The 40,494-nt window shown below is 36.7% G+C and carries 31 protein-coding genes, 3 tRNA genes and 7 pseudogenes; 19 read left to right on the top strand and 22 right to left on the bottom strand.

What is annotated here, in order from left to right; translation table 11 throughout:
- Positions 1-1,049 precede the first annotated feature (1,049 nt).
- The 3 genes from ACFINM_RS07515 to ilvC all read left to right on the top strand — a co-directional run bounded on the left by ACFINM_RS07515 (position 1,050) and on the right by ilvC (position 5,076).
- On the top strand, positions 1,050-2,171 hold the full coding sequence (locus ACFINM_RS07515; protein WP_375629922.1) for an ATP-dependent RecD-like DNA helicase: 1,122 nt from the start codon (positions 1,050-1,052) through the stop codon (positions 2,169-2,171).
- Between the two features lie 83 nt (positions 2,172-2,254).
- The gene (locus ACFINM_RS07510) at positions 2,255-2,989 is read left to right on the top strand and encodes a pyridoxine 5'-phosphate synthase (protein ID WP_375640999.1); all 735 of its coding nucleotides are present in this window, start codon (positions 2,255-2,257) and stop codon (positions 2,987-2,989) included.
- A gap of 1,067 nt (positions 2,990-4,056) precedes the next feature.
- Positions 4,057-5,076 carry a ketol-acid reductoisomerase gene (gene ilvC, locus ACFINM_RS07505; protein ID WP_375612028.1) on the top strand — a complete coding sequence of 340 codons (1,020 nt, stop codon included), beginning with the start codon at positions 4,057-4,059 and terminating at the stop codon, positions 5,074-5,076.
- Between the two features lie 126 nt (positions 5,077-5,202).
- On the opposite strand, the gene ACFINM_RS07500 is transcribed toward ilvC, so the two are convergent.
- From ACFINM_RS07500 to ACFINM_RS07485, 4 genes are all read right to left on the bottom strand, one after another.
- Entirely contained in the window at positions 5,203-6,594 is a 1,392-nt protein-coding gene (locus tag ACFINM_RS07500) for an amino acid permease (protein ID WP_375640998.1), read from the bottom strand.
- A 1,014-nt stretch (positions 6,595-7,608) separates the two neighbouring features.
- Positions 7,609-9,009 carry an amino acid permease gene (locus ACFINM_RS07495; protein ID WP_375612030.1) on the bottom strand — a complete coding sequence of 467 codons (1,401 nt, stop codon included), beginning with the start codon at positions 9,007-9,009 and terminating at the stop codon, positions 7,609-7,611.
- Positions 9,010-9,790: 781 nt separating this feature from the next.
- Positions 9,791-10,423 carry a LysE family translocator gene (locus ACFINM_RS07490; protein WP_375640997.1) on the bottom strand — a complete coding sequence of 211 codons (633 nt, stop codon included), beginning with the start codon at positions 10,421-10,423 and terminating at the stop codon, positions 9,791-9,793.
- Positions 10,420-11,028: a fumarylacetoacetate hydrolase family protein gene (locus ACFINM_RS07485; RefSeq protein WP_375621691.1), complete on the bottom strand. Its 609-nt coding sequence runs from the start codon at positions 11,026-11,028 to the stop codon at positions 10,420-10,422. The genes ACFINM_RS07490 and ACFINM_RS07485 overlap by 4 nt, the downstream gene beginning before the upstream one ends.
- 620 nt (positions 11,029-11,648) lie before the next feature.
- Here ACFINM_RS07485 and ACFINM_RS07480 point away from each other — a divergent pair.
- The 3 genes and pseudogenes from ACFINM_RS07480 to ACFINM_RS07470 all read left to right on the top strand — a co-directional run.
- A pseudogene (locus ACFINM_RS07480) lies at positions 11,649-11,840 on the top strand (DEAD/DEAH box helicase family protein); the annotation flags it as partial.
- 90 nt (positions 11,841-11,930) lie between these two features.
- The gene (locus ACFINM_RS07475; protein WP_375640996.1) at positions 11,931-12,623 is read left to right on the top strand and encodes a hypothetical protein; all 693 of its coding nucleotides are present in this window, start codon (positions 11,931-11,933) and stop codon (positions 12,621-12,623) included.
- Complete coding sequence (locus tag ACFINM_RS07470; RefSeq protein ID WP_375640995.1) at positions 12,559-13,356, top strand: hypothetical protein; 798 nt, start codon at positions 12,559-12,561, stop codon at positions 13,354-13,356. The genes ACFINM_RS07475 and ACFINM_RS07470 overlap by 65 nt, the downstream gene beginning before the upstream one ends.
- Positions 13,357-13,600: 244 nt before the next feature.
- Here ACFINM_RS07470 and ACFINM_RS07465 read toward each other — a convergent pair.
- From ACFINM_RS07465 to ACFINM_RS07410, 12 genes and pseudogenes are all read right to left on the bottom strand, one after another.
- Positions 13,601-14,270, bottom strand: a pseudogene (locus ACFINM_RS07465) (phage antirepressor KilAC domain-containing protein).
- Positions 14,271-14,855: 585 nt separating this feature from the next.
- Positions 14,856-15,433: pseudogene (locus ACFINM_RS07460) on the bottom strand (hypothetical protein).
- A gap of 3 nt (positions 15,434-15,436) precedes the next feature.
- Positions 15,437-15,757: a hypothetical protein gene (locus tag ACFINM_RS07455; protein WP_375640994.1), complete on the bottom strand. Its 321-nt coding sequence runs from the start codon at positions 15,755-15,757 to the stop codon at positions 15,437-15,439.
- A 166-nt stretch (positions 15,758-15,923) separates the two neighbouring features.
- Positions 15,924-16,256, bottom strand: a pseudogene (locus tag ACFINM_RS07450) (type II toxin-antitoxin system PemK/MazF family toxin).
- Positions 16,256-16,474: an antitoxin gene (locus ACFINM_RS07445; RefSeq protein ID WP_375640993.1), complete on the bottom strand. Its 219-nt coding sequence runs from the start codon at positions 16,472-16,474 to the stop codon at positions 16,256-16,258. Before ACFINM_RS07445 ends, ACFINM_RS07450 begins: the two are co-directional and overlap by 1 nt.
- Positions 16,475-16,560: 86 nt before the next feature.
- Positions 16,561-16,948: pseudogene (locus ACFINM_RS07440) on the bottom strand (hypothetical protein).
- A 335-nt stretch (positions 16,949-17,283) separates the two neighbouring features.
- Positions 17,284-17,412 carry a hypothetical protein gene (locus tag ACFINM_RS07435; protein ID WP_375640992.1) on the bottom strand — a complete coding sequence of 43 codons (129 nt, stop codon included), beginning with the start codon at positions 17,410-17,412 and terminating at the stop codon, positions 17,284-17,286.
- Between the two features lie 157 nt (positions 17,413-17,569).
- Entirely contained in the window at positions 17,570-17,857 is a 288-nt protein-coding gene (locus ACFINM_RS07430) for a hypothetical protein (RefSeq protein WP_375640991.1), read from the bottom strand.
- 228 nt (positions 17,858-18,085) lie between these two features.
- On the bottom strand, positions 18,086-18,331 hold the full coding sequence (locus ACFINM_RS07425; protein ID WP_375640990.1) for a hypothetical protein: 246 nt from the start codon (positions 18,329-18,331) through the stop codon (positions 18,086-18,088).
- Positions 18,332-18,529: 198 nt separating this feature from the next.
- Positions 18,530-18,844, bottom strand: a pseudogene (locus ACFINM_RS07420) (hypothetical protein).
- A 26-nt stretch (positions 18,845-18,870) separates the two neighbouring features.
- Positions 18,871-19,149, bottom strand: coding sequence for a hypothetical protein (locus ACFINM_RS07415; protein ID WP_375640989.1), 279 nt, complete (start codon positions 19,147-19,149; stop codon positions 18,871-18,873).
- A gap of 222 nt (positions 19,150-19,371) precedes the next feature.
- Positions 19,372-19,457: transfer RNA gene (locus tag ACFINM_RS07410), tRNA-Leu, on the bottom strand.
- A gap of 146 nt (positions 19,458-19,603) precedes the next feature.
- Here ACFINM_RS07410 and ilvA point away from each other — a divergent pair.
- From ilvA to ACFINM_RS07395, 3 genes are all read left to right on the top strand, one after another.
- Positions 19,604-20,881 carry a threonine ammonia-lyase IlvA gene (gene ilvA, locus ACFINM_RS07405; RefSeq protein WP_375612449.1) on the top strand — a complete coding sequence of 426 codons (1,278 nt, stop codon included), beginning with the start codon at positions 19,604-19,606 and terminating at the stop codon, positions 20,879-20,881.
- Between the two features lie 35 nt (positions 20,882-20,916).
- The gene (locus tag ACFINM_RS07400; protein ID WP_375621294.1) at positions 20,917-21,447 is read left to right on the top strand and encodes a hypothetical protein; all 531 of its coding nucleotides are present in this window, start codon (positions 20,917-20,919) and stop codon (positions 21,445-21,447) included.
- Between the two features lie 290 nt (positions 21,448-21,737).
- Positions 21,738-23,114, top strand: coding sequence for a DEAD/DEAH box helicase (locus ACFINM_RS07395; protein WP_375621289.1), 1,377 nt, complete (start codon positions 21,738-21,740; stop codon positions 23,112-23,114).
- Positions 23,115-24,472: 1,358 nt separating this feature from the next.
- Here the strand turns inward: ACFINM_RS07395 and ACFINM_RS07390 are convergent.
- Positions 24,473-24,547 (bottom strand) — tRNA-Asn (locus ACFINM_RS07390).
- Positions 24,548-24,747: 200 nt separating this feature from the next.
- Here ACFINM_RS07390 and ACFINM_RS07385 point away from each other — a divergent pair.
- The 6 genes and pseudogenes from ACFINM_RS07385 (at position 24,748) to ACFINM_RS07360 (ending at position 32,569) form a co-directional block, all read left to right on the top strand.
- Positions 24,748-24,821: transfer RNA gene (locus tag ACFINM_RS07385), tRNA-Cys, on the top strand.
- Positions 24,822-25,041: 220 nt separating this feature from the next.
- Positions 25,042-25,716, top strand: a complete 675-nt coding sequence (locus tag ACFINM_RS07380; protein ID WP_375621446.1) for a protein-L-isoaspartate O-methyltransferase — start codon at positions 25,042-25,044, stop codon at positions 25,714-25,716.
- A gap of 66 nt (positions 25,717-25,782) precedes the next feature.
- Positions 25,783-27,075: a TolC family outer membrane protein gene (locus tag ACFINM_RS07375; protein WP_375621445.1), complete on the top strand. Its 1,293-nt coding sequence runs from the start codon at positions 25,783-25,785 to the stop codon at positions 27,073-27,075.
- A gap of 248 nt (positions 27,076-27,323) precedes the next feature.
- Complete coding sequence (locus ACFINM_RS07370) at positions 27,324-27,878, top strand: DUF2497 domain-containing protein (protein ID WP_375612445.1); 555 nt, start codon at positions 27,324-27,326, stop codon at positions 27,876-27,878.
- A 137-nt stretch (positions 27,879-28,015) separates the two neighbouring features.
- Positions 28,016-30,739 carry a valine--tRNA ligase gene (locus tag ACFINM_RS07365; RefSeq protein WP_375621444.1) on the top strand — a complete coding sequence of 908 codons (2,724 nt, stop codon included), beginning with the start codon at positions 28,016-28,018 and terminating at the stop codon, positions 30,737-30,739.
- 1,039 nt (positions 30,740-31,778) lie between these two features.
- A pseudogene (locus ACFINM_RS07360) lies at positions 31,779-32,569 on the top strand (tetratricopeptide repeat protein).
- 102 nt (positions 32,570-32,671) lie between these two features.
- Here the strand turns inward: ACFINM_RS07360 and ACFINM_RS07355 are convergent.
- From ACFINM_RS07355 to xth, 5 genes are all read right to left on the bottom strand, one after another.
- On the bottom strand, positions 32,672-33,418 hold the full coding sequence (locus ACFINM_RS07355; RefSeq protein WP_273791447.1) for an amino acid ABC transporter ATP-binding protein: 747 nt from the start codon (positions 33,416-33,418) through the stop codon (positions 32,672-32,674).
- A gap of 11 nt (positions 33,419-33,429) precedes the next feature.
- Positions 33,430-34,146 carry an amino acid ABC transporter permease gene (locus ACFINM_RS07350; RefSeq protein WP_375621443.1) on the bottom strand — a complete coding sequence of 239 codons (717 nt, stop codon included), beginning with the start codon at positions 34,144-34,146 and terminating at the stop codon, positions 33,430-33,432.
- A gap of 2 nt (positions 34,147-34,148) precedes the next feature.
- Positions 34,149-34,901 carry an amino acid ABC transporter permease gene (locus ACFINM_RS07345; protein ID WP_375612442.1) on the bottom strand — a complete coding sequence of 251 codons (753 nt, stop codon included), beginning with the start codon at positions 34,899-34,901 and terminating at the stop codon, positions 34,149-34,151.
- A 141-nt stretch (positions 34,902-35,042) separates the two neighbouring features.
- Positions 35,043-35,948: a transporter substrate-binding domain-containing protein gene (locus ACFINM_RS07340; protein WP_375621442.1), complete on the bottom strand. Its 906-nt coding sequence runs from the start codon at positions 35,946-35,948 to the stop codon at positions 35,043-35,045.
- Between the two features lie 124 nt (positions 35,949-36,072).
- A complete protein-coding gene (gene xth, locus ACFINM_RS07335) occupies positions 36,073-36,855 on the bottom strand; it encodes an exodeoxyribonuclease III (protein ID WP_375621441.1) in 783 nt (260 codons plus the stop codon).
- A 488-nt stretch (positions 36,856-37,343) separates the two neighbouring features.
- Between xth and rpsL the strand changes: the two genes are divergently transcribed.
- The 4 genes from rpsL to ACFINM_RS07315 all read left to right on the top strand — a co-directional run.
- Positions 37,344-37,715 (top strand): 30S ribosomal protein S12, encoded by a 372-nt coding sequence (gene rpsL, locus ACFINM_RS07330; RefSeq protein ID WP_005773262.1) that lies wholly within the window; start codon positions 37,344-37,346, stop codon positions 37,713-37,715.
- Between the two features lie 18 nt (positions 37,716-37,733).
- On the top strand, positions 37,734-38,204 hold the full coding sequence (rpsG, locus tag ACFINM_RS07325) for a 30S ribosomal protein S7 (RefSeq protein ID WP_015856589.1): 471 nt from the start codon (positions 37,734-37,736) through the stop codon (positions 38,202-38,204).
- A gap of 24 nt (positions 38,205-38,228) precedes the next feature.
- The gene (gene fusA / locus ACFINM_RS07320; RefSeq protein WP_375607436.1) at positions 38,229-40,313 is read left to right on the top strand and encodes an elongation factor G; all 2,085 of its coding nucleotides are present in this window, start codon (positions 38,229-38,231) and stop codon (positions 40,311-40,313) included.
- 62 nt (positions 40,314-40,375) lie between these two features.
- The coding region (locus tag ACFINM_RS07315; protein ID WP_375640331.1) for a GTP-binding protein at positions 40,376-40,494 on the top strand (119 nt) is incomplete at its 3' end.

Raw genomic sequence — 40,494 nt, 5'->3', positions numbered from 1 at the left:
GACCTTCTTGAGAAAGTTTGCAAAAAAAGAGGCGTCCTATAGAGATAGGTTGAAAAATCCTATTCCCTAACTTTTATCCACGTATCCCGTACTTTAAAAAAGATATATAAAATCAATTATCTATATAGATAAAAAGAGGTCTTGTTATTTCTAGCAATAAGAATAGCATTAATCAGTTAGTTTTTATAAACTTTAAAACATTGCGACAAAAAGAAAAAGTTTGACTCAGTAGATGGAGAATTGCGCTTTTCTCATATTCTAGAGGACGAACCTGAAGTGCTACGCTGGACTAAAGCCATGTCCCAGTTTTCTATAATAGACCACCAAGAAGGCCATACTTACGAACCATATTTTATTGTTGAAACAGAAAAAGCTACATATTTGTGCGAGATAAAGCGTGCTTCATATAAGTGTGATGTCTCTCTTTATTCGTTGAGATATCACTTATTTGTAGCATGAAGAGTAAATTTATTAAAATCATGATGAGAGGGAGATAGGAACTTTATAGGTGTATCATCATAGGATTAAGTCGTTTTGTTGAGAGCTATTTTTATTTCTGCTAAAAGGTTTTTGATATATTTAATTATTATTTCGTAATAGTGGATGTACTTTATTTTATGTGCAAGAAAGCTGATTGATTGTGTAAAATAGCGTTCAAAAATTACATTATTTTTATCCTGTTAAGGACATTTTTTCTAGTGAGGGTTTTGCAATTGCAATGCTCTTTTTCTCATTCTAAATTTTGGTTAGAAAAAGCGTATATAGGTGTTATTTTAAATTTAAGATATGCATCTTCCATTGTTGGTGTTACTGTTGTAAAAAATGATATTTTATTTGATACGCATAAGGTGTTACCAAGAAGATCGATGTATAGATAAAATTTAGATTGTTACAATATCTTGAAAAAACAATGGGTAAATAATTGATAATTGTGCTACGAAAGTTGTTAGATGGGCGTGTGTCAGCAATTCTTAATAAAAAGGTTTTTCTTGATAGTCGTTTTTTTTCAAAATACTGCTCTTTTTATGCAAATCTTATGTTGGTAAGCTATGCAGTTTTCGCCGGAACAGGATAATGCATTGAAGGCTGTTGCCGCGTGGTTGAAGGAAGGGCGTTTTCCTCTTTTTCGCCTTTTTGGCTATGCGGGGACGGGTAAGACGACGCTTGCACGCTATTTTGCAGAGACAGTTGATGGTTCTGTTCAATTTGCTGCTTTTACAGGGAAGGCCGCGCAGGTTTTGCGTTCTAAAGGTGCAAGCAATGCTTGTACGATTCATTCGCTAATTTATTGTCCGCGTGGAGAAGAGGAAGTTTCCGATGAAATAACAGGAAAAAAGTCTATTGCTCCAACATTTACGTTAAATCGAAGAAGTGCTGCTGCACAAGCTAAACTCATTATTGTTGATGAGTGCTCGATGGTAGATGAAAAATTGGCCCGTGATTTAATGAGTTTTCGAACGCCAATTCTTGTTCTTGGTGATCCGGGTCAATTGCCTCCTATATCAGGTGGAGGCTTTTTTTCTAATGGAGAACCAGATTTTCTTCTTTCAGAAATTCATCGGCAAGCGCGAGATAATCCGATTATACGTCTTGCTATGGATGTACGTGAAGGACGCGATATTGCTTATGGTGACTATGGAGAAGCGCGCGTTGTGACACGTAAAGAGGTCAATCAACAATTGGTTTTGGATGCTGATCAGGTCTTGGTAGGGGTTAATCGTACACGCCACCTTTATAATCAGCGTTTGCGTGTGTTAAAGGGATTTACAGCAGATTATCCACAAGCGGGAGATAAGCTGGTGTGTTTGCGAAATGATCCGATTAAAGGTTTGTTGAATGGCTCTTTATGGAAGGTGATGACTTCACAGAAGGAGACCGTTAAACCAAGTATTAATCTTCTTGTGAAACCAGAAGAAAGTGAGCGTGGGGTAGCAAAGATTAAACTTTTAAAAGCAGCGTTTGAAAACCCTGATCAAGAAATTTCATGGCAATTAAAAAAGCGATATGATGATTTTGATTATGGGTATGCATTAACGGTTCATAAGGCGCAAGGTTCTCAATGGAATAATGTCGTTTTGTTTGATGAAAGTTTTGCATTTCGTGATATGTATGCGCGCTGGCTTTATACGGGAATTACCCGCGCAGCAGAGCGTTTAACGATTGTTCGATAGAGAAAATATGTGTATCATCTCAGTTTCAGATGGAAAATGCCTTTTTTCTATCTTGTTACACACTATAAAAAATGGAAATGGGCATGGCGGTAAAACTTTCGGTTAATCTTAATGCTGTTGCTGTTTTGCGTAATCGACGTAATCTTCCGTGGCCAAGTATAACGAATATTGGGCATATAGCGCTTGCTGCTGGAGCAACAGGTTTGACGGTTCATCCGCGCCCTGATGAAAGGCATATTCGTTTTTCGGATTTGCCAGATATATACTGTTTAATAAAGAACACTTTTCCTACTGCTGAGTTTAATATTGAAGGTTATCCAAGTGATCAATTTTTGGATATCGCTGAAAATTATGCGGACCAGATTACCCTTGTTCCTGATGATCCAGATCAGTCAACGTCTGATCATGGGTGGAATTTTGCTCATGATGCAGAATTTTTAGCACCTATTATTCAGAATTTAAAAAAAAGAAAGATTCGTGTATCCCTTTTTGCTAATCCTGCTGTCGATGGTCTTGATATTGCTAAAGCAATGGGCGCTGATCGTGTGGAATTTTACACGGGACCTTATGGTGGTGCATTTCAGGATAAAACAAAACAAGATCAAGAGCTCAATAAACTTGTTTTAGCAGCAAGAAGAGCTAAAGAGTTGCAGTTAGGTATGAATGCTGGGCATGATCTGACACTTATGAACCTTCCTGCTCTGGTCAAAAGTATTCCTTGGCTTGATGAGGTTTCTATTGGCCATGGGCTTATTGCTGATGCATTAGAGTATGGAATGCATGATACTGTTCAGCGTTTTATCCGGTTATTATCGTAATCTTTGTTTCTCTATAAAATTGGGAAAAAATTTTTATAAAGCTTTATCAATTTATCTAAAAAACAATTTTATATATGTTGAGATAAATAGCACTATTAGCATACATTATAAAATATTCTATTTTCCTCTGTTTATTAGTAGCTTTCTATTTTTTGTGTTTTTTAGGGTATGAAATGCTTTTTTATTTGTACTATCCATTATGAGGAAGTTTTAAAATCTTCTTATTATAATTTCTTTGAATGGAGAAGAAGTAGGGTTTTGAAAGTATTTCCCTTATAAAGGAGTGCGTAGGATTTTAATGGATTAATACACAAATTTTCTTGATATTTGAGCTCATTTTTGGGTTATCTGTAAATAGTATAACGTAAAATCTCCTTATGAATAAGCTTAATGCAATAGGAGCTGTTAAATAGAATGATGATATCGACTTGTAGCTTTATGAAGTAAAGAGAGTGATGTGCAATAAATCTTACACTATTATAGGGAATTCTTGAAAAGGGCTTGAGCATATTAAAATTTTTTTATAAGGCGCCATAAATGGATAACATAATAGCCGTATGGGGGCTTCTTCGTGTGAGAGGCGTGGATATTAAAAGAACGTAAAAAGTAAAAACATCCTCTCTATTATTCTAAAGATATTGTTGTATATGCTTTTGAAGGTTGTATTAAAACAATACTTGTTATTTTGTAATTTTTCTTGCTATCCGTATTGATTTGGTTCATGTTAAAGATTGTATGTTGTATCTTAATTTTTAGAATATAGCGTTTTGTTGCACGATAAAAGAGTAGAATATTAGCTAAATTTTCTTTAGAAATCTTATTTTGTGTAATTATTGTTTTTGTAGAATAGCAGTTGAAGTTTATTTGGGGATCCGTATATGTTTTAGGAATGTTTGGGGACTACAGTTTTTTCTATGCAATATGTAAACTTTAAAATTATTCAATTGCTGTGTTCTTATAAGCGGTGTTTTTTGTCTTTATAAGTGTGTGATGCACTGTAGATAATGTTTCTTATTGAATAAAAATAATCTGAAATCCAGTTTAAATAGAGAAAGAAGGAATTTTTTATGCGTGTTTATTATGATCGTGATGCGGATGTTAATCTCATTAAAGGGAAAAAAGTAGCCATTGTTGGTTATGGTTCTCAAGGGCGTGCGCACGCTTTAAACTTGAAAGATTCTGGTGTTAAAAATGTGCAAATAGCTTTGCGTTCAGGGTCGGAAACAGTAAAAAAAGCCATGGCTGATGGTTTTGAAGTGGTGAGTGTTGCTGAAGCAGCAAAATGGGCAGATCTCATTATGATGGCAACACCAGATGAATTGCAAGCTGATATTTATAAGGAACATATTCATGATCATTTACACGATGGGGCAGCGATTGCTTTTGCGCATGGTTTGAGCATTCATTTTGGCTTGATTGAACCTAAAAAAAACGTTGATATTGTGATGATTGCTCCTAAAGGTCCAGGGCATACAGTTCGTCATGAATACCAACGGGGTTGTGGTGTTCCTTGCTTAATAGCGGTGGCGCAAGATGCTTCAGGGCATGCACATAATGTAGCATTATCTTATGCATGTGGACTTGGTGGTGGACGTGCAGGGGTGATTGAAACAACATTTAAAGAAGAGTGCGAAACTGATCTTTTTGGTGAACAAGCGGTTCTTTGTGGTGGTCTTGTTGAATTGATTCGAGCAGGTTATGAAACATTAACACAAGCAGGTTATGCACCGGAAATGGCTTATTTTGAGTGTTTGCATGAGGTTAAACTGATTGTTGATCTCATGTATGAAGGGGGCATTGCAAATATGAATTATTCGATTTCTAATACAGCTGAATGGGGTGAATATATGTCTGGTCCACGTGTGATTACGGATGAAACCAGAGCAGAAATGAAACGTATATTGAAAGATATTCAAACGGGTAAATTTACATCGAATTGGATTCAAGAATATAAAGCTGGTGCTGCTCATTTTAAAAGTATGCGGCGTTTAAATGATAATCATCCTATTGAAGAAGTGGGTAAAAAACTTCGTTCTATGATGCCTTGGATAAAATCGAATGCTTTGGTTGATAAAGAGCGTAATTGAAGATTCTACAGAGATATTTTGTCAATAGCTTTTATAATTTTATAGATAAATATAAAAAGGGTAACTTTAGTTACCCTTTTTATATGTTTTTTGTTTATATGTTTTTTGTAATATAAGCTTTATTTTTTAATTTTTTGCATAATTCTTTTTCCCAAAAAGAAAGTATACAATTCCTAAAAATATGAACCATGCTGGAGTGTATTTTAAAGCTATGGCAGTGTCAGCTTCTAATGACAATAAATAGATAATGAATGCAAAGAAAACAAGAAGCGCCCAACACATAACAACACCTCCTGGCATTTTATAAGGAGAGACAGTATGCTGGAGAGGACGATTGCGGCGATAGACGATATAGCTGATCAAAATGATAGACCATACAAATATAAACAAAGTTGCGGCAATTGTCGTAACAATTGTAAAAGCAGCTATGAGTGTTTGAGATAACGATACAACGGCATAACCAAATAAGATGCATATACATGAAAAGAATAATGCGTTGGCTGGAACGTGGTTACGAGAAAGTTTTCCTAAAAATTTAGGAGCACCTTTTTGTGTTGCTAGCCCATATATCATACGGCTGGTAGAAAAAATTCCACTATTTGCTGAAGAGGCGGCAGCTGTGAGGACAACAAAGTTCATCAAACCTGCAGCAGTTGGGATACCAATAAGTGCATACATTGTTACAAATGGGCTTTTTTCTGGACTGATTTGATCCCACGGCGTCACAGACATAATCACAAGAAGAGAGAATATATAAAAGAATACAATGCGGATTGGTATTGAATTAACAGCCTGTGGTAAAGCTTTTTGAGGCTCTTTTACTTCAGCAGCAGCTGTTCCAGCGAGTTCAATGCCAACAAAAGCAAAAATAACAATTTGAAATCCAGCAAAAAAGCCTGTAATTCCTCGCGGAAAAATATTCCCACCGTTCCATATATGGCTAAGAGAAGCAACCGTACCGTTTGGAGAGACAAAATCGGTAAAGATCATATAAAATCCTACAACGATTAGGACTAGAATTGCTACGATTTTGATAAAACCAAACCAAAACTCAAGTTCGCCAAATAGTTTTACGGCGACGAGGTTAAGAATTAAAAAGGACATAAGACCAATTATAACAGGAATCCACGGATTGAGTTCAGGCCACCAAAAATGTGTATAAGTGACAATAGCAATAATTTCAGCAGTTCCAGTGACAATCCAACACAACCAATATGTCCAGCCGATAAAGAATCCGGCACATGGCCCTAGAAGATCGGTTGAGAAGTCAATAAAAGATCGGTATTGTGTATTAGAAAGCAATAACTCTCCCATAGCACGCATGACAAAGTATAGAGCACAACCAATAATTGCATAAACGAGTAGAATTGAGGGGCCTGCTACACTGATTGTTTTTCCTGATCCCATGAAGAGACCTGTTCCAATCGCTCCACCAAGGGCTATAAGTTGTATGTGTCGGTTATGTAGTCCACGTTGCAATTTCTTCTTAGGTTTTTTTTCTAAATTTTGTTTGTTCATTTTTGGGGAGTTCTCCTTAGTTATTTTTAAATAAAAATTACCCTAAAAAAAGGTAATTCCTTCTATCGGAACACGCTATGGTTAAGGAGTAAAGGAATTTTTTTCTATGACTATATGTGAATAAAGCAAAAACATTATTAATTAATGGAATAATTATTTTATATATAAGAAACAAAAGATAAATTGTATTATATTTTTTTGATTTTTTTATGTTTTATACATAAGTATTATTATAATAATATATAATATAATTTATATTATATATTATTATATGTATATAAATAATAATTTATATTTATGTATATTTGTTTATAGTAATTTTTATATAAATATCTTTATATTTAAATTTATTTATTTATAGATATTGTTATCTATATAAAAATATAAATAAAATTGTAAACTTATTAAATATAAAACTTTGTATATAAATAAAATAATTTTAAATATTTAAACTATTATTTGAAACATTAAAAAATATATTTTAAATTTACATTTAAGTATTAATATTTAAAATTTATTACAAATAGAAAAATATTTTCATAGAATCTTTTTTTATTGCAGATAGCTATTAAGATATATTCTGTTTAGAGCTATATTTTTAATTTTGATAAAAAATTGAATATAAATTTTTTTGGGGGGAAAGTTTTAGATAAATCTCATGTTTTATTAGTAAACAATGTCAGTGAAGTTTATAGAGAATTTTTTATAGAATAGCTCGTTTCTTATCCTATTGTGCAGTAAAATACTGTTGTGTAGAGTAGTGATATAAAGCATATAACATTTTACGCATTAAGTATTTTTAGAATGGGTGGTGAGTGTTCAGGGCAGGGCTAGCCCATAGAGCCTTATGTAGGTGAACCATATAAATGATCAGCAGCATTCCCCCTTAATAAGCCGGATTGTTTACAAACCGGTGCCGGTAGGAATCGTCGTTTTTTGATGTTTGGGGAGGAGGTTAAGTAGAAAAAGGGTAACTAAAATTACCCTTTTTTGAGATGTTTTTATGTATAGACTTTATTTGTTACCTTGAGTTATTTTTTTCTTTACAAACATAAAATACATTATACCTAAGAAAACAAACCAGAATATACTATATTTTAAGGCTAGTAGAGTATCAGCTTCTAATGTCAACAAATAGAGCATGAAAACAAAGAAAACTAAAATTATCCCACACATGATAACACCTCCTGGCATTTTATAAATGGATTCAGCGTGTAGATGAGGGCGATTGCGACGATACACAATATAGCTAATCAAAATTACAGACCATACGAATAAAAATGCAATAGCTGAAATGCTTGTCACAATTGTAAAAGCACTTATGAGGCTTGGAGAGAGTGAGGCAATTGTATACCCTATTAAAATACATAAACAGGAAAAGAATAGAGCATTGGCTGGAACATGGTATCTGGAAAGTTTACCTAAAATTGGAGGGGCACCTTTTTGTGTTGCAAGTCCATATATCATACGGCTGGTAGAAAAAATACCACTATTTGCTGAAGAGGCAGCTGAGGTGATAACGACAAAGTTTACCAAGCCAGCAGCTATCGGAATGCCTGCAAGCCAAAACATCGAGACAAAGGGGCTTTTATCTGGAACAATTTGATCCCAAGGTGTGACAGACATAATTACAGCGAGAGAAAAAATGTAAAAGAGTACAATACGGACCGGTATTGCATTAATTGCTTTGGGGAGCACTTTTTTAGGTTCTTTTACTTCAGCAGCGGTTGTTCCAGCAATTTCTATACCAACAAAAGAAAAAATAGCAATTTGAAATCCAGCAAAAAAACCTGTCATTCCTCGCGGAAAGATATTGCCATCGTTCCATACGTGATTGAGAGAAGCAACCGTACCATTGGGAGAGGTAAAGCCCGTAACGATCATATAAAATCCCACAACAATTAATGCTAAAATTGCGACGACTTTGATAAGGCCAAACCAGAATTCAAGTTCACCGAATAGTTTCACGGCAAAGAGGTTAAAGATTAAAAAGACACTAATGCAGGTAAAAACGGTAAACCATGGATTGAGTGTTGGCCACCAAAAGTTCATATAAGTGATGATGGCAATAATGTCAGCAGCTCCAGTTACAACCCAGCTCAACCAATAGCTCCAGCCAACAAAGAAAGCGATTCCCGGTCCTAGCATATCGGTTGAAAAATCAATAAGAGATCGGTATTGTGAATTAGAAAGCAACAATTCTCCCATAGCACGCATGACAAAGTATAGAGCAAAACCGATAATAGCATAAACGAGTATGATGGAAGGACCTGCCACACTAATTGTTTTTCCTGCCCCCATGAAGAGACCTGTTCCAATAGCACCACCAATGGCTATAAGTTGTACATGTCGGTTGTGTAGTCCACGCTGTAACTTATTCTGAGAATTATCTTTTAAATTTTGTTTGTAGCTCATTTTTTGGGGGTTCCCTTTAATTATTTTGAGATTAAATTACACTAAAAAAGCATTATTTTGTATCGAAGCATGATATAAATGAGGTGTAAAGGAAAAAAACGTTTTTTATGATTTTGTGTGGATAAAGAAAAGAATATGTTTTAGGAATATGCTTTTGAAAAAAGAGAATGTTGTCCTCTTAAATAACGTAACAGATATTTGAATGGGGAGCTTTTTATTGTTATGAATAACAAATTAATTGTTCATTAAAAGACGTGGGGCTTTTAAAATTATTTCAGAAAGTTGTCAGGAGTTTTTATAATTTTTTGAAACTTATTATTTGTAATCAGTGCATTATTTATTATTATTCATAATGGTGAGAGTTTACTTTTTGCTCAAATAGCACTCGAGAGTTCTCATCTTAGTTTAAGAAACAATTTTTAATGGAAAATTAAAATGATTTTTAAATCATTTTTTTGTTTGTATGGTGCTATCATAAATCAAAAAGTTACTTTTGTTTCATAAACGAAAAGAGGAATATCATAGCTTATTTTTTTAAAGTGATGAATAAGGATTTTGTTTAGATATTGGTAACATTTTATAAAATATTGCGAGAAACTCACATTGTTTACACAAACGTCCTTGAGAGTATGATAAAGAAATGCAACGTAATTCAGTTATATAAAGAAAAAAAGAACTGGGGATTGTATAAGCTCTGTTAGAGATCTCACTATTCATAGTGAGAGACAGAATCAGGAAAAGATTGCTCTATTAACTTTACAATTTGTTATCAAAGATAAAACTATCCAAAGAAAATGAAAAAAGAAAACAGAGATAAAACTGTTCCTGTCGCAATGTTAATCGAGCCTTTTACCCGCTGCTTGTTTAAGGCGGTACTGGCAAATGATATAAAAATGGTCATTAAAGTAAACCATGCAAAGATGTTGAAAGAATGTATTGTGACAAGTTCAAAACCTTTTTTAATGCTACCTCCAGAAGCTAAGAATTTTGGAAAAGCTGCTATGTAAAATATAGATACTTTGGGGTTTAGTATTTGTGTCAGAAAACCGTCCATATAGCTGGTTAAAAGCTTTGTTTCACTCGTAGCATGCTTTTCATTCGTTGAACTTCTTTCTTTTGAATTTAAGCTGTGTATTCCAGATTTAATTGATTTAAAGCCCATGTATAATAAATAGCTGCCACCCATGAGTTTTACTAAAAAAAACAGCGTTTTGTTGTTGAGAATGAGCGCTGATACACCTAGTATGGAAAATGCCCCATGCACATATGTTGCTGTACACAATCCTAAAACGTTTACAAATGCGTTCTTTCTTCCCAATCTCGTTGCATTATCGATGATAAGGGACATATTCGGCCCCGGTGAGATGACTAAAAAAAATGAAACAATGAAAAAGGTCAGTATTTGATGATTCATTTTACTTTTAGCTCTGAAATTAATTGATTTTCGAGATACAATTCTATTCTGTCAAACTGAGAAAGTTTTCCGACACCCTGTGGAGTGCCTGTGTATATGAGATCACCACGTCTTAGCTGAATGTAGTGACTTAAAAATGAGATTATCTTCTCAAAGCTAAAGATCATATTTTTCGTATTGCCAACTTGTCTTGTTTCGCCATTCAACTTCATTGCAAAGGTTATTGGGTTGTTTATTTTTTCTTTGTTTATGAAGTCAGAGACGTATGCAGCGCCTTTAAATCCTTTCGATAAAAGCCAAGGAAGCTTTTTTTCTTTCAGTTTTGTTTGCAAATCCCGCGCGGTGAGATCAAGACCTATTGCTACGGCATCATAGCATTCTTCTGCTTCTTCCTCCATGATCATGAAAGCGTCCTTTGAGATTTTGAGTACAATTTCGGTTTCAAAATGTATTTCTTTGGAAAAATTAGGGAGATAAATTTCATTGCCTAAAACGAGTGAACTTTTTGGCTTGCTAAAGATAACGGGTTCATCTTCAACAACATTACCTAGTTCATGAACATGTTCAACATAATTGTATCCAACACAGTAGATGTCATTTATCATGGGAGCCCTCCAAATTTTTCATTTTCTCTTTGTATAGGCAAGAGAAAACTTTGCAAACAACATTTTTTCTTATATCGCGTTTTGCGTTTTCTGGAAAAGAAGCATTATGTGGGTTAATGACTAACCACGATGACAGCCCTTCGCATTATCCTCTTTTGAAGAGTGCTCAATCTTATAGTCTTTGAGATTATTTTCATTTTGATTGCTAATCTCCTGAAATTACTTTATTACTTAAAGAGTGATTTTGCTCGTCTACGCAGCGATTAGTAGGGTCTGAAAGCCCTAAAGTTCGATCATAAATGAGCCTACTCTGTGGGTGTCTCAGAATTATGGATATTTTTCTATGTCTAGGTGCTATGAGCACTAAAAGTAAAAATCTGGTTCGTATTCAATCCTTTCAGGCTCTCGGAATACTAATGCGAGGGTGCTCGCAACCGGCGGGGGACTTGAAAGTGAAAAGCAAAAAGCCACATTTTAACGACATTTCTATAGGCAAAAAATCGCTTTCAAAAAAAATGCTGGGAATGTCGTAAAAGCAATTAGGGCACCAATTAGGGATAACTTTTCAACAAATCCAAAAGTATGAGAAAGTCTGTGATGGTTAAAAAGAAGCAGACCGTGGCAAACTTATTATGGCATTTGGAACGGAGAAGATTTTTACCAGCTTTAAGATAGCACAACAAATAGCCGGAACTGGAGAGCGTGTTTTGTTTCTCGTGCCTTTTCTGGCTTTGATGTCACAAACGATAAGAGAATGGACACGCTATATAGAAGTACTGTTTCATTCCTTTGTGGTGTATTCTGATACATAAGTTGGCAAGAGTCGTAAAACAAAGATGCTGTTGTCGAACTCGATGTCTCAGATCTTGGCTCTATCAGCTACCAAATGATGTTCAAAAGCTTTGAAAAAAACAAATAAAGTCTTAGCGAATGCAATGACCGTGGTGTTTGCTACTTACCAATTAATCCAAGTGATTGCGGATGCGCAAGAGAAATACGGTTTATCAGAATTTGATCTGATCATTTATGAAGCAGCGCAGGTTAAGGCAGATAAGGTAGAACCTTTGGTTGTAGAAGCCAAGGAAGTAGCTGAGACTGCGAAGATAACAGCGGAAGAAGCGATGAATGTTGCGGAGCAAGCAAAAGAAGAGGCTGATACGACAAAGCGAGGGCTTGGAGAGGTCAAGAGTTCATTAGACACGGTGACAGCAACGACAAATTCTGCGAATACAGCCGCCTCTGAGGCAAAAGTGTTAGCGGAAGAAGCGAAGAGTGCATTGATAGAAGTTCAAGAGAAGGCACAGAGGAACAGTGACAGTCTTTCTGAACTTCAAAGTAAGGTAGGTTCTCTTTCCACTAATTTTTTAGAGAATGTGCGTTTTCATCAACCTGACAGAATTCTGGAAGCCGATCCGAAAAACAGAAAAGGTCTTGTGATCAATGACGGGGCATGTTTTCGCTTTTATCATGGTGAAGAGAATGGGGGTAGGTACCTCTTTTACCGCGTTCTAGGGCGTGGAAGGATGACTTTTGACGAAGATCTTGAAGCAGGAAAGGATTATTATATATCTCATCTTAAAAGATCAGACGAATGAGCTATCCTTTGAGCTTTCGCAAAATCTGACGGCTCCTGATGGCTATACAGAGGATAATTCTGAAAAGATCGGTGGATTTCATACGCTATGTGCGGATGTTGGTGAGATTGAAGGTCATCTCTTATCGGGTTATCAAGCGGGGGATATTTTGCCCAATTCTGTTTGGTGTTTAAATCACCGCCCACGTAGTAGTCCAGAAGGGATGGTTTACAATCCGTGGCATAATATTTGGGTTGATATTTATCTTCAATCAGGGACAGGTGTAAATGCAAAGTCGGCATATGGTGTTCCGATTACGAGCAATCGTAGCTATGCGAATCATGCCTTTGATTTTTGGTCTGTTAGTAAGAGATTTTTGACGAGTGATGAGTTTTCGCCATGCATGTATGGAAGTAATCAAGCAACCAGTATTGTCGGCAATCAAGCGCCTTCTCCTAAGACGTCTGGAGGATACGTTGATACAAACAATAGACGGATGATTTCGCATATCGGTTGTGAGGATGGTTGCGGTTATGTTTGGCAATATTTGTCTGGTTGTTATCCAGTGACTAAATGGCATACAGGGGAACAAGGAAGCAGTTTACGTGTAGACATAAATGTTATATTGGGAGGAGGCGATTGGACTGGTGGCTCTAACAATGATCATCTTGTACGGAATTTTGCGCATTCTCGTTATGTAGAAGATGAAAAAATAGGCGCCCGTGGATGTAGCGAGCCACTTTATTATAATTAACGCGAGATTGATTAGAACATCATTTTATCCAGCCCCCACTGATGTGGGGCTTTTTTATGGAGCGTCAGATGAGAAAGATATCGAAAGAAGGATTGGCACTTCATCTTGAAGTTTTAAAATCAAAGCTTTTTCTACTAAACTCATGATGTCAACCAGAGCAGTACAATCTTATCACTCATATTTTCATGTCTAGAAAATTGAGATAATGCCATCCATAAATCGCATAAGAAGTTAGAATCTACCTTCATTGCACGCCTCCGTGGACTTGTTCTCTCAAACATGCTGCCCATCCTTTAAGTGTGATTTTTGTTGAAGGCAGCACCTTTTCTGTTCCATCCGGTTTTTGAATGGTGATGGCAGAACAGTCCATGAATCCTTTGTTGATTTTATCCTGATTAAGGTAACAATGGACCACTTGGAGCACGTCGATACACCCAATCATTTTTACGCAAGTAATCTATTAAATCCTTTGGTCTTATCTCCAACATCTTCGCGGCTTCAATCAAACCAAACAAACCATCAGAGCGTTTTAAGCCTTCTAAAGCTTTTGCTTTTGGTGCTAATTCTGAAATAACATGGTCTTTCTGCTCAATTTGATTTTGTAGATGATTTAAGGCGCCAAGTAATACTTCGGGTTTGGAGTAATCAATTTATGGAATAGCTACTTGTCTTTCCAACGGTTAATTATCTTTGCTCGTAAGGCAGTGCTGTAACTAGAAACAAGAATTAAGCATTCACGCTTTGGCGGGTTATAACAAGGGCGGCTTTCACCTTATGTTATCAAGGTAGTGCCCACCAAAATCAACCTTCTCAAATTTGAGGGCGTTAAGTTCTTCAAGCGTTTTCTTGATGTCACGCATAATATTGTCATGCCTTTTGCCACATAATTCAATAATTTTAATAATGGTATTCATAAAGAATTCTTAGATGTTAGACGTTCCTTAATGACATTCTAAAAGAGTGCTGGTCGCTAAGAAACACGGCATCTAGTCCGTCGTTATGCCTTTCCCCGAAGGGGGGTATATGGCATAGCCACACCTGACAAAGCTATTATATGCATGTAGCATAGAATGAGTTAAAGCTTTTAAATTGCGGAAGATTAGTTATTTCGGCAACTAATCCGCTAGTTGTTTTAAGGTGTTTTTGAGGCACCTGATTTGAAAATACCTATTACTAGAATTGTCCAGTAATAAAAATTACTTTTTGCTAAGAAAACGTTTCACATACTGTACAGTGTACATATTGAAATTGTTATTTATCAATGAGTTAAGTGTACAATGTACAGTCAAATTGAAAATTCTGTCGCTAGCGATAGTTCGCACTAGCCTGTCCCGCAACGAAGCCAACCCGCTGGGAAGTACCTTTTACATTGATTTTATTGACTTTTTTATGGAAAAACAAAGCATAAGTGATAATCTGTTTTTAAAATTGCAATCAAAGTGTGTAATGCATAAACTCATAAGGATATGGAATATATAGATAAAGTTTAAGAACATAATCTAGCCTTTCTTATTAGCAGCATATTCTTGACGTTTAAGTTGTCTCTGTATGTTTTCAGTTAATCTTTCATTGGCATATTGTGCAATAGCACTTGCAATCTCTGGCTTGGACATCACTTTAGCAATTGAAGGTCCTTCTTGTTTTGTAATGGGGAATTGATCTCCATCCGCTCTTTGAAACACATTCCCTCCCATTTTCAATTCAACACGCTTTGGAAAACTGCCTCCCTTGATAAAACCATGGGGTAAGATTTCTTTCTTTCCAAACAGTGTGTAAGTTACGCCGCGTTTTGTTTCGTTTACTTAAAAAAATTTAAGAGGTATCGGTGTTACAGAACCAATGATATCTGTCTCGAGAAACCTTGCTGTCGCCTTTTCTTTAATATAAACGCCTTTTTTGACACGCTTTGATTGGACAGATGTAACATCGGCAATTTGTTTTTCTGCAAAGCGTTCGACTGTTTTACTGCGGTGTTTAGAGCATTACGCACAGCCCAATTAAGGCGTGGTGCTTGAAGACTGGTGAAGGCATCCTTCACCTGTTGAAGATACCATTTTGGGTAGATGATTAACTTCAACATCTAAGCCTTTTTGGGGGTAGGTGTTAATGACTTGGAAACTTTAGAAGCTTTTGGTTTTTCGGGTGGAATTTCTTCGGCTGCTGATTCAGTTGATGTTTGTACGGCTTCTTGTTCTATTTGCTTAATTTGTTCAACTGTCTTTTCAGGTTTTTCTGTTGTTTTGACTCCAATAAAAGGTTTTACAGCATTGGCGCGCTTGAGACGTGCGTAGACTTGATTGGAAACTTCAACAAATGGATTATTGGGTGTTGATGGTTCAAAGCGAATAGTGCTTTTATTGTCGCCAACAACACACATTGGCTTAGTGATGACAGCTTTCATCATTGCTCCTTTTGAGTCATAATTAATGACATAATTAGTCAATTATTGATTTTTATTCTGTGAAAAATTGATTAGCTGATTGTCAGCAGAAAAAATCATGATCTTATGCTTTTTTACTTTTTACCTAAAGTTGGTGTTTTTAAACATTAAAAAGTGTAGAAAAAATTCAAGTAAGAAATGTTGATAACCTTGCTAAGACTTCGCCCATAATTATATATGGAATAGTTTCCATTCTTTTTCCATTACGCGCTACTATATCTAAAGTATGGCGGTTGGTCGCAGCGTATCACACCTGTTGTATGCAGCCCTGTTCCCACCAATGAAATAGCAAAATCTGCTATTCTAGCAAAATTTTCTCCACTCGTAATGGGCAAAACAATGGGTGTTTTTGTTAAACGATTAAACCCCTCCGGTGACACAATCAGTACAGGACGCGTTCCTTTTTCTCATAGACAGAGGTTGGGTCAAGCGATACAAACCAAATTTTACCCCGCTTCATTACAAGAGCTCTCTGCCAACAAGCTTAGCATCAAACCACTCTACATCTTTATCCGCAAAATCGTCTGAAGGATTACATTGGGCTAACAATTCTTCAAGAGTGTAATTTTGCGATATTTGTGGTTTCTCAACCAATTGTCCATTATCAATAGCCAAACCCACTTGCATATTTTCAGTAAGATGAAGAACATCAAACAATGCAGGCGGTATAGAGAGCATAACGGATCCTCCAACTTTACGTAATTTTGTTGTGCATAAAATGCCCTCTCTAATATTATACAAAAATATAACATAAAGCCCATGATTTAATAGCTTTTTATGCTTTTGTGTAAATGTTTAAGAAGCGCATTTAGAGCAATACGCAATATACTCTGAATAAAGTCAATATTTTTTATCTCTCTGTTGATCTCGTCTATAAGAGGTTCGTAATTGAGAATGCTTTTCGGAATATCACCACCGTAAACCCATGCTTTTACTTGCGCTTTGGTACTAAAATCCGCATTCTTAGGTGTTTTGTAATACTGATCACCATCAAACTTTTCACACTCTCTTGTACCGTCTTCATATTCGTAGAGGTTGTAAAAATACTCCTCTGTCCCATCCCCCATGGGACATACCCACTGCCGTTGCAACAAACCTCTTTCGCATGGGTTGTTTACGGTTTTTTAAGAATAGATGTTTTAAAATGAACATGCTTTAATCCTAATTTTACAAATTTGTCTATTTGCCTCAAATTTGACCGTACAGAGCGTTTTATATGATAGGTTTTTTATCATAAAATCTTTAAATCACTCTGTACGGTGCCATTTTGTCGATTTAAATGCACATCCAATCAAAAAACGATTAGAAATTTTCACTAGTTTGCTAACCTGCAATGTTTTTCACTTGCTTTTCAACCAACGTGAGTGGTCTTGAATTCTCTCTCATTGCCTTTTCTTTCAGCCTTTTTTCACGGGTGTTCAAAACAGCCTAGTGTACAAGATTGGTTTTTGTCAAAAGACTATTTTCCAAATCACGACATAATTTTACTAACTCACGAGTGCTTGGAAAAACGTATCCGATAAACCTTCTACCTCATCGCATAAAATCCGTTTAACCGTTTTTATGAGTGACCACGCAGAAACACTTTCCAAAACCATTCCATAGGTAAGCACCATATCTTCATGATCTGTCTGTTGCGAAATTTTTAAACCACACCGAAAGCATCCGAATTGCCTTGGCTATGTCCTCTTTACTCACTTTTATTGAAAACAATTCGTGAAGTTGATCATAAGCATCTAAGGCAATCGCTTCCTGCTGTTGTGTCAATGCTTGCTACTTTTCAAAACTAAAGGAAACTCCAGAGCTATCATCTCGTGAATGTGTTTCAAAGTGACCTCGAGGCCTGATATCAAGGATGCTGTCTGAGATGCGTTCACCAACGTTTTTTTGCCTTTGAGAGTGATTTCCATAGTTTTTTCCGTTCTCTAAATCCTCGATAACTTTTTGCACCCAGTTGCGCCACGTTGCTTTCCAATCCGTTTTGCGTGCATCTTTGCCTGTTCTAGCTTTCCAATAATCTCGAAATTTTGCCATTTCGGCTTTGACACGCTCTGGAGGCAATCCCTCTTCGATTGCGAAATCATAAACAGGTTCGAAATCATCAGGGGTACGACAGCCACTGTCATTTCTAACCCGTTTAGCTTTTTTCGTAATGTTCTCTTGCTCGTGAATGGAAGGTTGGTTTTCTACACCCGTTTCGATTTGCTCTGATGTGGTCTCAACAGCAGCAACCTATGTTGGTTCGTCAACCTGTTCGTTTGTTTCTAAATTTTCAGAAGCAGTTTTTTGCTAAAATGATAGTTTTAGTTTATATATATTCTTATTCTGGTTCTTTATAGCTTGATTTTGCTTAGCGTTTGCTTCAGCAAAATCATTAAAATGTTTTTTATAGCGTTTTTTATTGTACACCTTTTTTCCAGCCTCACTATGAATTTGCGATATGTGCACTTTTTTATCAGTAAAATCTTTTAGCTCTTCTTCAATGCGCGTATTCGACAAACCATTATCTTTCTCAAGAAGTTTATCATTCTTCATGAGATATTCGACAATAGTTGCAAACTTTTTTGCGAGCAATTGCAAGCGCGGGCAAGCATTTCAAAATCTGTTTTAATTGGTGCTTTTTTGTCATATATGCGAATGAAAAGCGTTATATAAATGCCCCTTTGTTCTCATGTCATTCCATCTATCTCACTGTTCCAGTCATTCAAAAGGAATCTTATCCATGGCATTGCATTAGACATGCGCATTCCCTTCTTTAACTAAATATAAAATTGCTAAAGCATTTGCTTCGTTGTCATCTTTTGGATTGTATTCTTTTGCACACACTGTCTTAATCATCTCTTCTTGTGAGACATTGACTTTATCTGTTGTGATCTTCATTTTTGTAAGCCATTGCTGAAAACGCAAATAGCGCCTACTATCGCCTTTAAAACGAAAAAATTCAAAATTGACAAGTGCCACTTGTTATACTGCTGTCTACACGAGAAATCGCCCAGCCTGTCTTAGATCTAGATCAAGGCAGAGAACGGTTTGTGTATTGATGATCATCTTCCCCCATGAAGGCTGTTGCGTATTTATATATGCGCTATGACAGAGCGTGTTGTGATTGCCTGTCTTGAAAAAATGGTCGTGAGAAAGTACTTGAAACTACTTTTGGGCCAATTTTTTACTGCCATTCGAGGAAAAATAATCTTAGAAGCAGTTGATTTTCGAATTAACTCTTCTTGTTTTTGAATCACATCTTTTTGTGCACGTATTATTTCAGCTTCTTTATCTATTATTTTGTCTTTTGCATCTATCTCTTTTCTGAGCTTTTGCGTCGTTTTACAAGAGTCATGAAGAGTATAAGCCAATCCCAAATTAGCAATATTGATTGCCTCTCCATCCTATAAAGACGAGGAGGAGGTCAAAGTGCTAAAAAGGTACCTCAAAAAGCAGCAATGATTCGTATTTTAGTACCACCGCGGTGCCGTCTTATAGCGTTATAATAAAGTTACGAAAGGTGGTTTAGAAGGTGCTTTAATTTTTTTTGATTTTTAATAAATCATTGGAAAATAAGAGAGATTAAGATAATCTGGTGCGGACGGCGGGACTTGAACCCGCAAGGTCTTCGACCGGCAGATTTTAAGTCTGCTATGTTTACCGTTTTCATCACGTCCGCGATGTGAGTTCTCTCATAAGCTATATCTTTTATTGAATCAAGAATTAATGACAAAAGAAACATTTTTCATTTTTTAGTGAAATTTTGACTGACAATAGTTTCCGTTATCGATAGAAAAAGCTTTTATAATGTAAATAAAGTATGAAATGATTAGTGTTATGAGTCAATTTATTCAAGACGTCACAAAAGCTATGGTGGGATTGCATCACGTGTTTGCTGAAACACCACTTCAAAGAAATGATTTTCTTAGTCAAAAGTATGATGCAGAAATTTATTTAAAGCGTGAAGATTTAACACCGGTGCGGTCTTATAAGATTCGTGGTGCTTTCAATTTTGTTTCAGAAATGCTTAGCTGTATATCACCAGATTCTGCATTTGTTTGTGCTTCAGCGGGGAATCACGCGCAAGGGGTTTCTTTTGTTTGTCGTTATTTTAAACGTAAAGGCGTGATTTTCATGCCTATGACAACGCCACAACAAAAAATTGAAAAAACACGTATTTTTGGTAAAGAATTCATTGATATTCGTTTGGTTGGTGAAACATTTGATCAATGTTATGAAGCAGCGCAATCCTTTGTCGTAGAGAGCGGTGGTGTAATGGCTCCACCTTTCGATGATATTCGCATTATTACAGGGCAGGCAACAGTGCTTTGTGAAGCAGCTTTACAATGGAAAAAACTCAATGGAGAAAGTGAGCCAGATTTGATGATTGTGCCGGTAGGGGGGGGTGGTTTGGCAAGTGGAGTGAGCAAGTTTTTACATGAATATGGTTGGAAAACAAAGCTTCGTTTTGTTGAGCCGCAAAGAGCTGCAAGTTTGCTTGCTTGTTTGGAGAGTGGAAAACGCGTCAAGCTTGAAAGCATTGACACTTTTGTAGATGGTGCTGCTGTGGCTGAAATTGGTGCTCTAAACTATACAATTCTAAAGCAATTTCCCCCTGATTCTGTCATTACGGTTCCTGAAAACCGCGTTTGTTCTACGATGGTTGAAATGCTTAATGTTGAAGGTGTGGTTCTGGAACCGGCTGGTGCTTTATCGATTGATGCGCTTAACAGTATTCCTCCTCAAGAGTTAAAGGGGAAAAAAATTCTTCTCGTTATTTCAGGAGGTAATTTTGATTTTGAGCGTTTGCCAGAAATTAAAGAGCGTTCTTTACGTTTCCAAGGGTTGAGAAAATATTTTATTTTTAGTTTTCCGCAACATCCTGGTGCATTGCGTCATTTTCTTTCCACATTATCACCAGATGATGATATCGTACGTTTTGAATATCTTAAAAAGTCAGCGAGAAACTTTGGTTCTGTATTGGTTGCGATTGAAACAAAAAAATACGGTAATTTTTGTCTTTTAGAGGAAAAATTTCAAGCGTTAGGTTGGCGTTATCGTGATATTACTGATGATCAAACGTTATTTGATTTTGTTATTTGAGAAACTGAAATTTTACTAAAACAAGAAGTATAATGATGAAACCTATTTTTCATTCGGTGCTGAGTCTATTTTTCTTTTTGATTGTTAATCAACAGAGTTTAGCATCTCAGCCAACAGTAGTACAAAAAGATGAACTTTCAAGAGTCGTTGTTGATGTCAATAATGCTATAAAAAATGGGGATTTTATGCCTATTTCTCGTTATATGCCTGAGCGGCTTTATAAAGAGATGGCACATCGATTGAATACAACAGAGAGTGCTTTACGTAGTGATTTTCTTCAACAGTTGCATAAGAAATTTGAGGGGGTGCCTTCTGGTGCTTATTATTTAGATAAAGAAAATATAGAGTATTTACAAACTGATAACGGTACTTTGTATGCTTTAATTCCAACAGTTCTTGAGATGAAAGATCGCATCATTCAATATAAAACTTTGGCGATTTTTGATAAAAACCAATGGTATTTAATTTATGGCGGTCAAAAAACTTTACAAAATCCAGTTTTTCTCGAGATTTATCCTGATTTTATCAAGGTACATTTACCGATGGACACAATCATCAAAAAGTAAACGATCTAAATATTGTTTTTATTCATGATAAATGTATTTCGTAAAGTTCTTGCTTTTTTATCATAATCCAAAGATAATAGAGATGAAGGCATTTAGGCTGGTTTGTTGGCTTTTTGTAAAGTGAAGTTTATACGCCTTTATCTTGATTTCAAGGTGTTCATAAGTTGCGCAAGCCGCTTTTTAGGCGTTGCTTCATTTAAAATGTCAGGGATTTCTCTTGCGCGGATTCTTGAGTGGAGAGTTCAGATGGTTACTTCTTTTGAGTTCTTCAGCTAAGGAAAGATTTTATTTTGCCTATAAAAGAAGAAAATGTTTTTACAAAGTTAGGTTTACCTACTCTTTTGATTAAAAATTTACTCATTGCTGGGATGAGTAAACCTAAACCTATACAAGAACAAGCTATTCCAGTGATGTTGAAAGGACACGATATTTTAGGTGTTGCTCAGACAGGCTCTGGAAAAACCTTGGCATTTGGTTTACCTATTTTAAGTCAGATTTTGGCTTTGGGTGATAAACGCTGTCCTAAAACTGCACGCGCTTTGATTTTAGCTCCAACGCGTGAACTTGCTGTTCAGATTGATGAAACGATCCGTACTGTGGCGAAAGGAGCACATCTTTCAACATGTCTTATTTTTGGGGGCGTATCACGTTTAAAACAAATTAAACGTATGGAAGCAGGTGTGGATGTTTTGATAGCGACTCCAGGGCGTTTGAGAGATCTTGTTCGTGAAAAGTGTGTTGATCTTTCCCAATCTCGTTTTTTGATTTTGGATGAAGCAGATCGTATGTTGGATATGGGGTTTATTCATGATGTTAAGCAAATTGCAAAGCTTTTGCATCAAGAGCGTCAGACAGCACTCTTTTCTGCAACAATGCCGAGGGAAATTGCTGTGCTTGCAAAATGTTTACTCAATGATCCGGTTAAAATTGAAGTTGTTCCTCAAGGTACTACGGCTGTAGAGATTTGCCAAAAATTATATTGTGTTCCTACGAATGAAAAAAAGAATGTTTTAAGTAAACTTTTGACAAATCCAGCTTTTGATTCGGTTATTGTTTTTACTCGAACTAAACATGGGGCAGATGCTGTCACGCGTAGTTTAGAAAAGATAGGATATTTAGTCGCAACAATTCATGGAAATAAATCACAAGGTGCTCGCCAGTCTGCTTTAAAAGCTTTTCGTGAAAGATCTGTGCAGATCCTAGTGGCAACAGATATTGCTGCACGCGGTATTGATATACCAGGGATAAGCCACGTTATTAATTACGACTTACCAGATGAAGCTGAAAGTTATGTACATCGTATTGGTCGTACAGGACGGAATGGCGCATCTGGTGTAGCACTTACGCTTTTTGATGAGAAGATAGAAAGGTCCCGCTTGCGTGCTATTGAGCGCTTGATTCGTATGAAATTGGTGGCTGAGGCTGTTCCAGAACAATTTGCAGCGTTTCCAGAAAAGCCAATTGTGCGAGAAAGTAAAGAAAACGATAAGGAACGCCGTTTTAAAAAATCTAAACGTCAAAAACAGTTTTTAGGTCGAAAAGATGATACCGCACAGTTGCAGCGGAAGAATTCTTCACCTCAAAATGAGAGGCATAAAAAAGCAAAAACAGTAGTAAAGCGTGCAAAGCCTCTTCGTTTTCGAAAATCAGTTAAGAGGGCTGCTTAGATAAAGTCTTGAAAAAAGATCATGTACTGGAGATTTTTTACTTTTGTTGATTTATTCTCAATTGAAAAGAGCTATAAAATATTCTTGTCAAAGTAAGAAGATCCTTTAGAGGTTTTCATTTTTTAGAAATGAAAACTTCTAACTTTTTGGATTTATTAAAAATCTTTATTGTAGAGGAAATTATTTATTTGCTTTATTCCTATTTTTTTTAATGGGAATAAAAGTAGATTTTATTTATATAAAACTATTTTTATAAAGGATGTGTTTTATCTTTAATGATAACTTTTAATTTTAAAAATTGATGTCTAATAATAACTCATTGTTTTATAATTTAATAATTCATTATATCGTATTTTTTTCATTTTTAAGTTATTTATGCGGATCAATCAAAAGTATTCGCTTGCACGTTATGTGTGAAGTTGTGATATAGATAATCATTTGAAAAATAAATAAAATAATTTTTATAAACTCTTTCCAAGGCAATGGGGGATTGCTGAGATTGAGAGTTGGAAAATAGTACGATGATATGGCTTTTATTATAAATAAAGATGGGGCTGATCAATCGATTTCATTTTATACCATTTACGGGAGTCATTGTGAAAGAGGCTTGGGGGATTTAAGAGATATCTCTTTAAAAAAGCGTGTGACTGCATAATACAATAGCGAGAATGTCATGATTTCTGAAGGCTTTCTCAGGATTCTCAACAATTTAGCTCGTTATCTTTGTTTTTACTGTAAAACACTATTAGTTTGGGAGGATATAAAGCCTATAAAACTTTATGCATTAAATTTTTTATGACAGTGTGATGAATATCCAAGGCAAGGTTGTTTGTAAAGCGTTGAAGTGGTTAGCAGGAGGAACAACCTGTTAGATAAGACGTCGGAGTGTTTACAGACTTGTTTTATGTTTTTTGCTTTTAGGATGGGGAGGAGGTTATGTGGGGTGTATGGAGGTAATATATGACCTTGATTGTTGTTTCTTTCATTTTTCAAAATGATTGCTTCATGAGTAGGTTTTTAAGTTTAATTCCTTTATTGAGTACAAATCATTCTTTCTTTGGAAAAAAATATATGAGACCGTTTCATTGCTGATGGAGCTTAATAATTCATCTCTGATGAAAGAAATCGTAATTTATAATGTGCAAATAATTGCAGTGTCCTCTTATAAAGGCGCGGTAGTTTGAAAAAAGTATTTAAAATGAATCAATAGCTTTTTGCGTTCATTGCAAAAAATACATCCGGTAGGATATTGTGTTTCTACTTTATTGCAAAAATCCTATTCCATTACTTTTATTAACGAATCCCTCATGTCTAAAAACTTTAGAAAAAACAATAAATTACGTAGAATAAAAGAAAAGTGGCTCCCCGGGCCGGATTCGAACCAGCGACCAACCGGTTAACAGCCGGTTGCTCTACCGCTGAGCTACCGGGGAACGGTGCCCAATCATTTAATTGAAAAGGCTATAGCTTGAAAAGGCTATAGCAAAGCAATACTGATTTGCAAAGGATAAAATTACTTTTTTTAAAAAAATATGATAAATTGTGTAATAAGAGGAAAAAAGGCGAGAGAATATTTCTACACCTTGACGGATGCGTTGCCTTCCCTTATTGAAACCTTTATGTTTGTTGACGAGGCCTCGTGGCGGAATGGTTACGCAGAGGACTGCAAATCCTTGTATCCCGGTTCGATTCCGGGCGAGGCCTCCAGCCGATTTTAAACGAAACGGCTTTTAAGGGAGATGAGGTATAGGAAAATAGATTATTTCCCTCTATTCTTGTGAAGACACTTTTGTATGAGAGATTATACAGTTAAAATCTAATTGTTGACTGTAGTATCCTTTTTTGTAACGCCCATAGTTTAAGAGATCTTTATCCCTTATTGTCGCTGTTTTGTTTGTTTTTTGTAGGTTAGGAGAAAATATTCGTTATGGTTGCAGATTTTGCTGAGCTTCGTCGCAAAATGGTTGACAATCAAATTCGTACAGTCGATGTAACGGATTTATCAGTTCTTGAAGCCTTTTTAACGGTGTCTCGTGAAGATTTTGTATCGGAAGATATGAAAGTGTTAAGTTATCTTGATACCGATATTGTTCTATGTCCAGAGCAAGATGGGGTTCCTGCACGCTATTTGATGAAACCTGCATCTCTAGCGAAATTACTACAGCTTGCCGCTTTAAAATCATCAGATGTTGTTTTAGATATTGGTGCAAATAGTGGTTATTGTGCAGCGTTGCTTGCAAAACTTGCAGGGTCTGTGATTGCGCTGGAAAGTGATAAATCTCTCTTTGAACGTGCTCTTGAAGCTTTAGAACGGAATCAATGTGATAATGTGGTTGTCGTTCATGGTCCATTAGAGAAAGGATATGCCGTTGAGGGACCTTATGACGTGATTTTCATTGAGGGATCTGTTGATTTTATTCCTCAAGGTATCTTTGATCAAATGAAAGACTGTGGACGTCTTGTTGTGGTTGAAGGGCATGGAAATGCTGCTGTTGCACAAATCTATATAAAAGAAGATGGGATCATCTCGGCTCGTCGTGCTTTTAACCTCGCTGTAAAGCCTCTTCCTTGTTTTTTCAAAACACCTGGTTTTGTGTTTTAGTGCTTGTTTGTTTTGTGAATAAAAGATAATTTTGTAATTTATTTGGGGTTTGTTATTGTGTGTATTATGTTTAGAGTAAACAAGAAGTTTCAGGCGTGTTTATTGCTGGTGTTGAGTGTTTTACTATCAGAGGCTGTTTGTGCTGAAACATTGATGGATGCCTTTTCTAAGGCTTATAAATATAATGCTAAGTTGAATAGTGAACGTGCAGCTGTGCGTATATCCAGTGATGATGTTGTCATTGCGCGATCGGGGCTATTGCCACAGGTTGAGGGGGTTGGGAACTATGGGCGCAATAAGTCTTTTACAGGTCCTTATGTCACTTCTGGATCTATAGGAGTGAGATTAAATCAAAGATTATTTGATGGTTTTATCACGCAAAATATCTTTTCTTCAGCTCAAGTTAAGTTGCAGGCCCAGCGTGAATATCTTCGTAATGTTGAACAAAATACGTTTCTGGAGGCGGTGACCGCTTATGCTAATGTCTATCACGCACGTCGTGTTGCCGATCTTCGGAGAGAAAATTTGGCAGCTCTTGAGGAACAAGTTCGTTCTAATAAAGCAAAATTTGATGTGGGTGAAGGAGGGCATGTTGATCTTGCTCAAGCTCAAGCTGCACGTTCCGTGGCGGTTTCAGAGCTGAGTCTTGCTCGTTCTGATGTAAAAGCAGCAGAGGCAGTGTATCGACAAGTTATTGGTTCTGATCCTGAAAAGTTAAAACGCCCACCTCTAGCCAAAGATTTTCCCGTCAACCTTGATATGGCTTACCAAATGAGCGTTGTGATGCATCCAGCAATCCTTTATGCTAAATATTTAGTTGATGCGAGTGCTTATAATGTAAAGGCGAAAGAAGGGGCATTGCTCCCTAAAGTTGATTTTTCTGCAACAGCATCTTATAATCGAATCTACAGCGGGGTTGGAGAAGATGGCGTTTCTAAATCTGTAGGATTGTCAGTAAGTGTCCCAATCTTTGAAGGAGGGCGTACATCTGCGCAAATTCGCCAATCAAGGGAACAGCTTGGACAGGCGCAGCTTCAACTCGATTTGGCGCATAGTAATACGAGGCAAGCACTGACTTCTGCTTGGTTTCAGTTGGAGGGCGCACGCTCATCTGTTGTTGCTTACCGTGAAAGTGTTCGTGCTGCTGAAATTGCTCTGAAAGGTCGTGTTCAAGAAAATCGCGTAGGGCAAGCAACGACGCTGGATGTTTTAAATTCTCGTACTCTATTGATTAATGCTCAGATTGCGCTTGCAATGGCAGAGCGTAATGCTGTTGTGGCGAGCTATAGTGTTCAGTCTTCTATTGGTAAATTGACTGCGAGTTATTTAGGTTTAAAAACAATTAAATATATCCGATAATGTATAAAAGTATCTCTTTAATCTTAAATTATTTTAGTTTTTAAAAGATTAGTAAATCAACAGTTGAATATGTTGAAAGATATTGCGGCGAGATATTATTTTTATAAGTGTAGAAAACTGTGTGTAGCGCCCTCTTTATGACAAGCATATTTGAAAATATCGTAGGAGGCATGTTGATCTTATAATTCTTTTGCATACACTGAAAATATGATTCTATTTGTTGTTGCGTCTTTGAGAGGTTGTAAAGTATGGTACAGAGTTCAAGCGTGTTACGTGAGCCAAGTATGGATGAAATTTTAACATCTATTCGTGAAATAATCGAAGAAAATGCGGTTCAATCTGATCACTTTTTAAATGAAGATGTTGCAGTGAATGCTTCAGAAGTGGCATCCGAGGGTATTTATGATACAACCTTATCGGTTGATGATGCTATGAAAGCTTTAGCTGATCGTATTGGTCTTTCTTCTGAAAATCAAGGAGGGAAGATAACGCAAGAGAAAGAGGATATAGAGGCAGAAAATAATACAGTTGGTATGGATATGCAAAAGATGAAGCTTTCTTCTGAAGAACGGAATTCTGTTTATAAAGCAAAAGAATATGAAGATGAGATAAGGAAATCACAGTCAGACGCTGGAAGGGATGGTCATGTGGAATTGTCTGCATATTGTATTTCTTCTGCAGAAAAGATTGCAAAGGATGTGTTGCGTCCGGCTATAGCGGAATGGTTACAGTCTAAATTGCCTATTTTGCTGGAAGATATTTTGCGTGAAGAGATTGTGAAGGCGATTAAAAAATCGTCTTAATTATTTTTATGTTTTTCATTTTATGGGGATTTTGTTTGCGATTTTGCGAGCTCTCTAGTGAATGGCTGAGATTCACGAGATTCTGATCAGGTTTTGATCATATATTGTGTTTTTCAGCGGCGTTATGGATGGATAGAATGTTAGAAAAAAACTATGATGCTGCCTCTATAGAGCAACGGGTTGCAAAGAGATGGGAGACTCGTGGGGCTTTTAAAGCGGGAGCTGGTTCTAAAAGCGGTGCAGAACCTTTTTGCGTTATGCTTCCTCCTCCTAATGTTACGGGCTCACTTCATATGGGGCATGCGCTCAATACGACAATTCAAGATATAATAGTTAGATTTCAGCGGATGCGTGGCAAAAATGTGTTGTGGCAGCCTGGTATGGATCATGCTGGGATTGCTACGCAAATGGTTGTGGAACGTCAACTTGCAGAACGTCAAGAGCCAACGCGTCAAGAAATGGGGAGAGAAAAGTTTATTGAGCGTATTTGGGAATGGCGTTATGAAACTGGAGGCGTTATTGCAAACCAGTTGCGTCGCCTTGGGGTTTCATGTGATTGGTCGCGTGAGCGGTTTACAATGGATGAGGGGTTGTCGCAGGCGGTTCGTGAAGTCTTTGTCACGCTTTATAAGCAAGGGTTGATATATAGGGATAAGCGCCTCGTCAATTGGGATCCTAAATTGTTGACAGCTATTTCAGATCTTGAAGTTGAGCAAAAAGAAGTTCAAGGACATTTGTGGCACTTTAGATATCCACTTGAAGGTAAAACTTTTGATCCAAATGATGCTACAACTTTTATAACAGTGGCGACAACACGACCAGAAACAATGCTTGGTGATACAGGAATTGCTGTTAATCCTGAAGATGAGCGTTATAAAAATCTTATCGGTAAAAATGCTCTTTTGCCGCTTGTTGGTCGTAAGTTATTAATTGTTGGTGATAGCCATGCTGATCCTGAGGCTGGAAGTGGTGCTGTAAAAATCACACCGGCTCATGACTTTAATGACTTTGAAGTAGGACAGCGTAATCATTTACGCTTGATCAATATTTTTACCCAGCAAGCCGAGATTTTTCTTCGTGAAAATGAAGCATTTTTCGATGGTTTGATTTTATCAGATGAATTAAAAATGTTAGTAGAAAACCTCGATAAATCTGATCGTTTTGTTGCTCGCCAGAAGATTGTTTCTTTGATGGAAGAACAGGGATATTTAGCTTCTGTTGATGATCATACCCATATGGTTCCTCATGGAGATCGCAGTGGTGTCCCTATTGAGCCTTTTTTGACAGATCAATGGTATGTTCATGCTGCTGAATTAGCAAAGCCAGCGATAGAGGCTGTTCAACAAGGCAAAACGCAGTTCGTTCCAGATAACTGGAAAAAGACGTACTTCAATTGGATGGAAAATATTCAACCTTGGTGCATTTCTCGCCAATTATGGTGGGGACATCAGATTCCTGCTTGGTATGGTCCTGATGGAACGGTTTTTGTTGAAAAAAGTGAAAAAGAGGCTTTAGATTCAGCTTTTGCTCATTATGGTGAGGTTGTTGAATTAATCCGTGATCCGGATGTTTTAGATACTTGGTTTTCATCAGCTCTTTGGCCTTTTTCAACATTAGGATGGCCAAATAAAACGACTGAATTATCTACTTTTTACCCAACATCTGTATCTGTGACAGGATTTGATATTATTTTTTTCTGGGTTGCTCGTATGATGATGATGGGACTTCACTTTATGGGTGACGTTCCTTTCCCAACGGTTTATGTGCATGCTCTTGTACGGGATCAAAAGGGTGCAAAGATGTCAAAATCAAAGGGAAATATTATTGATCCCTTAGAGCTTATTGATCAATATAGTGCTGATGCACTTCGGTTTACTTTAGCTATTATGGCAGCACAAGGTCGTGATGTAAAACTTGATGTTTCCCGTATTGCTGGTTATCGTAATTTTGCTACGAAATTGTGGAATGCTACCCGATTTGCACAGATGAATGGTGTGAAGCATGATCCAGCTTTTAAACCAGAACAAGCAAAATTGGCGCTTAATCGTTGGATTTTAACAGAGTTATCTAAAACAATTTCAGCAGTTACGACTGGTATTGAACACTATAAATTTAATGAGTCTGCTGCCACTCTTTACCGTTTCATTTGGAATACATTATGTGATTGGTATTTGGAGCTTCTCAAACCTATTTTTCAGGGGGAAAATGAAGATGCTAAAAATGAGGCTCAAGCTTGTACTGCTTGGGTTTTAGATGAAGTTTATAAACTTCTTCATCCTTTTATGCCTTATATGACGGAAGAGTTGTGGTCTCTTACAGAAACGCAAGCCATCAAGCGTGAGGATATGCTCGCATTGACAAAATGGCCAGAGGAAACATTGATAGATGAAGAAGCTGCTGATGATATTAATTGGCTTATTGATGTCGTCACAGGGATTCGGTCTGTACGTTTTGAAATGAATATTCCAGTGGCTACACAAGCACCTCTTGTTGTTGTCGAAGGAGGGGAAGTAACGCGAGAGCGTATGAAGCGTTATGATGCACTTCTTAAAAAATTAGCGCGTATTGAAGTTATTGATTTCTCTGATAAAGTTCCGGAAGTATCAGCACAAATGATTTTGGGAGAGGCTGTTTTTTGTTTACCATTAGGACAGTTGATTGATTTGGAGGCTGAACGTGTTCGTTTGAGGAAGGATGTCAGTAAAATTGAACAAGATATTGAAAAAATATCGCTTAAGTTAAACAACCCCCAATTTATAGCAAATGCAAAAGCAGAAATTGTTGAGCGTGAGCGGAATAGGGTTGTAGAACTGCGTGCAGCGCAGAAAAAAATATTTGTTGCTTTAGAGCGGTTAGATTGATTTCAACTTTTTATTTTTTTGATAGATAATTGCATACCAGTAGGGCTAGTATAGATCTTCTTTAAAAGGAAACTTTTTCTTTTGTTAGTTTTTCATGAACGATCATAAAATCTCTACTGAAATCCATTGTTTTATGTTTATCATTAAAGAGACATCTTTTAAGGCATTCAAGCTTATTCCACGACGTAGATCATGAATGGTATAACGGTAAATCCATTGAGCTTCCCTTCTTTATGCTTGTGAAGTAACAAGCGCTGGGAGCACCATTCTGTCCAATATCCGGACAACCCTTAGCTCAAACCGTTCGTAAGAGGCATTTTTAGTTCTTTCTTACACAGAGTTTTTATCCACATAGCTCTCTCTACTTGTAATGTGCAAGCGGATGGTTTTGATTGATTTAACATGGAACAAGTTTGGAATGAGAGAATCTTACGATATTCGAGGTCCTCATTCAACATGCAAAATGGTAAAGTATCATTAAAATCAATATCTTGTTTTATTTCTGTAAAATATCATCATTTAGAGTAGCAATATAAGGCATGTAAAATTACATATGTGGTATTTTTTGTATGTAGTGGTGAGTATTCTGAGGTAAAACTTGTGTGTAAAGTATGAAGTAACCCCATGTGAAATGATGTTAGGTGCAATCCGTTAAACAAAAAGCTGTATTGTTATAGATTGACGGAGGCAAAAAACTTCATCTTTAAGGTGGTAAGGCAGTCGTGAAGTTATAAGTTAACTATCATCATTATATTTATCCATCTTTCGTATTGTTTTTTATACTCAAACGTTTACCATTCATCATGTATTCTCTTCGTTCTCAAGTTGCTGTTTAATGCACGTTATTCTATTGAACGATTTTTGCTCATACGTATAAAATTTTAAGATCGATAAATCCTATTGGATGGTTTTTATCTATTTGTTTTTTCTTTTAAAATTTTTACTTTAAAATTGCGTATGCTTCTTACTAAGAAAAAGAGTTTAAATATCTACAAAGAAATTTGTAACAGATATAATCATTAAAATTGAGGTAGGGGGAATGGTTAATAGGTTTCAGATATGGAAAAAAGTCACGATTGTTGTGATTTTAGAGGAATTCTTTTCGACTGTTTATGTAATAGATGTCAATAGCTTGCAAGAAGCGAATGATGGTTCGTTTTATTTTTTAAAACGTGGCATGTCTGTTTATAAAAATGGGCATATAACTCAGGCTATTGCAGCATTACGTTGTGCTGCTAAGAGAGGCTATATTGGTGCGAATTGGAAACTTGGCTCTATCTATGCAAACGGTGATGGTGTCCCTAAAAATGATTATAAGGCATATAATTTTTTTGCATATATTGTTGAAAAAGGTGCTGATCTTGGTTCAGAGGATGAAAGTTATGTTTCTGATGCATTGATTAAACTTGCCGGATATATAAAAAAAGGTATTCCTCAATCACCTGTGAAACCTGATCCTTCTTATGCTTCTCATCTTTATATGCAGGCTGCGGTAAACTATGGAAATCCTAAAGCTCAGTATCATTTAGGAAAAATATTTTTAAAGGGAGAGGGAAGGGAGAAAAATCTTATACAAGCAGCACGATGGTTTCAACTTTCAGCAAAAAAAGAAAATCCTTCTGCCCAAGCAATGCTTGGAAATATACTGCTTAAAGAAGGAAAAATTGTCCGTGGGGCAGCAATGTTAACTGCTGCCTATAAAAAGCTAACGTAAAAGACGAAAATTGGATTCACCCTTTGCAAGAAGAGGCTTTTGCTCTTTGTAATGAATCTGAGAGACGTACAGCAATTTCACTGGTTGCTGAGATTTTAAAGAATAACAGTTTTTAAACATCTGATTGTAATATTTTTACATTCTCTCATCTTATATTAAACTCTGTTTTCTTGTATACAAGTTCATAGTAAAGATAGCTTTTTTTGATAATCTAACGGCTAATGACTTAGGATTTTAGACAAAAATTCTTGCGTTCTCGGTTTTCTTGCTTGCGGATCAGAAAAGAACTCTTTAGATGAGCAGTCTTCAAGAATTGTTCCTTGATCTATGAAAATAACACGCTCCGATACTTTTTGTGCAAATCCCATTTCATGGGTTACACAAATCATCGTCATACCTTCTTCTGCTAAGCTAATCATGACATCGAGTACTTCACCTACCATTTCAGGATCTAGAGCAGATGTTGGTTCATCAAAAAGCATGACAAGTGGATCCATAGTTAAGGCACGTGCAATAGCAACACGTTGTTGTTGCCCTCCAGAAAGTTGACCAGGATATTTATCTTTGTGTTCAATGAGTCCAACGCGTTCAAGATATAACAATCCACGTTCAAGTGCTTCTTTTTTGCTTCGTTTTAGGACTTTGATTTGTGCAATTGTCAAATTTTCTGTGACAGATAAATGGGGGAAAAGCTCGAAGTGTTGAAACACCATTCCTACCTGACTTCGCAATTTAGGCAGATTCGTTTTTTTTGAATGAACTGGTATTCCATTAATCCAAATTTCACCTTTTTGAAAAGGGACGAGAGCGTTAATAGTTTTAATGAGTGTTGACTTTCCTGAGCCTGATGGACCACAAACGACAACGACTTCTCCTTTATTAATGTTAGTTGTACAGTTTTTAAGGACTTTAATTTCGCCATACCAATTAGAAACATTTTTTATTTCGATCATATGAGTAGACATTTTTTTTCCTGTTAGCGAATAATGGATACTTTTTTTTGTAAATACAAAACTATTTGTGACAGTGTAAAACAGATAACAAAATAGAAAATAGCTGCTAAGATATAAGCTTCTTGCTTTACACCAAAATTATTAGCAGCAATATCAAAACCATTCAAAAGGCTATGACCACTGATGGCATAAACAAGGGTTGTATCCTGAAAAAGGATAATAACTTGTGTTAAAAAGACTGGAAGCATATCTCTAAAGGCTTGAGGAAGAATGACAATGTACATACTTTGCCAATATGTCATTCCAAGAGCTTGTCCTGCATATTTTTGTCCTTGCGGAACTGAATTGATTCCAGCACGCATAATCTCAGCAAAATAAGCCGTTTCAAATGCGGTAAAGGTAATGAGTGCTGATTTATTTGCACCAATGGATATACCAGTTAAAAAAGGCAGAAGCACGAAAAACCATAAGATAACCATCACAAGTGGTATTGAACGCATAGCTGTTATGTAACTGATTGCAAACCAAGAAAGAAGTTTTATGGAAGAAAGGCGCATCATTGCTAAAAGTGTGCCGAAAACAAACCCCAATACCGTTGCAAAAAGAGTTAGAAAAACGCTAAAGAGTAAACCTGATAAAATGTAAGAACGAAATACATCAAAGGTAAAAAAGGAAAAATCAAAGTCGGAAAAATTGAAAGGAAAATAAAGTCCAAACTGAGAGCTTATGAAATTCATCATATTCAATTTCCCTTTGTTTGAAAATTAGGAATTTTGAGTATTTGTTCAATGACTGTCATCACAATGAATACGAATAAGGCTATTAGAATATAAAGGATCGTAACAAGCAAATAATTTTCGTAAACATGGCTTACTTCTTCAATTGTTTGGTATTGAAATTGCATGAGCTCATTTATTGAAACGGCGAATGCTATAGATGAATTTTTCACAATCCCCATTGCTTCTGAAGTAAGAGGTGGCATAATTGCACGTATAGCACGTGGTAGTATAATATAGCGATAACTTTGATAAGTTGTAAATCCCATTGCCATAGCAGCATAGCGTTGTCCAGAAGGAATCGCTTCAATGCCTGAACGAACCTGTTCAGCAATGCGTGCAGATGTAAAGAATCCCAATGCGCATGTTATTAAGAGAATGGGGGAAAATTTCATCGCTGGTGGATAAATCTTCGGAACAACAAAATACCACAAAAACACTTGTACAAGGAGGGGAATATTACGCATAATCTCTACCCAAATAGTACCGATAGTGCGAAATATATAATTGATTATGGATGTTTTGGGTAAAGTGCGCATTGTTCCTATAATAACACCACACAATACAGCTAATATAAGTGAAGTGATAGATAATATAATTGTATTTTTTAAGCCATCGAGAAGTGTATCTAAATAGGTATGACTTACGCCGGGAGTTCCCAAGCATCCTGTTACCAATGTTTGAGTAAGGTCATCTCTACAAAGGAAAGAAAAGTCCATTAATTGATATTCCCTCAAATTAGTCATTCACAAATAGGACAATAAACCACGCGCATCTACATAGTCCAGATTTATTAAAAAGTGAATTAAAATATAAACCACACTCAATTTCAAAAGAGTGTGGTTCTTCTTTATTAAACTCTATAAATCTTTTTCTGCGTAGCTTTCTCGAGGCTTATTATTTGGGTGATCCCAAGCATATCTTGTTTGTTTTGATAAGGGAAGGTTCATAACAGTGTTAGCAGGTGGGATCGGTTTCATAAACCACTTATTATAAAGCTTTTCCAGTGATTCATCTTTAATCTGACGTACGATACTATCGTTGATTGTTTGTTCAAATTTTTTGTCATTTAATCTGAGCATACAGGCAATAGGTTCGACTGAAAGTACAGTATCAAGAATGACATAATCAGATGGATTCTTTGATTTAGCAATATGTCCAGCAAGAATTGAAGCGTCCATGACAAAAGCATCTGCCTTACCAGATTCTAATAATAAAAAACTATCTCCGTGATCTTTCCCCTTTAAAACTTTAAACTGAATGTTTTTTGCACGTTTATTTTTACGAATAAGTTGAACAGATGTTGTACCGGTGGTCGTTGCAACTGTTTTTCCATTTAAATCCTCAAGAGATTTAATGTTAGAGTTTTTCTTTACAGCAATCCGAACCTCTTCAATGTATGTCGTATAAGCAAATGCTGCTTCTTTACTGCGGGCAATATCATGTGTTGTTGAGCCGCACTCAAAATCATAGGTTTTATTTTTTAAGAGAGGAATTCTATTTTGAGAAGTGATGGGAAGATAATGAATTTTAATTGGTTTACCAATTTTTTTTGAGATATCATCAATAATCCGTTCTGCCATTTCTGTATGAAAACCTACATATTTATTATTACCAAGGGCGTAGGCTAAACCAGATGATTCACGGACACCTAAAGTAATTTCCCCTGTTCGTTTTATTTTTTCAAGAGTATCATGTTCAGCATGCGCGAAACTTGAGAATCCAATGGCCGTTGCTGCAATAAGCATTAATAATGATTTCTTCATTTATGTCCTCCATTCATTTATTTTTATTTTATTTGCTTAAGATATACTGTTTATATGCTGTAGCATAGTTATTATTTTTGAGTGGAATTTTTTTGTTGTCTCATGAAATGAGGATTTTACTTTCTTAATTGATATTAAGGTGAATCCAAACAGGAACGTGGTCGGATGGTTTTTGATATCCCCTTACTTCTGTTTGGCTATGAGCGCAAATTAATTGATCAACAGCTTCTGGTGATAATAATAAATGATCAATGCGAATTCCATTATTCTTAGGCCAGGCACCTGCCTGAAAATCCCAAAAACTGAAGGAGGGAGTATCGGTGACATTCCGGATAGCATCATAAAAACCTAAATGAAGAATACGTTGGAATGCTTTTCTTGTTTCTCGAAGAAATAAGGCATCTTGATACCATTCTTGAGGTTTTTTTGCATCTAATGGAGTGGGGATGACATTATAATCACCTGCTAGAATAAGAGGTTCTTCATACGCAAGCAATGATTTTGCATGTGTATATAATCTTTCCATCCATTCTATCTTATAGGAATATTTTTCACTCTCAATAGGATTCCCATTTGGCAAATAGAGAGATGCAACACGAACAACACCTTTGTTTGTTGAATAAACAGCTTCAATGTAACGTGTTTGTTTATCATTATCATTGCCTGGTAATCGACGGATCACTTCATCTGGTGTTTTTTTAGAGAGAATCGCAACGCCATTAAAACTTTTTTGTCCGTGTGTTTCTATATGGTAACCTAAATTTTCAATTGTATCGCGTGGAAAATTTTCATCAATACTTTTAATTTCCTGTAAACAGACGATGTCCGGTTGGCTTTGCTGCAGCCATTGACATAATGTTTCATGTCGCGCTTTTATTCCAGCAATATTCCACGTTGCTATTTTCATGGTGCTCATCATTAGATATCAAATATGCAATTCAATTTACTGCTATGTTTTACTACAGTCACATCGCTGTTTTTTTGTTTATAGGGGATATTACTATGGTAAATTAATTTATCAAGAGTAGCGGTAAAAGCAAATTTAAAGCTTTAAAATTTAATTTATTTTCATTTTTAAAAACTTTCTGCTGTTTAGTTCTTGACGAATGTACGTGTTCTCGCTATTAGAAATGAACATAACCGATGTGGATGTAATCAGGTGTTTTGGATATGAGCCGGAAAATTATTCACAGGTGTTAAGAAGATTAAAAGCAAATGCTAGTGCAAAAGGCTATTGCCTTCTCTGCTTATGGTCGGGTAAACTGTTTTGTACAGGTATGCCCGATTTTGTGTGTAGACTTAGATATCTGCTTCGATTTTGTTGGGGTGGATAGAAATGAAAATAGAAAAGCCCGATTGGGTGAGACGAATGTAGATCGAAAAGAGGAAGGTTGCATGCCTACCGTAAACCAGTTGATTCGCAAGCCGCGTGTGGCGCCAGTTAAACGTAATAAGGTTCCTGCTCTGCAGTCGAATCCGCAGAAACGTGGTGTTTGTACGCGTGTTTATACAACAACACCGAAGAAACCTAATTCTGCTCTTCGTAAAGTTGCTAAAATTCGCTTGACGAATGGATTTGAGGTGATTGGTTATATTCCTGGAGAGGGACATAATCTTCAAGAGCACTCTGTTGTAATGATTCGTGGTGGTCGTGTGAAAGATTTGCCAGGAGTTCGTTATCACATTATTCGTGGTTTGCTTGATACGCAGGGTGTCAAGAATCGTAAACAGCGTCGTTCAAAGTATGGCGCGAAGCGTCCAAAATAATATTGAGAGACAAAGCCAATGTCCCGTCGTCATAGAGCAGAAAAGCGTGAGATTAATCCAGATCCAAAATTTGGTGATTTGGTTATTATGAAATTTATGAATGCCATTATGTTTGATGGTAAAAAATCAGTTGCAGAGCGTATTGTTTATGGTGCGCTCGATTCTGTAGAAAAAAGAGTAAAAACAGATCCTGTGGCTCTATTTCATCGAGCTTTAGAGAATGTTGCTCCTCACATTGAGGTTCGTTCACGCCGTGTTGGTGGTGCTACTTATCAAGTTCCGATTGATGTTCGTCCTGATCGTCGTCAGGCTCTTGCTATTCGTTGGTTGATTGCGGCGGCACGTGGTCGAAATGAAACGACGATGATTGAGCGTTTATCTGGTGAATTGATGGATGCGGCTAATAATCGTGGTTCTGCCGTGAAAAAGCGTGAAGATGTTCATCGTATGGCTGAAGCTAATCGTGCTTTTTCTCACTATCGCTGGTAGAAGTTTTAAACTAAGGCAAATATAATGGCTCGCGAATATAAAATTGAAGATTATCGTAATTTTGGTATTATGGCGCATATTGATGCTGGTAAGACTACGATGACTGAACGTATTCTGTTCTATACCGGTAAGAATCATAAAATTGGCGAGACCCATGATGGTGCTTCTACAATGGATTGGATGGAGCAGGAGCAGGAGCGTGGTATTACGATTACGTCTGCTGCGACAACAACATTTTGGGAAGGGCAAGACGGTCGGAAGCGTCGCTTTAATATTATTGATACGCCAGGGCACGTTGATTTTACGATTGAAGTTGAGCGCTCTTTGCGTGTTCTTGATGGTGCAATAGCCTTGTTGGATGCAAATGCTGGTGTGGAGCCTCAGACGGAAACTGTTTGGCGGCAAGCTGAGAAGTATCGCGTGCCTCGTATGGTTTTTGTTAATAAAATGGACAAAATAGGAGCTGACTTTTATCGTAGTGTGGAGATGGTTGGTTCTCGGTTAGGTGCTAAAGCGCTTGTTTTGCAGTTGCCGATTGGTGCTGAAAATGACTTTGAAGGTGTTGTTGATCTTGTAGAAATGAAGGCTTTAAAGTGGGATGGTTCTATTGGTGCCTCGGCAGTGATAAGTGAAATTCCCTCTGATTTAAAGGAGAAAGCTGAAGAATATCGCGAGAAATTGATTGAGATGGCTGTGGAGGTTGATGAAGCTGCGACAGAGGCTTATTTGGAAGGTGTTATGCCAACCAACGAGCAGCTTGTTTCTCTCATTCGTAGGGGGACAGTAGAAGTTCAGTTTCATCCGGTTCTTTGTGGTACGGCTTTTAAAAACAAGGGGGTGCAGCCACTTTTGGATGCTGTTGTTTCCTATCTTCCTTCTCCAATTGATATTCCGGCGATTAAGGGTATTGATGTAAAGACTGAGGCTGAGACGACACGCGAATCTTCTGATGATGCTCCGTTATCTATGCTTGCTTTTAAAATTATGAATGATCCTTTTGTTGGTTCATTGACGTTCTGTCGTATTTACTCAGGTAAAGTTCAGAAAGGTATTTCTCTTGAGAATACTGTGAAAAAGAAAAAAGAGCGTTTGGGGCGTATGCTTCAAATGCATTCAAATTCTCGTGAGGATATTGAAGAAGCATTTGCTGGTGATATTGTTGCTCTTGCAGGACTTAAGGAGACGACAACAGGGGATACTCTTTGTGATCCTTTGAAGCCTGTTATTTTGGAGAGGATGGAATTTCCAGAGCCTGTTATTGAGATTGCAATTGAACCAAAGACAAAAGCAGATCAAGAAAAAATGGGTATTGCTCTTAACCGTCTAGCCGCCGAAGATCCTTCATTTCGTGTTAAATCGGATGAGGAATCTGGTCAGACTATTATAGCTGGAATGGGTGAGCTTCATCTTGATATTATTGTTGATCGTATGCGGCGTGAGTTTAAGGTTGAAGCAAATGTTGGGCAGCCTCAAGTTGCTTATCGTGAGTCAATTACTAAAATGGCGGAAATTGATTATACGCATAAGAAACAATCGGGTGGTGCAGGTCAATTTGCTCGTGTGAAAATTGTTTTTGAGCCTCATGATGGTGATGACTTTATTTTTGAGTCAAAGATTGTTGGTGGTGCTGTTCCTAAAGAATATATTCCCGGTGTCCAAAAAGGGATTGAGAGTGTTATGGGGTCAGGTCCTCTTGCGGGCTTTCCTATGCTTGGTGTAAAAGCGACTCTCATTGATGGTGGCTATCACGATGTTGATTCTTCGGTTTTGGCTTTTGAGATTGCTGCTCGTGCGGCTTTTCGTGATGGGGCAAAAAAGGCTGGTGCACAGCTTCTTGAACCGATCATGAAGGTGGAAGTTGTTACACCAGATGATTATGTTGGTGATGTTATTGGTGATCTCAATTCTCGTCGGGGACAGATTTCAGGAACTGAAGCGCGCGGCATTGCAACGGTTGTGAATGCAATGGTTCCTTTGGCAAATATGTTTGGTTATGTGAATACTCTTCGCTCTATGAGTCAGGGGCGTGCGCAGTATACAATGCAGTTTGATCATTACGAGCCTGTGCCTTCAGCTGTTGCTTTGGAGATTCAAAAGAAATACGCGTAATTTCAGGTTGGTAATTAATTTTTAACTTAGTCCTTAGCTTGGACGGAAAATGGAGAGCTCAAATGGCGAAGAGCAAGTTTGAACGAACAAAACCGCATGTTAACATTGGTACGATTGGTCACGTTGATCATGGGAAGACCTCGTTGACAGCAGCGATTACGAAATATTTTGGTGAATTTAA

Origin of the sequence: Bartonella sp. AA168HLJHH (genome assembly GCF_042197365.1) — a bacterium.
In the GTDB taxonomy this organism is placed as follows: Bacteria; Pseudomonadota; Alphaproteobacteria; order Rhizobiales; family Rhizobiaceae; genus Bartonella.
Note: the sequence above shows the minus strand (reverse complement) of the source record. Positions and strands in the feature narration are given on the sequence as shown.

Coding starts and splice junctions, on each gene's coding strand:
- xth (WP_375621441.1), bottom strand. CDS start 36,855: ATGAAAATAGCAACGTGGAATATTGCTGGAATAAAAGCGCGACATGAA.
- ACFINM_RS07345 (WP_375612442.1), bottom strand. CDS start 34,901: ATGGACTTTTCTTTCCTTTGTAGAGATGACCTTACTCAAACATTGGTA.
- fusA (WP_375607436.1), top strand. CDS start 38,229: ATGGCTCGCGAATATAAAATTGAAGATTATCGTAATTTTGGTATTATG.
- ACFINM_RS07350 (WP_375621443.1), bottom strand. CDS start 34,146: ATGATGAATTTCATAAGCTCTCAGTTTGGACTTTATTTTCCTTTCAAT.
- ACFINM_RS07510 (WP_375640999.1), top strand. CDS start 2,255: ATGGCGGTAAAACTTTCGGTTAATCTTAATGCTGTTGCTGTTTTGCGT.
- ACFINM_RS07425 (WP_375640990.1), bottom strand. CDS start 18,331: ATGAAGAATGATAAACTTCTTGAGAAAGATAATGGTTTGTCGAATACG.
- ACFINM_RS07485 (WP_375621691.1), bottom strand. CDS start 11,028: ATGATAAATGACATCTACTGTGTTGGATACAATTATGTTGAACATGTT.
- ilvA (WP_375612449.1), top strand. CDS start 19,604: ATGATTAGTGTTATGAGTCAATTTATTCAAGACGTCACAAAAGCTATG.
- ACFINM_RS07500 (WP_375640998.1), bottom strand. CDS start 6,594: ATGAACAAACAAAATTTAGAAAAAAAACCTAAGAAGAAATTGCAACGT.
- ACFINM_RS07355 (WP_273791447.1), bottom strand. CDS start 33,418: ATGTCTACTCATATGATCGAAATAAAAAATGTTTCTAATTGGTATGGC.
- ACFINM_RS07490 (WP_375640997.1), bottom strand. CDS start 10,423: ATGAATCATCAAATACTGACCTTTTTCATTGTTTCATTTTTTTTAGTC.
- ACFINM_RS07455 (WP_375640994.1), bottom strand. CDS start 15,757: ATGAAAGCTGTCATCACTAAGCCAATGTGTGTTGTTGGCGACAATAAA.
- ACFINM_RS07435 (WP_375640992.1), bottom strand. CDS start 17,412: ATGGTGCTTACCTATGGAATGGTTTTGGAAAGTGTTTCTGCGTGGTCA.
- ACFINM_RS07445 (WP_375640993.1), bottom strand. CDS start 16,474: ATGCTCTCTATACCGCCTGCATTGTTTGATGTTCTTCATCTTACTGAA.
- rpsG (WP_015856589.1), top strand. CDS start 37,734: ATGTCCCGTCGTCATAGAGCAGAAAAGCGTGAGATTAATCCAGATCCA.
- rpsL (WP_005773262.1), top strand. CDS start 37,344: ATGCCTACCGTAAACCAGTTGATTCGCAAGCCGCGTGTGGCGCCAGTT.
- ACFINM_RS07380 (WP_375621446.1), top strand. CDS start 25,042: ATGGTTGCAGATTTTGCTGAGCTTCGTCGCAAAATGGTTGACAATCAA.
- ACFINM_RS07340 (WP_375621442.1), bottom strand. CDS start 35,948: ATGAAGAAATCATTATTAATGCTTATTGCAGCAACGGCCATTGGATTC.
- ACFINM_RS07370 (WP_375612445.1), top strand. CDS start 27,324: ATGGTACAGAGTTCAAGCGTGTTACGTGAGCCAAGTATGGATGAAATT.
- ACFINM_RS07495 (WP_375612030.1), bottom strand. CDS start 9,009: ATGAGCTACAAACAAAATTTAAAAGATAATTCTCAGAATAAGTTACAG.
- ilvC (WP_375612028.1), top strand. CDS start 4,057: ATGCGTGTTTATTATGATCGTGATGCGGATGTTAATCTCATTAAAGGG.
- ACFINM_RS07365 (WP_375621444.1), top strand. CDS start 28,016: ATGTTAGAAAAAAACTATGATGCTGCCTCTATAGAGCAACGGGTTGCA.
- ACFINM_RS07375 (WP_375621445.1), top strand. CDS start 25,783: ATGTTTAGAGTAAACAAGAAGTTTCAGGCGTGTTTATTGCTGGTGTTG.
- ACFINM_RS07515 (WP_375629922.1), top strand. CDS start 1,050: ATGCAGTTTTCGCCGGAACAGGATAATGCATTGAAGGCTGTTGCCGCG.
- ACFINM_RS07400 (WP_375621294.1), top strand. CDS start 20,917: ATGAAACCTATTTTTCATTCGGTGCTGAGTCTATTTTTCTTTTTGATT.